The 57,241-nt window shown below is 64.6% G+C and carries 51 protein-coding genes and 6 pseudogenes (1 of these 57 cut by a window edge); 35 read left to right on the top strand and 22 right to left on the bottom strand.

What is annotated here, in order from left to right:
* Positions 1-508: 508 nt before the first annotated feature.
* From ACRXBZ_RS34435 to ACRXBZ_RS34470, 8 genes and pseudogenes are all read left to right on the top strand, one after another.
* Positions 509-1,954, top strand: coding sequence for a CoA transferase (locus ACRXBZ_RS34435; RefSeq protein WP_433882623.1), 1,446 nt, complete (start codon positions 509-511; stop codon positions 1,952-1,954).
* Between the two features lie 27 nt (positions 1,955-1,981).
* Positions 1,982-3,412 (top strand): aldehyde dehydrogenase family protein, encoded by a 1,431-nt coding sequence (locus ACRXBZ_RS34440; protein ID WP_168588284.1) that lies wholly within the window; start codon positions 1,982-1,984, stop codon positions 3,410-3,412.
* Positions 3,409-4,599: a CaiB/BaiF CoA transferase family protein gene (locus ACRXBZ_RS34445; protein WP_433882624.1), complete on the top strand. Its 1,191-nt coding sequence runs from the start codon at positions 3,409-3,411 to the stop codon at positions 4,597-4,599. The genes ACRXBZ_RS34440 and ACRXBZ_RS34445 overlap by 4 nt, the downstream gene beginning before the upstream one ends.
* 3 nt (positions 4,600-4,602) lie before the next feature.
* Entirely contained in the window at positions 4,603-5,802 is a 1,200-nt protein-coding gene (locus ACRXBZ_RS34450) for an acyl-CoA dehydrogenase family protein (protein ID WP_433882625.1), read from the top strand.
* A gap of 47 nt (positions 5,803-5,849) precedes the next feature.
* On the top strand, positions 5,850-7,451 hold the full coding sequence (locus ACRXBZ_RS34455) for a thiamine pyrophosphate-binding protein (protein WP_433882626.1): 1,602 nt from the start codon (positions 5,850-5,852) through the stop codon (positions 7,449-7,451).
* 238 nt (positions 7,452-7,689) lie between these two features.
* A complete protein-coding gene (locus tag ACRXBZ_RS34460; protein WP_433882627.1) occupies positions 7,690-7,929 on the top strand; it encodes a hypothetical protein in 240 nt (79 codons plus the stop codon).
* 421 nt (positions 7,930-8,350) lie between these two features.
* Positions 8,351-8,436 (top strand): annotated as a pseudogene (locus ACRXBZ_RS34465) (helix-turn-helix domain-containing protein); the annotation flags it as partial.
* Between the two features lie 6 nt (positions 8,437-8,442).
* Positions 8,443-9,576, top strand: a complete 1,134-nt coding sequence (locus ACRXBZ_RS34470) for an RNA-guided endonuclease InsQ/TnpB family protein (RefSeq protein WP_433884062.1) — start codon at positions 8,443-8,445, stop codon at positions 9,574-9,576.
* A 30-nt stretch (positions 9,577-9,606) separates the two neighbouring features.
* On the opposite strand, the gene ACRXBZ_RS34475 is transcribed toward ACRXBZ_RS34470, so the two are convergent.
* A complete protein-coding gene (locus ACRXBZ_RS34475) occupies positions 9,607-10,341 on the bottom strand; it encodes a GntR family transcriptional regulator (protein WP_168588288.1) in 735 nt (244 codons plus the stop codon).
* Positions 10,342-10,861: 520 nt separating this feature from the next.
* Between ACRXBZ_RS34475 and ACRXBZ_RS34480 the strand changes: the two genes are divergently transcribed.
* From ACRXBZ_RS34480 to ACRXBZ_RS34535, 12 genes and pseudogenes are all read left to right on the top strand, one after another.
* Positions 10,862-11,584 (top strand): SDR family NAD(P)-dependent oxidoreductase, encoded by a 723-nt coding sequence (locus ACRXBZ_RS34480; protein ID WP_433882628.1) that lies wholly within the window; start codon positions 10,862-10,864, stop codon positions 11,582-11,584.
* A complete protein-coding gene (locus ACRXBZ_RS34485; RefSeq protein ID WP_433882629.1) occupies positions 11,581-12,477 on the top strand; it encodes a DUF6282 family protein in 897 nt (298 codons plus the stop codon). Before ACRXBZ_RS34480 ends, ACRXBZ_RS34485 begins: the two co-directional genes overlap by 4 nt.
* Before the next feature lie 154 nt (positions 12,478-12,631).
* Positions 12,632-14,020: an MFS transporter gene (locus tag ACRXBZ_RS34490; protein WP_433882630.1), complete on the top strand. Its 1,389-nt coding sequence runs from the start codon at positions 12,632-12,634 to the stop codon at positions 14,018-14,020.
* A gap of 22 nt (positions 14,021-14,042) precedes the next feature.
* Positions 14,043-14,372 carry a Dabb family protein gene (locus ACRXBZ_RS34495; protein WP_433884063.1) on the top strand — a complete coding sequence of 110 codons (330 nt, stop codon included), beginning with the start codon at positions 14,043-14,045 and terminating at the stop codon, positions 14,370-14,372.
* Positions 14,369-16,000 carry a GMC family oxidoreductase gene (locus ACRXBZ_RS34500; protein WP_433882631.1) on the top strand — a complete coding sequence of 544 codons (1,632 nt, stop codon included), beginning with the start codon at positions 14,369-14,371 and terminating at the stop codon, positions 15,998-16,000. Before ACRXBZ_RS34495 ends, ACRXBZ_RS34500 begins: the two co-directional genes overlap by 4 nt.
* The gene (locus ACRXBZ_RS34505; RefSeq protein WP_433882632.1) at positions 16,000-16,431 is read left to right on the top strand and encodes a hypothetical protein; all 432 of its coding nucleotides are present in this window, start codon (positions 16,000-16,002) and stop codon (positions 16,429-16,431) included. The genes ACRXBZ_RS34500 and ACRXBZ_RS34505 overlap by 1 nt, the downstream gene beginning before the upstream one ends.
* A gap of 53 nt (positions 16,432-16,484) precedes the next feature.
* Positions 16,485-16,886, top strand: a complete 402-nt coding sequence (locus ACRXBZ_RS34510) for a GlcG/HbpS family heme-binding protein (RefSeq protein ID WP_433882633.1) — start codon at positions 16,485-16,487, stop codon at positions 16,884-16,886.
* Between the two features lie 153 nt (positions 16,887-17,039).
* Positions 17,040-17,822 carry an electron transfer flavoprotein subunit beta/FixA family protein gene (locus tag ACRXBZ_RS34515; protein ID WP_433882634.1) on the top strand — a complete coding sequence of 261 codons (783 nt, stop codon included), beginning with the start codon at positions 17,040-17,042 and terminating at the stop codon, positions 17,820-17,822.
* Positions 17,823-17,852: 30 nt separating this feature from the next.
* Entirely contained in the window at positions 17,853-18,812 is a 960-nt protein-coding gene (locus tag ACRXBZ_RS34520) for an electron transfer flavoprotein subunit alpha/FixB family protein (protein ID WP_433882635.1), read from the top strand.
* Between the two features lie 146 nt (positions 18,813-18,958).
* Positions 18,959-19,360 (top strand): hypothetical protein, encoded by a 402-nt coding sequence (locus ACRXBZ_RS34525; protein ID WP_433882636.1) that lies wholly within the window; start codon positions 18,959-18,961, stop codon positions 19,358-19,360.
* Between the two features lie 353 nt (positions 19,361-19,713).
* Positions 19,714-19,992 (top strand): annotated as a pseudogene (locus ACRXBZ_RS34530) (heterodisulfide reductase-related iron-sulfur binding cluster); the annotation flags it as partial.
* 54 nt (positions 19,993-20,046) lie between these two features.
* Positions 20,047-20,931 carry an alpha/beta hydrolase gene (locus ACRXBZ_RS34535; RefSeq protein WP_433882637.1) on the top strand — a complete coding sequence of 295 codons (885 nt, stop codon included), beginning with the start codon at positions 20,047-20,049 and terminating at the stop codon, positions 20,929-20,931.
* Between the two features lie 147 nt (positions 20,932-21,078).
* On the opposite strand, the gene ACRXBZ_RS34540 is transcribed toward ACRXBZ_RS34535, so the two are convergent.
* Entirely contained in the window at positions 21,079-22,497 is a 1,419-nt protein-coding gene (locus ACRXBZ_RS34540; RefSeq protein WP_433882638.1) for an amidase, read from the bottom strand.
* Positions 22,484-22,675, bottom strand: a complete 192-nt coding sequence (locus tag ACRXBZ_RS34545; protein ID WP_433882639.1) for a hypothetical protein — start codon at positions 22,673-22,675, stop codon at positions 22,484-22,486. The genes ACRXBZ_RS34540 and ACRXBZ_RS34545 overlap by 14 nt, the downstream gene beginning before the upstream one ends.
* 131 nt (positions 22,676-22,806) lie before the next feature.
* Here ACRXBZ_RS34545 and ACRXBZ_RS34550 point away from each other — a divergent pair, with 131 nt between their 5' ends.
* Positions 22,807-24,030, top strand: a complete 1,224-nt coding sequence (locus ACRXBZ_RS34550; protein ID WP_433882640.1) for an RNA-guided endonuclease InsQ/TnpB family protein — start codon at positions 22,807-22,809, stop codon at positions 24,028-24,030.
* A 14-nt stretch (positions 24,031-24,044) separates the two neighbouring features.
* On the opposite strand, the gene ACRXBZ_RS34555 is transcribed toward ACRXBZ_RS34550, so the two are convergent.
* Both ACRXBZ_RS34555 and ACRXBZ_RS34560 read right to left on the bottom strand, forming a co-directional pair.
* Positions 24,045-25,010 (bottom strand): tripartite tricarboxylate transporter substrate binding protein, encoded by a 966-nt coding sequence (locus tag ACRXBZ_RS34555; RefSeq protein WP_433882641.1) that lies wholly within the window; start codon positions 25,008-25,010, stop codon positions 24,045-24,047.
* A 77-nt stretch (positions 25,011-25,087) separates the two neighbouring features.
* Entirely contained in the window at positions 25,088-26,584 is a 1,497-nt protein-coding gene (locus ACRXBZ_RS34560; protein WP_433882642.1) for a tripartite tricarboxylate transporter permease, read from the bottom strand.
* Positions 26,585-26,627: 43 nt separating this feature from the next.
* Between ACRXBZ_RS34560 and ACRXBZ_RS34565 the strand changes: the two genes are divergently transcribed.
* Positions 26,628-27,668 carry an IS630 family transposase gene (locus ACRXBZ_RS34565; protein WP_433882643.1) on the top strand — a complete coding sequence of 347 codons (1,041 nt, stop codon included), beginning with the start codon at positions 26,628-26,630 and terminating at the stop codon, positions 27,666-27,668.
* A 477-nt stretch (positions 27,669-28,145) separates the two neighbouring features.
* Here the strand turns inward: ACRXBZ_RS34565 and ACRXBZ_RS34570 are convergent, their stop codons facing one another.
* From ACRXBZ_RS34570 to ACRXBZ_RS34580, 3 genes are all read right to left on the bottom strand, one after another.
* A complete protein-coding gene (locus ACRXBZ_RS34570) occupies positions 28,146-28,340 on the bottom strand; it encodes a hypothetical protein (protein ID WP_433882644.1) in 195 nt (64 codons plus the stop codon).
* A 357-nt stretch (positions 28,341-28,697) separates the two neighbouring features.
* On the bottom strand, positions 28,698-29,435 hold the full coding sequence (locus ACRXBZ_RS34575; RefSeq protein ID WP_433882645.1) for a DUF1990 family protein: 738 nt from the start codon (positions 29,433-29,435) through the stop codon (positions 28,698-28,700).
* 6 nt (positions 29,436-29,441) lie between these two features.
* The gene (locus ACRXBZ_RS34580; protein WP_433882646.1) at positions 29,442-29,654 is read right to left on the bottom strand and encodes a hypothetical protein; all 213 of its coding nucleotides are present in this window, start codon (positions 29,652-29,654) and stop codon (positions 29,442-29,444) included.
* Positions 29,655-29,743: 89 nt separating this feature from the next.
* Here ACRXBZ_RS34580 and ACRXBZ_RS34585 point away from each other — a divergent pair, with 89 nt between their 5' ends.
* Both ACRXBZ_RS34585 and ACRXBZ_RS34590 read left to right on the top strand, forming a co-directional pair.
* The gene (locus ACRXBZ_RS34585) at positions 29,744-30,451 is read left to right on the top strand and encodes a DUF1990 family protein (protein WP_433882647.1); all 708 of its coding nucleotides are present in this window, start codon (positions 29,744-29,746) and stop codon (positions 30,449-30,451) included.
* Between the two features lie 348 nt (positions 30,452-30,799).
* Positions 30,800-31,081: a hemerythrin domain-containing protein gene (locus ACRXBZ_RS34590; protein WP_433882648.1), complete on the top strand. Its 282-nt coding sequence runs from the start codon at positions 30,800-30,802 to the stop codon at positions 31,079-31,081.
* A gap of 202 nt (positions 31,082-31,283) precedes the next feature.
* On the opposite strand, the gene ACRXBZ_RS34595 is transcribed toward ACRXBZ_RS34590, so the two are convergent.
* Complete coding sequence (locus ACRXBZ_RS34595) at positions 31,284-32,873, bottom strand: PucR family transcriptional regulator (RefSeq protein ID WP_433882649.1); 1,590 nt, start codon at positions 32,871-32,873, stop codon at positions 31,284-31,286.
* Positions 32,874-33,009: 136 nt separating this feature from the next.
* Between ACRXBZ_RS34595 and ACRXBZ_RS34600 the strand changes: the two genes are divergently transcribed.
* From ACRXBZ_RS34600 to speB, 4 genes and pseudogenes are all read left to right on the top strand, one after another.
* Positions 33,010-34,515 carry a CoA-acylating methylmalonate-semialdehyde dehydrogenase gene (locus ACRXBZ_RS34600; RefSeq protein ID WP_433882650.1) on the top strand — a complete coding sequence of 502 codons (1,506 nt, stop codon included), beginning with the start codon at positions 33,010-33,012 and terminating at the stop codon, positions 34,513-34,515.
* A 12-nt stretch (positions 34,516-34,527) separates the two neighbouring features.
* A complete protein-coding gene (locus ACRXBZ_RS34605; RefSeq protein WP_433882651.1) occupies positions 34,528-35,889 on the top strand; it encodes an aspartate aminotransferase family protein in 1,362 nt (453 codons plus the stop codon).
* 136 nt (positions 35,890-36,025) lie between these two features.
* A complete protein-coding gene (locus ACRXBZ_RS34610; RefSeq protein WP_433882652.1) occupies positions 36,026-36,613 on the top strand; it encodes a transposase in 588 nt (195 codons plus the stop codon).
* A 474-nt stretch (positions 36,614-37,087) separates the two neighbouring features.
* Positions 37,088-38,002 (top strand): annotated as a pseudogene (gene speB, locus ACRXBZ_RS34615) (agmatinase).
* 109 nt (positions 38,003-38,111) lie between these two features.
* On the opposite strand, the gene ACRXBZ_RS34620 reads toward speB, so the two are convergent.
* Positions 38,112-39,092 (bottom strand): class I fructose-bisphosphate aldolase, encoded by a 981-nt coding sequence (locus tag ACRXBZ_RS34620; RefSeq protein WP_433882653.1) that lies wholly within the window; start codon positions 39,090-39,092, stop codon positions 38,112-38,114.
* Between the two features lie 818 nt (positions 39,093-39,910).
* Between ACRXBZ_RS34620 and ACRXBZ_RS34625 the strand changes: the two genes are divergently transcribed.
* The gene (locus tag ACRXBZ_RS34625; protein ID WP_433882654.1) at positions 39,911-40,486 is read left to right on the top strand and encodes a TetR/AcrR family transcriptional regulator; all 576 of its coding nucleotides are present in this window, start codon (positions 39,911-39,913) and stop codon (positions 40,484-40,486) included.
* Positions 40,487-40,651: 165 nt separating this feature from the next.
* Here ACRXBZ_RS34625 and ACRXBZ_RS34630 read toward each other — a convergent pair whose 3' ends face one another.
* On the bottom strand, positions 40,652-40,846 hold the full coding sequence (locus ACRXBZ_RS34630; protein WP_433882655.1) for a LytTR family transcriptional regulator DNA-binding domain-containing protein: 195 nt from the start codon (positions 40,844-40,846) through the stop codon (positions 40,652-40,654).
* Positions 40,847-41,514: 668 nt separating this feature from the next.
* Between ACRXBZ_RS34630 and hxlA the strand changes: the two genes are divergently transcribed.
* The 4 genes from hxlA (at position 41,515) to ACRXBZ_RS34650 (ending at position 46,253) form a co-directional block, all read left to right on the top strand.
* Positions 41,515-42,141: a 3-hexulose-6-phosphate synthase gene (gene hxlA, locus ACRXBZ_RS34635; RefSeq protein WP_433882656.1), complete on the top strand. Its 627-nt coding sequence runs from the start codon at positions 41,515-41,517 to the stop codon at positions 42,139-42,141.
* Between the two features lie 185 nt (positions 42,142-42,326).
* A complete protein-coding gene (gene rpe / locus ACRXBZ_RS34640; RefSeq protein WP_433882657.1) occupies positions 42,327-43,007 on the top strand; it encodes a ribulose-phosphate 3-epimerase in 681 nt (226 codons plus the stop codon).
* Between the two features lie 660 nt (positions 43,008-43,667).
* Positions 43,668-45,800, top strand: a complete 2,133-nt coding sequence (tkt, locus tag ACRXBZ_RS34645; RefSeq protein WP_433882658.1) for a transketolase — start codon at positions 43,668-43,670, stop codon at positions 45,798-45,800.
* A gap of 246 nt (positions 45,801-46,046) precedes the next feature.
* Complete coding sequence (locus ACRXBZ_RS34650; protein WP_433882659.1) at positions 46,047-46,253, top strand: hypothetical protein; 207 nt, start codon at positions 46,047-46,049, stop codon at positions 46,251-46,253.
* Here the strand turns inward: ACRXBZ_RS34650 and ACRXBZ_RS34655 are convergent.
* The 5 genes from ACRXBZ_RS34655 to hxlB all read right to left on the bottom strand — a co-directional run bounded on the left by ACRXBZ_RS34655 (position 46,237) and on the right by hxlB (position 50,641).
* Complete coding sequence (locus ACRXBZ_RS34655) at positions 46,237-46,557, bottom strand: hypothetical protein (RefSeq protein WP_433882660.1); 321 nt, start codon at positions 46,555-46,557, stop codon at positions 46,237-46,239. The genes ACRXBZ_RS34650 and ACRXBZ_RS34655 overlap by 17 nt on opposite strands.
* A 123-nt stretch (positions 46,558-46,680) precedes the next feature.
* Positions 46,681-47,139 carry a hypothetical protein gene (locus ACRXBZ_RS34660; protein ID WP_433882661.1) on the bottom strand — a complete coding sequence of 153 codons (459 nt, stop codon included), beginning with the start codon at positions 47,137-47,139 and terminating at the stop codon, positions 46,681-46,683.
* 102 nt (positions 47,140-47,241) lie between these two features.
* The gene (locus ACRXBZ_RS34665) at positions 47,242-48,741 is read right to left on the bottom strand and encodes an ATP-dependent 6-phosphofructokinase (protein ID WP_433882662.1); all 1,500 of its coding nucleotides are present in this window, start codon (positions 48,739-48,741) and stop codon (positions 47,242-47,244) included.
* A gap of 130 nt (positions 48,742-48,871) precedes the next feature.
* Positions 48,872-49,870: a class II fructose-bisphosphatase gene (gene glpX / locus ACRXBZ_RS34670; protein WP_433882663.1), complete on the bottom strand. Its 999-nt coding sequence runs from the start codon at positions 49,868-49,870 to the stop codon at positions 48,872-48,874.
* Between the two features lie 162 nt (positions 49,871-50,032).
* The gene (gene hxlB, locus ACRXBZ_RS34675) at positions 50,033-50,641 is read right to left on the bottom strand and encodes a 6-phospho-3-hexuloisomerase (protein ID WP_433882664.1); all 609 of its coding nucleotides are present in this window, start codon (positions 50,639-50,641) and stop codon (positions 50,033-50,035) included.
* 739 nt (positions 50,642-51,380) lie between these two features.
* On the opposite strand from hxlB, the gene ACRXBZ_RS34680 reads away from it, so the two are divergent.
* The gene (locus ACRXBZ_RS34680; protein ID WP_433882665.1) at positions 51,381-51,851 is read left to right on the top strand and encodes a ribose-5-phosphate isomerase; all 471 of its coding nucleotides are present in this window, start codon (positions 51,381-51,383) and stop codon (positions 51,849-51,851) included.
* Here ACRXBZ_RS34680 and ACRXBZ_RS34685 read toward each other — a convergent pair.
* Positions 51,850-51,941, bottom strand: a pseudogene (locus ACRXBZ_RS34685) (IS982 family transposase); the annotation flags it as partial. The gene ACRXBZ_RS34680 and the pseudogene ACRXBZ_RS34685 overlap by 2 nt on opposite strands.
* A 277-nt stretch (positions 51,942-52,218) precedes the next feature.
* On the opposite strand from ACRXBZ_RS34685, the pseudogene ACRXBZ_RS34690 reads away from it, so the two are divergent.
* Positions 52,219-52,281 (top strand): annotated as a pseudogene (locus ACRXBZ_RS34690) (hypothetical protein); the annotation flags it as partial.
* An 11-nt stretch (positions 52,282-52,292) separates the two neighbouring features.
* Here ACRXBZ_RS34690 and ACRXBZ_RS34695 read toward each other — a convergent pair.
* The 5 genes and pseudogenes from ACRXBZ_RS34695 to katG form a co-directional block, all read right to left on the bottom strand.
* Positions 52,293-52,643 carry a hypothetical protein gene (locus ACRXBZ_RS34695; RefSeq protein ID WP_433884064.1) on the bottom strand — a complete coding sequence of 117 codons (351 nt, stop codon included), beginning with the start codon at positions 52,641-52,643 and terminating at the stop codon, positions 52,293-52,295.
* Positions 52,644-53,007: 364 nt separating this feature from the next.
* Positions 53,008-53,109: pseudogene (locus tag ACRXBZ_RS34700) on the bottom strand (hypothetical protein); the annotation flags it as partial.
* A 638-nt stretch (positions 53,110-53,747) separates the two neighbouring features.
* Positions 53,748-55,427 (bottom strand): PQQ-dependent dehydrogenase, methanol/ethanol family, encoded by a 1,680-nt coding sequence (locus tag ACRXBZ_RS34705; protein WP_433882666.1) that lies wholly within the window; start codon positions 55,425-55,427, stop codon positions 53,748-53,750.
* Positions 55,428-55,442: 15 nt separating this feature from the next.
* A complete protein-coding gene (locus ACRXBZ_RS34710; RefSeq protein WP_433882667.1) occupies positions 55,443-55,898 on the bottom strand; it encodes an MSMEG_3727 family PQQ-associated protein in 456 nt (151 codons plus the stop codon).
* A 357-nt stretch (positions 55,899-56,255) separates the two neighbouring features.
* Positions 56,256-57,241, bottom strand: the 3' portion of a protein-coding gene (gene katG, locus ACRXBZ_RS34715) for a catalase/peroxidase HPI (RefSeq protein ID WP_433882668.1). Its footprint extends 1,279 nt past the window's final position; the window shows 986 of its 2,265 coding nt (coding positions 1,280-2,265); the start codon falls outside the window, past its right edge; its stop codon occupies positions 56,256-56,258.

Raw genomic sequence — 57,241 nt, forward strand, 5'->3', positions numbered from 1 at the left:
TGCCCGCGGTGCCGACGCGCGCAGCCTGCCCCGGGTGGGGTAGTCATCGACGAAGTCCGAGTAAGAGCGGGGCGGTGCGCTGCCTCGCCGGTCGGCAACACGAGGCACGGGCATGGTCGGGCAGCGCCGGCAGCGCGGCGACTTCAGGGCGCGACGGGATAGTGGCTGCTGATTGCGACTCGGTTTCACGCGTTCATGACGATCGCGAGCCAGCTGACCGCGGAGACCTGCTCTTCGGCGAGAGAACCGTCGTCACTGGAGCGCCCGGTCCGGCACCGGCAGCTGAACCAGGGTTCTGGTGACGTACACAAGACACAGACTGTAGCGATGCGAAGTTCGGCGAGAACCACTGGATGCCGTCCCGCAGTGTCACCAGGCTTCGGATGACGTTCTCGCCGGAAGAGCCGGCGTGCCATGCCTCACCCTTGGGCTCTACGGCCCCCGCGCGCTCGACGGCTTGTGAGGCCGTTTGTCCATTGCGGTGATCGACATCGGTCTGCGGCCGCGAGTGTCCGCCCGCGACTGCGGTGACCGGGCACTTCGGCGCGTCGCGTGCTCGGGTGGCGCTGGCGGACGCGTGCTGATCGGTGCAGGGGATCTGCTGGATCACATGGCGCATCTTGCCACAAATTGGCCCGACATGATAGACAAATGGCCGTACATAAACGGTGATTGTCCGGCTTGCGTCGGAGCTGGAGGAGACATGGGAGTTACCGGTCCCTTGGTTGGGCTGCGCGTCATCGAGATCTCCTCGTTCGTCGCGGCTCCGCTCGGTGGGATGACGCTGGCGCAACTGGGCGCTGAGGTCGTGCGGATCGATCCGATCGGTGGTGCGGCAGACCGTGACCGGTGGCCCGTGAGCAGGGACGGCACCAGTCTCTATTGGGCGGGCCTCAACAAGTCAAAGCGATCGATGATGGTCGACATGCGCTCCGACGAGGGCCGCTCGATCGTCCGTGACCTGGTCTCGGCGTCTCCTCCCGGCTCTGCGGTCGTCCTGACGAACGCTGGGGGACGCTCCTGGATGTCGTATGACGCTTTGCGCGAGTCGTGTCGCGATCTGATCTATGTGCAGGTCGACGGACGAAGCGACGGTTTGGCCGCGGTGGATTACACCGTCAATGCGGAAGTCGGGTTTCCGATGGTGACCGGTCCAGTTGGGCTAGCCGATCCGGTGAACCACGTGCTGCCTGCCTGGGACATCGCGTGTGGTTTGTACGCGGCACTCGGCGTGGCTGCTGCGGCGAGGCGGCGAGAACTGACCGGCGAGGGCGACCAGGTTCGGGTGGCACTTGCCGATGTCGCGCTGGCGATGGCGGGAAACCTGGGATTCCTAGCCGAGGCCCAGGTCAACAACGTGGAGCGGCAGCGTATCGGGAACCACCTCTACGGCGGCTTCGCGCGTGATTTCACCTGCGCCGATGGTCAGCGGCTGATGATCGTGGCGCTGACCCGGCGGCACTGGCAGGACCTTCTGCGGATTACCGGCCTGGAGTACCCCGTGCAGGCGCTGGAGGAGAGCCTCGGGGTGGACTTCTCGCGCGAGGGTGACCGTTTCGAGTATCGCGAGGTTCTGGCTGGGCTGTTCCAGCGATGGTTCGCCGCGCGCCGGCAGCCTGAGGTGTGTGAGTTGCTCGAGGGCAGCTCGCTGGTGTGGGCGCCGTATCGCACCTTCGCCGAGACGGTTTCGGCTCTTCAGACGGCGGAGGGAGGCAACCCCTTGATGTCGGTCATCGACCAGCCTGGCGTCGGGCCTCATCTGGCGCCCGGTTCGCCCCTGACCTTCGCGGCGTCTCCGAAGCCGCCCAGGCCGGCACCCATTCTCGGGCAGCACACCGAAGAAATCCTGTCCCGGGAGCTGCGAATGTCTCGGGAACGAGTTCGTCAACTGGTCGCGGCCGGCACAGTCCGCGGCCCCTCGTCCGCGCACGCGGATTCCCACGGCGTGTCCTAGCGCCTCGGCCCCTTCAGGAGGAGACAGATGCCGGCACAGGCGGCCGTTATCGACGGCAAGCTGGTGGAAGGCCCGGAGACGCTCGACGTCGTTGACCCGTCGGCGGGAACGCTGCTGGACCGCACCCTCCGCGGGACGGCTGAACACGTGGACGCTGCGGTCGCGGCCGCCCGTGCGGCGAGCCGTGAATGGGCGCATACGCCCTACAGCGAGCGCTCGACGATCCTTCGTCGTATCGGTGAGCTCATCCGGCGCGACCGCGGAGAGTTCGCGTTGCTGGAGAGCCAGGACACCGGCAAGCCATTGGCGCAAGCGCGCGCCGATACCGATGTCGCGGCCCGCTACTTCGAGTATTACGCCAACACGATGGAGGCCTTCTTCGGGCACAGCTTGCCGCCCAACGGTGACTTCATCGCTTATACCCGGCATGTTCCATTCGGAGTGACAGGGCACATCATTCCCTGGAACTATCCGCTCCAGATTGGTTGCCGCACGATCGCCCCCGCGATCGCGGTCGGCAACTGCGCCGTCGTGAAGCCTGCGGAAGAGGCGCCGCTGTCGGTGCTCAAAGTCGCCCGCACCGCACTCGAAGCCGGCCTGCCGGCCGGTGTTCTCAATGTGGTGCCGGGCCTGGGGGCACAGGCCGGCGCGGCGCTGGCGGGACACGCTGGCATCGACCACCTGTCCTTCACCGGGTCGGTGCCGGTCGGTGCGACGGTCGCGCACGCGGCGGCGGACAACGTAATTCCAGTCGTGCTCGAGCTCGGTGGGAAATCGCCGAACATCGTATTTCCCGACGCCGACCTCGACACCGCCATTCCCGCGATCGTCAAGTCGATTCTCCAAAACGCCGGACAGACCTGCTCGGCCGGTTCGCGACTGCTGGTGCATGAGGAGGTGCGCGATGAGGTCCTCTCGCGGATCGGTGAGGCGTTGCGCGGCGTCCGTATCGGGCCCGGACCGCAGGATCTCGACCTCGGGCCGCTGATCTCTGCCAAGCAGCGCGACCGGGTGACGCAGATGGTGCAGCGGGCAGCCGACTCCGGCGCCCGGCAGCTCGGCGGTCCTGGGCAGGTCGAACTGCCCGAGGGTGGCTTCTACTTTCCACCGACGGTATTCGCCGACGTCGATCCCGCACAGGAGATCGCCCAGGAGGAGGTGTTCGGCCCCGTGGTGGCCGCGATGTCGTTCGGGTCCGTCGATGAGGCCATCCAGCTGGCGAACGGCACCCAGTACGGACTGATCGCCGCAGTGTGGACGAAAAATCTCGATGTGGCCCACGTGATGGCGGAGGAGATCCGGGCGGGCCAGGTCTACCTGAACACCTACGGCGGGGGTGGAGGAGTGGAATACACCTTCGGCGGTTTCGGAAAATCCGGCTACGGCCGGGAGAAAGGCTTCGAAGCGCTCGAGGGCTTTTGCCAGACGAAGACCATCGTGACGAAGGTGACCCGATGACAGGGTTCGCACATACCGAGGGGCTGAACCTGCTCGCGGGGGTCCGGGTCATCGACTTCACCCAGGCGCTGTCCGGCCCGTACTGCACGCTGATGCTTGCTGATCTCGGTGCTGAGGTGATCAAGGTCGAAAGTCCGTATCGTGGTGACGATGCGCGTCATTGGGGGCCGCCATTTGTGGGAAACGATGCGGCGTACTTCATGTCGGTCAACCGCAACAAGTACAGCGTCGCACTCGACCTCAAAGACGAAGGGGACCGCAGGCGGGCGCGCGAGCTGATCGGCACCGCGGACGTCGTAGTCGAAAACTGGCGACCAGGTACGGCTGACCGACTGGGATTGGGTGCCGCGTCCCTACGCGCCGCACACGCCGCGTTGGTCTATTGCTCCATCAGTGGTTTCGGGCAGGGCCAGGGAACCCGGTCCGGCTACGACCAGATTGTGCAGGGCACCAGCGGCGTCATGCGGATGACGGGCCGCCCGGGTGAGCCGACGAAGTGGGGCGTGCCGGTCGCCGACATCGCGTCTGGCATGTTCGCCGCTACCGCCGTCGTCAGTGCGCTGTTCGAACGTTCACGCACCGGACTCGGCCGCGCAATCGACATCGCGATGCAGGACAGCCTCGTCTCCATGCTGACGCACCACGCGGCCCGGTTCCTCAAAACCGGTGTCGCGCCGGAATCCGACCACAACGGTCATTCCACGATCGCTCCCTATGGCATGTTCCGCACGGGCGATGGCTTCATCAACATGTGCGTCGGCAACGACTCCCAATTCGAGCGGATGTGCGAGGCGCTCGGACAGCCCGGCCTGGCCGAGGACGCGCGGTTCCGCACCAACCCGCTGAGGCTGGCTCACAAGCACGAGCTTCTGCGTGAGGTCGACGCGGCACTCACCCGCATGAGCACCGAACGGGCCATCGCCGAGCTCGAAGCGGTCGGGGTGCCCGTCGGACCTGTCCTGGACATCGGAAGCGTGCTGGAAGACCCTGACACGCACGAGCGCCAGATGGTCCTTCATTTCCACCGCGACGATGTGGGCGAGGCCCGGGTCGTCAACACCCCGTGGAAGTTCGACGGAATCGCCCCTGTAGTCCGGCTGGCGCCCCCTCGGCTGGGCGAACACAACGACAAGGTCATCGGTGGTCTGTCCGTCGATTCGGCAGGCAGCAACGGAAGGAAGAGCTGAACCATGGGCCACCTCTGTGAGACCGACGGACTCACCGACGTCCAGCAAGAGATCCTCAAGACCGTGCGGTCGTTCGTGGAGCAGGAGATCCTTCCAGTCGCCAACGAGCTCGAACACCACGACGAATACCCGGCGAAAATCGTCGACGGCCTCAAGGAGCTCGGCCTGTTCGGCCTGATGATCCCCGAGGAATACGGCGGCCTCGGGGAATCCTTGCTGACCTACGCGTTGTGTGTGGAAGAGATCGCCCGCGGCTGGATGAGCGTCAGCGGCATCATCAACACCCACTTCATCGTCGCCTACATGCTGCTCCAGCACGGCACCGAGGAGCAGAAACGAAAGTATCTGCCGCGCATGGCCACCGGAGAGGTGCGGGGGGCCTTCTCGATGTCCGAGCCCGGCTGTGGTTCCGATGTCAGCGCGATCAGGACCAAGGCGGTCAAGGACGACGACGGCGACTACACGATCAATGGCCAGAAGATGTGGCTGACCAACGGCGGCTCAGCCAACCTGGTCGCCGTCCTCGTGCGGACCGACGAGGGCTCGGACAGGGTTTACCAGAACATGACGACGTTCCTGGTCGACAAGGAAGCAGGTTTCGGCGAGACCGCTCAGGGGCTCACGGTGCCGGGCAAGATCGAGAAGATGGGTTACAAGGGCGTGGACACCACTGAGCTGGTGTTCGACGGCCACCGGATCAGTGCAGGCCAGATCCTGGGAGGCCTGCCGGGCCGAGGCTTTTACCAGATGATGGACGGGGTCGAGGTTGGTCGCGTGAACGTAGCCGCGCGCGGCTGCGGCGTGGCCTTGCGGGCTTTTGAACTCGGCGTCGTTTATGCCCAGCAACGGGAAACCTTCGGCAAGGCGATCGCCGGGCATCAGGCCGTGCTGTTCCGGCTTGCCGAGATGGCGACGAAGGTCGAAGCGGCGCATCAGATGATGGTGCGCGCCGCGCGCAAAAAGGACTCGGGGCGGCGTAATGATCTGGAATCCGGAATGGCGAAGTATCTCGCCTCCGAATACTGCGCGCAGGTTGTGGAGGATTCGTTCCGGATCCACGGCGGGTACGGATTCTCGAAGGAGTACGAGATCGAACGGCTCTATCGGGAGGCGCCGATGCTGCTCATCGGCGAGGGAACCGCGGACATCCAGCGGATGATCATCGGCCGGCGGGTTCTCGAAGACTACAAACTCAACGTGTGATGCGCGGCCCGCACACTCCCGCTCCAGACGCCCACGCAAGGAGACTTATGAGCTCGAACGAACTGGCCGCCACGATCGCGGAGGCCGTGGCGGCCGCCGGTGCGGACACGGTGTTCGGCATGCCGGGCGGCGGAAACAACCTGGACTTCATCGGGGCGGCTGAAGCCGCCGGCCTCCGATTTGTGCTCGCCCACGCCGAGACACCGGCGGCCATGATGGCGTCCGTCTACGGTGATCTGACCGACAGCCCGGGCGTCTGCGTCGTCACTCGGGGACCGGGAGCCGCGAGCGCAGTCAACGGGGTTGCCAACGCTATGCTTGATCGGCAGCCGTTGGTGCTGGTCACCGACACGGTCAGCGCTGCGGACGCCGAGCGGATCGCGCATCAGCGTCTCGATCAGCGGGCTTTGTACGCGCCGGTCACCAAACGCTCCGCCACCGCTGGAAGCGGCGGTGACGCGGCGGTGACGGTGCGCCATACGGTCGGTGCGGCGATGTCGCTTCCGAGAGGGCCGGTGCACCTCGACTTCGACCCCAGCGCGACCTCGTCGCCGACCCCGTCGGAAATCGCCGCAGAGCCTTCTCCGGATACGGTCGATGATGCGTTACGTCTTATTTCCCAGGCCAAGCGGCCCCTCGTGTTGCTCGGCGTCGGTGCACGCGGGCTCGCCGGACAGGTACGCACGCTACTGGCGGAGTCGGCGGCTCCCACGCTGATGACCTATCGGGCCAAGGGGCTCGTGCCGGATTCCTGGTCGAACGCCGCTGGATTGGTCACCGGCGCGACCACCGAGGCACCGTTGCTGCACGCTGCGGACTTGATCGTGATGATCGGAGTCGATACGGTCGAGTTCATTCCCAACGCCTGGCCCTACCAGGCGCCGGTCGTTTCGTTCTCGTCCTGGCCGGAGACCAGCCCCTACCTGCGCCCAGACGTCGAGGTCGTCGGCAACCTGGAGAAGCTGGTCGCTGAGCTGTCGCAGATCTGGCCGGCGACGACCTGGCCGCCCGACGCGGGCAACCGGCATCGCGACGACGAGTTGGCCCGGTTGTGTGCGGCCACGCCCGGGACCCCGGAGGGCGTCACACCACAAGAGGTGGTGTTACGGACGCGGGCAGCCGTACCCACCGGCACGATCGCCACGGTCGACGCGGGGGCACACATGCTTCCGGCGACCTCGCTGTGGACCACCGAGGACGTGGACGAGCTGATCATCTCGAGTGGTCTGGCGACGATGGGCTTCGCCGTTCCCGCCGCGGTCGCGGCGGCCCTCGCCCGGCCGAGTCGGCGCATTGTGTGTTTCACCGGGGACGGTGGGCTGGGTATGTGCCTGGGTGAGTTGGAGACGATCAGCAGGTTGGGCTTGAACGTTACGATCGTGGTCTTCAACGATTCGCGGTTGAGCCTGATCGCGATCAAGGCCAAGCCCGATGGCAACGGCGGGGAGAACGCGATCGGGTACGGCGAGACCGATTTCGCGCAGATCGGCCGGGGTTATGGCTTGGCCGGCTTCTCCGCCGATTCCGCCGATGAACTCGACACGGCCTTGGCGCGGGCGCTCGGGCAGCACGGTCCGTCGATCGTGGATGTACGGGTTGATTCGCGCGCCTATGGCGAGGTGTTGGCCGCGATTCGCGGGAAGCGCTGAGCGGTACGCGCCATGGCACCGCCCCATCCCGGCCCGATGTGGCGGTGCCGTCCAATCACCGAAGAAACGTAGTGCGGAGACCCCCGGATTTATCCGTGGGGAGGAAGCACGTCAAGCCGTGATTAACGCGTCCAGCGGTAACCATCCAGGGCGTGTGCAAGGTTGACCTGTCCGGTTTAGGTAGTTTCGGATAGGGAGGTGGGTGGCAGGTTGGCCAGGTGGGTGGCAGGTTGGCCAGGTGGTGGACCGTTTCGATACCGGCGGCTTTGCCGTTCGGGCGGCGCCAGCGCCATATTCGGATGCCCTGCCGGGCCCCGAGCAGATCGGTTCGCAGGTTTCCGTCCAGAACAAGGACCTTCCAGGCTGCGGGTCCTGGCACGTCCGTACCCGTCCACGATTTCCATTGAAATTGCGGAGGTTGTCCACAGGCATCGGCGTGTCGGGGTGCGACACGCCGACGTTCCGCAAGTTCCATTGAAATCGAAGGTTCGATTTCAATGGAACTTGCGGGTTCTTCCGCCGAGGCGGACTCGATGAACGTCTTCGCACCGGCGGTCACAGCCAGCACCGCCAGGGCCGGCAGCAACGGCAACCCATACAGGATCCCCGCCCACCGCCTCCAGAGCCCGCCAGAGTCCGTCCACACGACCCCGCATGGACTCGACTGTGAGGGTGGGCCGGTCAAGCACAACCGGAATCAGGGAAGCCAAGAACACGAGAGCGCGGCTCCTGGATAGACCGTCACGGCTTGGACAAACCGATGATCTCCCCACCGGAAACCGCGCCCTCGTCTCGCATCCCACCTGGACAGAAACCCGCCGCAGCCCTCAGATCAACCTTGCACACGCCCTGGGTAACCATCCCACCAGATGATTACTGGTGTCGGCCCGCTGTATAAAATGATCAGTGTGAGGACGGCGTACAAGGTTCGGGCCTATCCCGGCCCCGAGCAAGCGGCCCAGCTGGCCGCACGTTCGGGTGCGTACGCCTCGTGTGGAACAAGACCCTCGCCGAACGCCACCGCTCCTACCACGCAACCGGCAAAAAGACCTCCTACAAGGAGACCGACGCCGCGCTGACCGCGTGGAAGAAGACCGAAGAACTGGCGTTTCTGTCCGAGGTGTCGTCGGTGCCGTTGCAGCAGACGTTGCGGCACCAGCACACCGCCTACGCGAACTTCTTCGCTGGACGTGCTCGCTACCCGCGCTTCAAGTCGCGTAACGGACGTCGGTCGGCGCACTACACGCGCAGCGCGTTTAGCCTGCGCGATGGAAAGCTGAAGCTGGCCAAGCACAACGCGCCGCTTGAGTATGTGTGGTCCTGGGGTGCAGAGGTTCTTCAGTTTCTGAATCCGACTATGGTGATCGTTTCCCGCGAGCCTGACGGCCGCTGGTACGTGACCTTCGCCGTGGACACCGACGAGCCCGGACACGCCCCGGCCACCGGCCGCACGGTCGGCGTTGACCTGGGGGTGAAAGACTTCGCTGTCCTGTCCACCGGGGAGAAGATCCCCAACGCCGGTCACGTGGACCGTAAGGCCCGCAACCTTGCCCGCTATCAACGTCAGATGGCCCGCAAGCAGCGCGGTTCAGCGAACCGCCGCAAGGCTAAAGCCAAGGTTGCCCGGGCGCACCGCAAGGTGCGGCACGCGCGGCAGGACTTCCTGCACCGCACCTCAACGGGCCTGGTTCGTAACAATGACCTGGTCGCGGTCGAAGACCTCGCGGTGAGAAACATGGTCCGCAACCGGAAACTGGCCAAGGCGATCTCTGATTGCGGGTGGAGCGAGTTCCGGCGCCAGCTCGAATACAAAGCCGAGCGAGCGGGAAAGATCGTCGTTGTCGTTGACCGCTGGTACCCGAGCTCAAAGACCTGCTCGAACTGCGGGCACCTGCTGAAGAACCTGAAACTGTCGGTGCGGCACTGGACGTGCCCCGACTGCGGCACTCGGCACGACCGGGACCACAACGCCGCGAAGAACATCCTTGCCGCTGGTCGAGCGGTAGCCGGGTGGAAATCCGGCGATGCCTGTGGAGCTGGTGTAAGCCGGGGCGAGCTTGCTCGCGCGCAGTCGGCTATGAAGCAGGAAACCCAACCTGTGAAGGTTGGATTCCCCCGCCTTTAGGCGCAGGGAGGAAGTCAACTGAGCAAGGTGTCAGGCGTTCCGCCGGAGGCTGATGCGATACGAGTAATGCTCAGGTACGAAATGGCTGATCGCCAGTTCGACCGGGTCACCGTCGGTGCCGAAATAGAGCCGGTCGACCCGCAGACTCGGGCTACCGACCTCGGTGGACAGACTCTTCGCGTCCGTTTCCGAGAAACGGTCAACCGTGATGCTCTGCTGGGCCTCCTTGACCGCGAACGGCAGCCGGCTGTCGAGCAGCCCGATGATCGTGATGGTGCTCACCGAGCCGACCTTGTGTAGCTCCTCGACGGAATTTAGGAGTTTGGCCACGCTCGGCGGCAGCGCCACCGTCGTGGTGCAGAACCGTACTCCATCGTGGATCCGCACGAATTGCATCTCGTAGACGACATCCGCAGCCAGGCGAAGCCGTCCCGCGTTGATCGGATCGACCTTCCGCGTCAGCGGCCGGACGACCTCCATGGCAGTGTCCTCGGACAGCCCCATGAGGTCGTCTACCGATCCGACCTGGCGGACGTACCCGTCGCCACCGGAGCGCGCGTAGGTACCCCGGCCCCGGATCCGGTAGACGAGACCTTCGGAAACGAGGTCCTGAAAAGCGCGCCGCACCGTTTGCCGACTCAGCCCATAACGCTCCGCGAGCTCGGCTTCTGTGGGCAGGCGATGACCATCGGAGAACTCACCCTGGCGGATCTGCACGCGGAGGTTTCGCGAGAGCACTTGGTGGTTCGGCTCGTTGGTCGGCATCTCACTACCCCCGAAAGTAAAGGCTTGAGGACGGTTTGTCCTCAACTATATGTCATTTAGCCGGACAAAACGGCAAGCAGGGTCGTCCCGAGCGCCCCTGCCCCGGTCCGGAGTCGCTGACGGGAAGACTAGTCGCGGATGACCTTGGCTTTGGGGCACCCCGGTGTGTACCCGGCTGAGGGTGCCTGCCGGGCACGGGTCGGTCAGGCATCCGGCTCCGGCCATCGCCCTCGTTCCGGCGCAGAGCCACTTCTAGTTTGTGCGGCCATTATCTGGGCAGGTCGGCCGATGGCCACGTTCGGAGGTGGCGCACGAGACCGAGGGTCCTCGCCGCGTTGCCGATCTGGCTCGGTGTTGATCAGCAAAAGTGCAGGTAAGCATGGGTGTTGTGACCCTTGACACCCACATGGGCCAATAGTTAAGGTCAGCGCACCAAGTTGGTCGTACAAATATGGCCAAATGACATGACAAGCGAGTCGAGTCCTCGCGTCAGCGTCGGCGCAGGGAAGGTGGAGGCGACATGGCAGGTTCCGGCAAGCGCGTCATCGTCACGGGAGCAGCGTCCGGCATCGGCCGTGCCACGGTGGGCTTACTACGCTCGGAAGGCGCGTCCGTGGTGAGCGTGGATCTGCGCGATCCCGGTGATGACCCCAGTTTCATCAAATGCGATGTCGCCGACTCGGGTTCGGTCGCCGCGATGGTCGACGAGGCGGTCACGGCCCTCGGTGGGCTCGATGCCGTGGTGAATGTCGCCGGGATCCAGCGTTCCGGCGCAGTGGAGGTGCTCGACGAGACAGACTGGGACGACCAGCTTCGGGTCAATGTCAGGTCCTGCTTCCTGACCTCGAAGTACGCGGTGCCGCACCTGCGGGCAGCCGGTGGCGGCAGCATCACGACCACGGCTTCCCTGGCCGGGCTGAAGGGATTTGCAGGCATGACGGCGTATAGCGCGTCGAAGGGCGCGGTCATCGCGTTCACCCGGACGCTCGCCGTCGAAGTCGCCGCGGACAACATCCGGGCGAACTGCCTGTGCCCGGGATGGGTCGACACTCCGTTCAACGACCCGGTGATCACCTTCGAAGGCGGTAAGGAGGCACACCTGGCCAATGTCAAGGCCAGCGTTCCGCTGTCCCGCGAAGCGGCGCCACCCGAGCTTGCGAAGTGGCACGCTTTCCTGGTCTCGGACGCCGCGTCTTACATGACCGGGCAGGCGATCGTCGTTGACGGGGGGCTCTCGGCATGACCGAGGCGATGACCAAGCAGGAACGGGTCGAGCTCAGTTACCAGCTGCTGCAGGGTGCGGTCGACCTTCACATCCACACCGCGCCGGACATCTTCCCGCGTTCGGTGACGGCGATCGAGGCCGCCGAGGAGGCCAAGGCCGCCGGGATGGACGCGATCGTGGTCAAAAGCCACTCGACGGACACCGCCGCGCGTGCGGAAATGGCGCGTACTGCCACCCGATTCGATGTCCGCGGCGGTGTCGCGCTCAACTATCCGGTCGGTGGGCTCAATCCCTACGCAGTGCTCGAGTCCGCGAAGCAAGGTGGCCGCATCGTGTGGTTGCCGACGTTGAGCGCACGGCATTTTCTGGCACACGCGGAGAACGTGCCGGTCCTGCGCGCCGAATCCCCGGTCGGCAGTGAGGGAATTGTCGTCGTCGGTGACAACGGCAACCTCAAGCCCGAGATCGAGGACATTTTGCAGCTGATCAAAGAGCACGACATGATCCTCGCCTCCGGGCACGTCTCGCCCTCCGAAGCGATCAAGGTTTTCCGGCGGGCGGCCGAACTCGGGATCACCCGTCTGATCGTCACACACCCGCACGCCTTGTTTGTCGGTGCCAGCGCCGAAGACATGCGGGAGCTGGCGTCGTTCGGCGCGATGAACGAGTTCCAATACGCGTTCGTCACGAAGGTCATCGTGCCGCCGCAGACCATGGGGCACATCGCCGAACTGATCCGCAAGGTGGGAATGGAGTCATGCCACCTGGCCACCGACGGCGGCCAGAAGGTCAACCCGCATCCCGCCGAGGCGTTCCGCCTGTTCATCGAAGGCATGCTCGAGGAGGGCTTCACCCCGGACGAGCTCCGGTACATGACATCGGAGGCGCCCAAGCGTCTTCTCGCCGGGTAATGTCACCCGGCTGACGTCGTTCGGTCGTGCCACGCGTCGGCACGGCGTGATGGGAGCCGAAAATATCCCCCTGAGGGCCGGTTCCCGCGCACTCCTGGGGGCTACCGCGCCCGGGCAATTTGCCCTGCGTACATTCACTGTGAGGACAACATCAATGTCGATGGAAACTGCGCTCCCTCAGCAGGGCACCCGGGCGATTATTCGCCGCGGACTCACTACCTCCGCGATTTCCCTGGTGCTCTTGTGGCTGATTTACGGGCTTGACTCGATTTCGCGGCAGATGATCTACATGGTGCTGCCCGCGATCACCACCGAGTTCAATCTGACGCCTACGTCGGCGGGCCTTATGACTACGCTCATCACGCTGTCGACGGCGGCCATCTGCGTCCCGGTGATGGTGTGGGCCGACAAGGGCGGACACGGCTGGCGGCGAAAATATCGGCACCTTCCGATCGTGATCGGCTACACGCTGTTCACGTTCCTGACCGGCTTCAACGTACTGACCGCGTCGCTAGCCGTGCTCGTCCTCATGCAGGTGCTCTCCCACGCGATCGGTGGTGCGGGCGAGGCTATCGAGGTGGCCTCGGCCGGTGAATGGTGGTCCAAGCAGCGCCGAGGAATGGCCCTCGGAATCCACCACACCGGCTATCCATGGGGAACGCTGGTCGGCGGCTTCGCGGTCTCAGCGGTCCTGGCCGCGTACGGCCCGGAGAACTGGCGTGTTGCGTTCCTTTATTTCCCGATCCCAGTGGTCGTCGTCTTCACGATCTACTGGTGGTTCTCGAATAAGCGGCGGTACGACACGGTTGTCGAGTCGGTCGAGGCTGTAGGGCACGCGAAGCCGCTCGAAGCTGAGGCAGTGGACGCGGATTCAATCAAGCCCGCACAGGCTGTGCGCAATCCCAACATCGGGGTGATCGCGCTCATCGCGATGATGTCGATCGTCGGATACTTCGGGCTTAGCTTCTGGCTCCCGCAATACCTGGCCTTCGTGGCCCACTACAACTACGCTGAAGTCGCTGCTTACTCGGTGCTCTTCACGATCACGGGTGGGATCGGGCAGATCGTGTGGGGTGCGATCTCCGACCGCATCGGCCGCAAACTCTCACTCATGATCGTACTCGGCTGGATCGCGGTGGGGATCGTTCTCTTCCAGTTCGCGGGCACCAGCCTCGGTGCCGTTATCGGGATTCAGTTGTTCGTCGGTTTCGCGCTGAACGCCCCCTACACGTTGGTCTATGCCATTGCGTTCGATTCTGCGGGAAAGGGATCGACCGGCGTCGCGAGTTCGATCGTCAATGTCGGGATCTACCTCGGCGGGTTCAGCCCGTACCTCGTTGGTGCGCTCATCGCGCTAGGTGGAGGGTTCTCGTCGCCCACGGGCTACAATATCGCGCTCTATTTCCTCGCCGGTCTGATGCTCGTCGCGCTTATCGTCACTGCGTTGTTCACGCGAGAGACAGTAGGACGGTTCCGGAGCAGGGACAGAGCACTGGTCTCGCTGAGGTCATGCAATCTCGACCAGGCGACGGGAGGCGCCTGAGATGTCAATCACTCATATCGCCATGTTTCGCTTCCGCGACGGTGTAACCGATGATCAAATAGCGAAATTCGAAGCGGAACTCGCGACCATGCCGGAGCGTACCGGCTGCTTGAAGGCGTACCGTTACGGGCGGGACCTCGGGGCTCGCGACGGCAACTTCGATTTCGGTGTCGTGGCTGAACTCGGATCCGCAGATGAGATCGACGGCTACCTCGACCACCCCGCACACCTGGAACTGGTGCGGGACCATGTCCTGCACATCGTGGCCGAACGGAAAGCAGTTCAGTTCTCGACCGACGCCCTAGAGCGGCACCTCCGAACCGGCAAGACTATGGAAGGTAGGCGCGCATGAACGGCCGTGACAATCTCGGAGAGGAGAAGGCCGACGTCCTGATCGTGGGAGCGGGCGCCTCCGGTGCTTTCGCCGCAGTCGAGCTGTCGAAGGCGGGCTTCTCGGTGGTGTGCCTGGAGCAAGGCGACTGGACCCGGCCGGCCGAGTTTGCGGGAGCCCGCCCGGAGTGGGAGCTCAAGGCACAGAAGGACTGGCATCCCAACCCGAACACGCGGGCTCGGGCCTCGGACTACCCGATCGACACCAGCGAATCCGATGTCAACCCGCTGATGTTCAACGGCGTCGGCGGAAGCACGATCTTGTACGCAGCACATTGGGTGAGGATGCTGCCGTCGGACTTCCAGACCCGAACCCGTGACGGCGTGGGCGACGACTGGCCGATCAGCTACGAAGACCTTGCTCCCTTCTACGGACGGACCGAGATCGACATGGGCGTATCGGGTCTCGCAGGCGATCCCGCGTATCCCGACGAGGCGCCCTATCCCAATCCACCCATGCCGATCAACAAGATCGGCCGGAAGGCGGCGGAAGGCCTGGACAAGTTGGGTTGGCACTGGTGGCCCGCGCCCAACGCGATATCGGCGAGGAAATATCGCCACATGAACGCGTGCGTCCGCCGGGGGACATGCCTGACAGGCTGTCCCGAAGGTGCGAAGGGCTCTGTGGATATCACGCACTGGCCTGACGCCATCGATGCGGGCGCGCGCCTGGTCACCGGGGCGAGGGTCAGGGAGGTCACCACCAATGCGAAGGGCCTCGCGACCGGGGCAGTCTATATCGATCGGAACGGCGTAGAGCGGCATCAGGCCGCCGATGTGGTCGTCATGGCTGCCAACGGCATCGGCACCGCGCGCCTGTTGCTCCTCTCGACGTCGCGAGCTCACCCTGACGGGCTCGCGAATTCTTCCGGTCTTGTCGGCCGTCGCCTGATGATGCACCCCTATGCTGCGGCGACGGGGGTCTACGACGATCCGCTGGAGAGCTGGCTCGGTCCTGCCGGGCACGCGATCCAGACCTTCGAGTTCTACGAAACTGATGCCAGCCGTGGCTTTTCGCGCGGAGGCAAGTGGCAGGTCATGCCCAGCGGCGGTCCCCTGGGGCTGCGCGCCGGTTACAGCGACAGTCCGGTCGAGGAGGTCTGGGGCGAGAACTTCCACCACCGGATCCGCAGGACTCTCGGCCGATCGTTCGAGTGGGGAATCACGGCAGAGGACTTGCCTGACATGGAAAACCGGGTCGTCCTCGACTCGGAACAGACCGACTCCGACGGCATCCCATCGCCAAAGATCATCTATCGGACGTCGGAGAACACGCGACGGCTGATGGATTTCAACCTCGCACGAGCCCGCGATGCGCACGAAGCCGCCGGTGCGACCGAGGTCCACATCACACCCCTCATGCGGGACTGCGGCTGGCACATCATGGGAACGGCCCGAATGGGCCTCGACCCCGCCGACTCAGTGATCAACGAGTGGCATCGCGCGCACGACGTACCGAACCTCTACGTCATCGATGGCAGCGCGTTCGTCACATCGGCTGCGGCCAATCCCACTGCCACGATCACCGCGCTCACGCTGCGCGCCACGGAGCAGCTCATCGCGAACCGGAAAAACCAGGAGGTTCCCTAGTGACCACCTCGTACCCCACTGTGACGCTGACCGATCACGAGCGTGACATCTGTGGCGCCCGCGCCGATGTCCTTATCCCCAACGCCGCCGGGATGCCTGCTGCCACGCAGATGGACGTGCATACAGTCTGGATCGAGCACGCGCTCGGTGCCCGCCCAGACCTGGCCGACCGGTTCCGGGCGTCCCTGGCCGAAGCTGTGGATGAACCTCCTGCCAAGGCAATCGAGACGCTCCACAAGAACAGCCCCGAACTGTTCGACGCGTTCAGCCTGCTCGTCGCCGGCGCGTACCTCATGAACCCCGAGGTACGCGCGCTCATCGGTTACCCGGGGCAGGAAAATCGACCTGTCGCGAACGACGAGGTGGAAACCTATATCCACCTTCTAGAGCCCGTTGTGGAACGAGGACCAGTTTATAGGCCGACTGTCTGACTCGTTTCTTCGCAGCACAAGTCGGCGTCATCCGCTCAGAAAGGAAAATCGTCATGGCAAAGCTCACGGCCGAGCTCGCGCAAAAGATTCTGGTCGCAGCCGCCGCGAAGGCCACGGAAATCGACTCGCCCTCTAGCATTTCCATCCTCGACAGCGGAAGGGAACCCGTGGCTTTCCTGCGCCAGGATGGCGCTCTCCTCGCATCACCGGAGATCTCGTCCAACAAGGCCTACACCTCGGTGTCCATGAAGATGCCGACCGGTGACCTCAATGAACTGGTCCAACCTGGTGGGCCGTTCTTCGGCCTGCAGACTGCCCAGGCCCGGCCGTTCGTGACCTTCGCGGGCGGCGTTCCGATCCTGGTCGATGGTGAGGTCGTCGGTGCGATTGGCGTTGCCGGCGGAACCGGCGAACAGGACGAGGAAGTCGCGAACGCTGGCGCTGCGGTCGCCTGACCGCGAGTCGATCTTTTAACGGTACCTGGCGCACATCGGCGTGGCTGAGGCGTCGGCCGCCGGGAAGCCTCCCGGCGGCCGACCCCGGGAACCGACCTAAAGAGCAACGGAGTCGGTTGGCCTGTTGGACAGCGCCGTGGGGAGAGGAGAGGAATGAACATCGTCGTTCTGGTGAAGCAGGTGCCGGACACGTATTCCGAGCGGCGGCTCGCGGGTGCGGATCACGCGCTGGATCGTGAGTCGGCGGATGCAGTGCTGGATGAGGTCAACGAGCGTGCGGTGGAGGAGGCGCTGCAGATCACCGAGGCCCAGGGCGGTGAAGTCACCGTTGTGTGCATGGGCCCGGATCGCGCCACGGACGCGATTCGCAAGGCGTTGTCGATGGGGGCGGACAAGGCGGTGCACTTATCCGATGCGGCGCTGGGCGGCACCGACGCGCCGGCGACGGCGCGGGCGCTGGCGAAGGTCATCGGCACCGTCGAGGACGTCCACTTGGTGATCGCCGGTAACGAGGCCACCGACGGCCGCGTGGGCGCGGTCCCGGCGATGGTGGCCGAGGTACTGGGCTGGCCGCAGCTGACCTTCGCGCGCAAGGTCGAGACCGACGGTTCCAGCGTGAAGGCCGAGCGGGAGACCGACGCGGGCATCGTCAACATCGAGGCTGGGTTGCCGGCGGTTGTGTCGGTGACGGAGAAGATCAACGAGCCGCGGTATCCGTCCTTCAAGGGGATCATGGCGGCGAAGAAGAAGCCGGTCAGCGTCCTGTCGCTGGCGGAAGCAGGGATCGAGGCGGGCGAGGTCGGGCTGGCTGGCGCCGCCACGCAGGTGGTGGCCTCGGCACCGAAGCCGCCGAAGACCGCGGGTGTGAAGGTCACCGATGAGGGCCAGGGTGGCGTGGCCATCGCCGGGTTCCTGGCCGGCGAAAAGCTGGTCTGACGCCGTCCGGTATTTCGAGGAGAGGAAGTTATGGCTGAGGTTCTGGTCCTCGTCGATCACGTGGACGCTGAGGTCAAGAAGGTCACGTTCGAGCTCTTGACGGCGGCGCGGCGGTTGGGCGAGCCGTCGGCGGTCGTGGTCGGTGAGCCGGGCACCACCGGGAAGCTGACCGAATCGCTGGCGGCCTATGGCGCGGCGAAGGTGTATTCCGCGGAGTCGGCGGAGGCGGCGGGCTTTCTGGTGACCCCGCAGGTGGACGTGCTGGCCGGCTTGGTGGGTTCGGTGTCACCGGCGGCGGTGCTGGTGCCGGCGTCGGTGGATGGCAAGGAGATCGCCGGGCGGCTGGCCCTGCGGCTGGGCTCGGGTCTGCTCTCGGAGGTCGTGGACCTCGACGGCGACGGTGTCGGTGCGCACTCGCTGTTCGGCGGCACGTATGACGCGAAGGCCAGGATCACGAAGGGCACGCCGGTGATCACGGTGCTGCCGGGTGCGATCGAGGCCGAGGCGGCCGAGGGTGCCGCGGCGGAGGAGGCCGTGGAGGTTCCGGCGCAGGATGCGTCCAAGGCGGCGCGAATCACCGGGCGGCAGCCGGTGGAGGCCGGGGACCGCCCGGAGCTCACCGAAGCGTCGATTGTGGTTTCCGGTGGCCGGGGTGTCGGCTCGGCGGAGTCCTTCGAGGTGGTGGAGAAGCTGGCCGACTCGATGGGTGCGGCGGTCGGTGCCTCGCGTGCGGCGGTGGATTCCGGGTATTACCCGCACCAGTTCCAGGTCGGGCAGACCGGTAAGACCGTCTCGCCGCAGTTGTACATCGCGCTGGGGATCTCGGGTGCGATCCAGCATCGGGCCGGTATGCAGACCTCGAAGCGGATCGTGGCGGTAAACAAGGACCCCGAGGCGCCGATCTTCGAGATCGCCGACTTCGGCGTGGTCGGGGACCTGTTCACCGTCGCCCCGCAGCTCACCGAGGAGATCACCAAGCGCAACGGCTGACCGGGGAGTCTCGCGGGCAGGCCTCGAAGCCGGTGGCTGACATCGAAACCGTCATCTGTCGGCTTCGGTCGGCAGTACTGTCCTCAAAGAACTCCTAGAATTCGTGGGCTGCTCGTTTTTCCCGGTGTGCGAACGAGAAACTCTGAATGAAGGGCTATGGCATGGGTGCCGTGCAGCTGGACCTGGGCTTGATGTGTCTCGCCGTGACGGTGGTCGCGGTGGTGATGGCGGTCAGGACCGTGCGGCGGATGGTGTCGTCGGTCCGGCTCGGACAAGCTGATCCGACTCGGAAGGGACCGTTCGGCGCCCGGTTCGGCACCATGTTCAAGGAGATCCTTGGGCGCACCAGGATGCTGAAGTGGGGCCATGTGGGTGTGGCCCACTGGTTCGTGATGCTGGGCTTCCTGGAGTTGAGCCTGAGCGTGGCCGAGGCGTACGGGAGGTCTTCCACCCTGCGTTCGAGTTCCCGCTGCTGGGTGAGTCCGGCCCATGGAACCTGCTGGTGGAGATCCTGGGGATCACCACGATCGCCGGCGGGTTCTGGCTGATCGGGGTACGCCAGGCCAATCACCCGCGCCGGGCGGGGCGGGTGTCGCGGTTTGCGGGGTCGAATTTCTGGCAGGCGCACTTCGTCGAGGCCGGTGGTGCTGCTGGAGGGCGCGGGCATCGCGGGTCTCCGCGCGTTCAACGAGTCCTCGGGCCTGTTGCACGCGGGGGTGTGGTCGGCTCCGCTCTCGTACCTGCTAGGCAGTGTGCTGCCGGCGACCACGGCGGCGGTGTCGGTGTTCGCGGCGCTGCGCGGAGGCCGAGCGCCCGCTGGTCGGCGGCGGCGGGGAGCTCGGGGTCATCGACCCGGAGGTGTTGTGGTCGTGCACCAACTGCGGGGCGTGCGTGGAGCAGTGCCGACCGGTCGATGTGCTGCGGCGGCGCGATGTGGATGGAGGAGCGCGTCGGCAAGCGGATCAACCTCGACCGCGTCGACGAAGCCCTGGGCACCGCCCCGTCGAAGATCGCCACCGGCTGCCCGTTCTGCAAGGTGATGCTTACCGACGGCCTGACTCAGCGGCAGAATGAGAACCAGGCCTTCGAAGACGTTGAGATCGTCGACGTGGCGCAGCTGCTGTTCTCAGCAGTCAAACACGGCACCGATCGTGCCCAGGCAACGCACCATTCCCCATGAGTTTCCCGTCGATATGAGAGAGGTCGGTTCATGGTCAGCCACGAAATGCTAGAAGTGATCGATAGCATTACCGATTTTCCCTTGGATGTTCCGGGGCAGCGGCGCCACTACGAGAGGGTGTGGCGGGCAGTGCCGGTCGATGAGGACATCCGCTCTGAGCCTGCGGACCTGGGTGGTATCGGCGGAGCACGCTCGGAATGGGTGTGGACGGGCGAGCAGGCGAGCGATGCCTGCTTCATGTACTTCCACGGTGGCGGCTACGTGTGCGGCGAACCGTGGATGTGGCGGCAGTTCAATGGGACGCTGTCGCGAGCGTCGGGCATGCGGTGCCTCGCCTTCGACTACCGGCTTGCGCCGGAGTACCCGTTCCCGACGGCCGTCGCCGACTCGTTCGCCGCCTACCGCTGGCTGCTCAACAGCGGTGTCAGTCCCCAAGAGATCGTGTTGACCGGCGACTCGGCGGGCGGGGCTCTCGTGTTGGCTGTGCTCGTCGAGCTACGCGAGAAGGGCCTGCCGCTGCCGGCGGGTGGCGTGGTGATGTCGCCCTGGACCGATCTGGAGCTCCGTGGTCAATCGATGACCCCGGCCACCAATGATCCGCTCACCACCGAGGAGTCAGCGGGGTCGATGGCGCGGCTGTACCTCGACGGTCAGGACCCGCGGAGCCCACTCGCCTCGGTCCTCTACGCCGACCTCACCGAGCTCCCGCCGGTGCATGTCGAGGCGGGCACGAGGGACGTGTTGTACAGCGACTCCACCCGGCTAGTCGAGAAGCTGACGGAAGCCGGGAACGACGTTCGTTTCCATTCGGTCCCTGGAGCCATCCATTCCTACCCGGCGCTGGCTGGGGGGACCCCGGAAGCAGCGGAGGCAATCGACCGTATGGCAGATTTCGTGATCACGATCACCGGCCGCACAAGTTCAGTTCCCCACGAGTAAACGGACTCAGGCTGTCGGGGAGTACGGAAGACTGCGGCTAGCTAGACCGCCGATGCCCGGCAGAGTGCCACCCCACCCAACCGCCATGATCAACCAGCCGGGCATTCCCGGGTCCATCCCACCCTCACCCATGTGCGAAACACGGGGCTAGCCAACGGCCGCGGTCGCCGCGGTGGGCGGTGCCTGGGTATGCCAGCTGGTGCGCTGCTGGTAGGCGTGGGCGACGGTCAGGACGGTGGTGTCGTCGCCGGGACGCCCGACGATCTGGAGCCCGATAGGCAAACCGGAGCTGGTGAAACCACAGGGAATCGAAACCGCTGGCGCACCGAGAAGATTCGCCATTCGGGTGAGCCGATTACCAGCCCTGGCCATATGCCGGGCACCGAACTGATGCGCGGGCTGCTCACCGAATCGCTGTGGCGGTTCGGGGGAGGTGAGGGTGAGAAGGACGTCCCTGCCGTCGATAGCTTTGCGGAACTCGTCCTGGAACACCTTGCGAACCCGCGAAGCCCTCAGGTAAGCCGACGCAGGCACGGTACTGGCCAGGGCGACCCGACGCCGCGCCCCCGGACCGAACTGCGCGCTCCGAGCACGGAACAGCTCTTCGTGCACGGAATAGGACTCTGCCAGCACCAGCACCGAATGCGCTGTCTGGGCTTGTTCGATCATCGGCAGGGTGACCGATCCTCGGACCATTCCCGCCTCTTCAAACACCCGCACCGCGTCTTCGAACGCCGTCACGAACTCCGGATCCGCATCATCGAGAAAAAACCCACTCGGAATCCCGAACCGCAGCCCACGCACTCGGCCACCAACAACCGCGTCCGTATCCACCGGCGGCATCTCCACCGATCCCGAATCACGCGTATCGAACCCCTCCACCGCCCGGGTCGTCAACGCCGCATCCGCTACATCACGAGTCAGCGGACCCACATGATCCAAGGTCCAGCTCAATGGAAAAACCCCAAATCTACTGACTCGGCCGGCGCTCGGTTTAAAACCGACAACACCGCACCCCGAAGCCGGCCCGCGAATAGAACCACCCGTGTCCGTCCCCAACGACGCAAACACCATACGAGCAGAAACCCCGGCCGCACTCCCACTGCTCGATCCCACCGTGACTCGCTCAAGATCCCACGGATTACGAGTACGCCCAAACGGATAAGCAGTGCCGGGGCCCATTGCGAACTCATAAGTCTGCGCTTTGCCCACAATAATCGCACCCGCAGCACGCAATCGCTCCACCACAGCCGCATCAAACTCAGGCACAAAGTCCGCCATCGCCTGCGACCCTGCGGTATTACGCACACCACGAACAAAAATCAGGTCCTTCAGCGACACCGGCACCCCATGCAACGGACCGCGATACTCCCCGCGGGAGAACTCGCTCTCCGCAACACGCGCTGCAGCCAACGCCTGCTCGCCCATCACCGTCACAAACGCACCCACCAGCGGCTCCAACCCGGTAATCCGCTCAAGCGCGTCCTCCACCACAGCGACCGGAGACACCTCACCCCGCCGCAACAACCCCGACACGGCCCCCAGCGACAACTCACCCAGCGACATCAGACCATCCCCTCACCAGCGGCAGCTCGGCATTCGGGTCAATCCCGGTGATATCCACCTCGGCCATCCCGCTGATCGCCTCGATGAGCGACGCGATCAGCGGGACCAGGGCCGGGTCGGCCGTCTCTTCGGGCAAGCAGAAGAGTTCTCGCACCTCTGCGGGCAGACCGTCGTTCACCGAAGAAACGTAGTGCGGAGGCCCCCGGATTTATCCGTGGGGAGGAAGCACGAAGCACGTCAAGCCGTGATTAACGCGTCCAGCGGTAACCATCCCACCCGATGCTTACTGGTGTCGGCCTGCTGTGTTAAATGATCAGTGTGAGGACGGCGTACAAGGTTCGGGCCTATCCCGACCCCGAGCAAGCGGCCCAGCTGGGCCGCACGTTCGGGTGCGTACGCCTCGTGTGGAACAAGACCCTCGCCGAACGCCACCGCTGCTACCACGCCGGCAAAAAGACCTCCTACAAGGAGACCGACGCCGCGCTGACCGCGTGGAAGAAGACTGAAGAACTGGGGTTTCTGTCCGAGGTGTCGTCGGTGCCGTTGCAGCAGACGTTGCGGCACCAGCACACCGCTTTCGCGAACTTCTTCGCTGGACGTGCTCGCTACCCGCGCTTCAAGTCGCGTAACGGACGTCGGTCGGCGCACTACACGCGCAGCGCGTTTAGCCTGCGCGATGGAAAGCTGAAGCTGGCCAAGCACAACGCGCCGCTTGAGTATGTGTGGTCCTGGGGTGCAGAGGTTCTTCAGTTTCTGAATCCGACTATGGTGATCGTTTCCCGCGAGCCTGACGGCCGCTGGTACGTGACCTTCGCCGTGGACACCGACGAGCCCGGACACGCCCCGGCCACCGGCCGCACGGTCGGCGTTGACCTGGGGGTGAAAGACTTCGCTGTCCTGTCCACCGGGGAGAAGATCCCCAACGCCGGTCACGTGGACCGTAAGGCCCGCAACCTTGCCCGCTATCAACGTCAGATGGCCCGCAAGCAGCGCGGTTCAGCGAACCGCCGCAAGGCTAAAGCCAAGGTTGCCCGGGCGCACCGCAAGGTGCGGCACGCGCGGCAGGACTTCCTGCACCGCACCTCAACGGGCCTGGTTCGTAACAATGACCTGGTCGCGGTCGAAGACCTCGCGGTGAAGAACATGGTCCGCAACCGGAAACTGGCCAAGGCGATCTCTGATTGCGGGTGGAGCGAGTTCCGGCGCCAGCTCGAATACAAAGCCGAGCGAGCGGGAAAGATCGTCGTTGTCGTTGACCGCTGGTACCCGAGCTCAAAGACCTGCTCGAACTGCGGGCACCTGCTGAAGAACCTGAAACTGTCGGTGCGGCACTGGACGTGCCCCGACTGCGGCACTCGGCACGACCGGGACCACAACGCCGCGAAGAACATCCTTGCCGCTGGTCGAGCGGTAGCCGGGTGGAAATCCGGCGATGCCTGTGGAGCTGGTGTAAGCCGGGGCGAGCTTGCTCGCGCGCAGTCGGCTATGAAGCAGGAAACCCAACCTGTGAAGGTTGGATTCCCCCGCCTTTAGGCGTGGGGAGGAAGTCAATCTCCGCTCCCCTTGAGGATCTGGGCGACCTGCTCGTCGCTCTTGGTCCAAGCGGCGTCAACCTCTTGAGGCGTCATGTAGTTCAGCAGGAAGCCGAGCTCCGCCGCCTTGGCGATCACCGCCTGATCCTGCATCGCTACCTTGGTCGCCTCGCTAAGCCGGGTAACGATCGCGTCTGGCGTCCCCGCCGGAACCGACAGGATGCCGACCGAAGCCATTTCCAGGTCGAAACCCTGCTCAGCGAAGGTCTTCACGTCCGGCAGCAGCGACACCGGCTCCTTGGCCATCACTCCAAGCGCGCGCATCTGACCGCTCTTGACGTACTGCTGGATCTCCGGCACGGACGAGAACGCGACCTCGATATGCCCGCCGAGCAACGCCACCGCCGTAGGGCCACCGCCGTCAAACTGCACGTTCGCGAAGCTGATCTCAGCGCTGTTTTCCAGGAGCACGCGGGCCATATCCGCCGGTCCACCCAGCGCGCCGGTGCCGACGGCGAGCTTCGCGGGGTTCGCCTTCGCCTTCGTGACGAGATCGTTTACCGACTTGAGGTCACTGTTGGCGTTGACCACCGCGACGATCGGGGTCGAGAAGTAGTTCGCGAAGCCCTTGAAGTTCTCGCGTTTGAACGCTGCCTTCCGCTGCGGGTCAAGGTAGGCGTTGGGGGTAGTCGGCAGCAGGGTGTAGCCGAAGGTGTAGCCGTCGGGCTTGGCCTGACTCAATGCGGTCATCCCGACCTGACTGCTCGCCCCGGGCTGGTTGATGACCTCGATGGAAGTGTCAAGTTCCTTGCCCAGGGCTGGCGTCAGGACGCGTGCGGAGACGTCAGTGAGGCCGCCGGGCGCGAAGGGGATGATCATGGTGATCGGCTTCCCCTGCTTGGGAAAGACGTCATTTCCCCCACCGGAGTTGGCCGTCGTGCAGGCGGCGAGCCCGATGGCGGCGGCGAACATCACCGCCATCATCCGCAGTGTCTTTCTGGCGTTGCGCACTGTTTTCCCTTTCGTTCGGAGGTGGTCCGGTATGCCTGCCGCAGATGTCATTCGTCGACGGTGACGCGGTGCTCAGCGCGCACCGCACGCGTCGCGAAGGCGGCGACCGCCACGACGCTCAAGCACAGCAGGACGATCGAGATAGGACTGGATACGAGGATCGAAGGATCACCCTGCGACACCGACAACGATTGACGCAGCGCCTTCTCGACCATCGGAGCGAGGATCAAGGTCAAGCAGAGAGGGGCGAGCGGTACATCGAGACGTTTGAACGCATACCCGATGAAGCCGAAGGCGATCACGACTACGACGTCGAACACGTTGGCGCGCAAGGCATAGGCACCCACGACGGCGAATACGATGATCAGCCCGTACAGCAGGGAATAAGGAATCTTGAGAATCGCCGCCCATGCCGGGATCAGCGGCAGATTCAGCACCAGCAGGATTACGTTGCCGACGAAGAAGCTCGCGATGATCGCCCATGCCAGCTCGCCATGTTCGGCAAAGAGCAACGGTCCCGGGGTAAGCCCGTTTTGCAGGAACGCGCCGGTGAGCACGGCCAGTGTCGCGGAAGCCGGGATGCCCAGGGTGAACAGCGGGATCAGCGATGAGTTCGCGTACGCGTTGTTAGCCGTCTCCGGGCCTGCCACCCCTTCAATCGCTCCCTTGCCGAAGTCACCCGGCTTCTTCGACATGCGCCGTTCCAGGCCATACGACATGAAGGTGGGAACCGCGGCGCCCACCCCAGGAACCAGGCCCAGCAGGAAACCGATACCGGTACCACGGGCCACAGCCGGACCGGTTTTGGCGATCGCCCGCCATTCCGGCCGCCCAGTCTTCTGGATGGCCACATCGGTGTTGTCACGCCCAGTGAGGTTCAGCAGGATTTCACTGAGGCCGAAGAGGCCCATGAGTACCGGAACGAACTCGATACCATTGAGCAACTCGGTGCTGCCGAAGGTGAATCGTGGTTCCCCGACGACCGGGTCGATGCCGATGGCGGCGATCAGCGCGCCGACGATCGCACTGATGAAGGCGAGCTTGAGGGACCGGCCAGCCAGGCCAACTACCAGAGTGAGGCCGAAGAGAACTAGCGCGAAGAACTCTGCGGGACCGAACTTCAGGGCGATGCTGCTCAACGGGATGGCCAGGAACACCAACCCCAGTGACGCTATGGTGCCCCCGATGAACGAACCGATGGCGGCGGAGGCAAGCGCGGTGGCGGCCCGCCCTCGTTTGGCCATCTGATGACCGTCAAGGCAGGTTACCGCCGACGACACCTCGCCAGGAGTGTTCAGCAGCACCGAGGTGATCGTGCCGCCGTACTGCGCGCCGTAGTAGATCGCACACAGCATGATGATCGCGGCGACCGGGTTGAACCCGGCAGCGATGGGAATGAGCATCGCCGTCGTCGCCGTCGGCCCGATGCCGGGCAGCACGCCAACCAGTGTGCCGAGCAGGCAGCCGATCAGCGCGAAGAGCAAGTTCTCCGGCTGCAGGGCCATAGACAGGCCCTGACCGAGCAGGTTCAGCGAGTCGAACATATATTGATCGGGAACTCAAAGGTCTGATCTTCGTTGATCTGGCATGATCGCTGGTGTGCGGGATGCGCGGAGGTTATCGCCTGAGACGCAGGAGGATCTGCGGCGCAGGGTGGTAGCGGCTGTCCATGGTGGGATGACCCAGGCCGAGGCGGCGCAGGTGTTCGCGGTGTCGGCGCAGTCGGTGTCCAGATGGGTGCAGGCGTGGCGAAAACGCGGCTCGAAGGGTCTTGCCGCGCGTCGCCGGGGCCGCAAGGCCGGGGAGCAGAAAGTGTTGAGTGCCCGCCGGCAGCGCAAGCTGCGGTATGCGGTGGCCGAGCACACTCCGGCCACGTTCGGGCTGACCGGCCTGGTGTGGACCCGCAAGGCCGTGGCCGAGCTGATCCGGGTACGGCACGGCATCGTGTTGAGCCTGACCACGGTCGGCAAATACCTGCGTTCCTGGGGGCTGTCACCGCAGAAACCGATCCGCAAAGCCTACGAGCAGAATCCCGAAGCGGTGCGGGTGTGGCTGGAAGAGGACTACCCGGCCATCGCCGCCCGCGCCCGCCGCGAAGGCGCGACGGTGCTATGGCTGGACCAGACCGGGATCCGCTCGGACGCCGCCGTGGGCCGCACCTGGGCCCCGACAGGCACAACGCCGGTGGTGGGCAAGACAGGCAAGCGGTTCAGCGTGAATGCCATGTGCGCGATCGGCAACAAGGGCGAGCTGTACTTCACCGTCTACATCGGGTCGTTCAACGCCGGGGTCTTCCTCCCCTTCCTCAAACGCCTGGCCGGCCATCACGGCCGTAAGGTCCACCTGATCGTCGACGGACACCCCGTCCACCGCCGCAAGACCGTCCAGAAGTGGCTCACCGAACACCGCTCGGACATCGAGATGCATTTCCTTCCCGGCTACAGCCCCGAGCTCAACCCCGATGAGATCCTCAATGCCGACCTCAAACGCGCCGTGTCCACCGGCACAGCACCGAAAACCCGCGACGAGCTGGAAACAGTGGTCCGCTCCTTCCTCCACCGACTCCAGAAGCTGCCCGACCGAGTTCGCTCCTACTTCGGCAAACCCGAAGTCCGCTACGCCGCCTGACATCACATATTTGCCCTGCGCATCAATAAGTTCGGGCACCGCGCCGAAGCTGCGCAGCTTACCTCGACATTCGACACACAATACCCACGCGTTGAGACGTGCAGCGACGCAGCTACGCAGGCCCACAGGGCACAGCAGTAGTTGAGCTGCTGATCCGTGTTCGGTGCATTCGATCGCTTCGCTGGTGCCTGGCTGCTGTGTGTTCGACCGGCCACGGAAGGTCGTGGGGCTGGAAGACGTGCGGAACGACGACGTGGCTTCCTTCTTCGGGTAACGATCACTCCGTGGTGTTCTTGCGCCTTCGGCAGGTCGGCAGGAGCAGGAGCGGAACTGGAGCGCGGTAGGTACCGTAGTAGGTGAGAACTGCGTGGAAACGCTGTCAACGGACGCGTTTTGTCCTGGGGTTTCTCGGTTTTCGCAGGTGACTGTCTCTTGTGGACCTGACTGGGGGTCAAGGGGTCGCAGGTTCAAATCCTGTCAGCCCGACGTTGGCGGAAGCCCGCTGACCGGCACGTTAGTGCAGGTCAGCGGGCTTTTTGTGTTCTGGTGTGGATCTTGGGTGATCGTCCCGAAGTGTGCCGTCTCGAATTTCGGCGATTTTTGGGAGGATTTTGGGAGTTGTGGATCTTGAGCCCCGGCGGGGTCAAATGGGGTCGCGCTGATCTTGGTCATTCATTGATCCATCTGGGTGGATATGAAAGTGGTGCCGAACACTGCATATTGGGGCGGGTGTGGGGCTGCAAGGATTCCAGAGGATGAACCCACCTGGTCTAAGTAACCGATGACTGATCGTGCAGCGCCGACGACCGCGAAATGCTCGCGACCACGCGGTACCAGCTCGCCGCGCTGGTCCGCGAGCAGAGCTCACAACACCTCGTAATCGAGCAGTCCGGGACATGACCGCGACCGCGGAACCGGTGGGCAGGCACACCAGGTGTCCGTCCGCGTCCCGCGACTACGAGCCCTACGCCCAGCCCGAGGAGGATGGCTCGATTTCGCACAGCCAGCCACGTTCTCGCGCCTGTGCGACTACCCGGAGTCGGTCGTGGGGTGCCGGTCGGCCGGGTGGTGGCGTACGGCAAGGCGGTCCCATGCGGACGGCCGGACGTCCGATGGCGCCAGCACGATATCGCCCTCCCGCGCAGCCGGCGGCTCAGAGGCACCGGCGAGCCGGGCATGTACGAGGCTGCGCAGCCGCGCACCGCATGCGCGGTAGAACCGCAACTGGGTGCGGCGCCCGAACAAGCGCCACCCCAGCTTCAGGACCGGGCCGAGGGCCGGATCGCGTTGTGAGTAGCCGGTGATGACGAACTCGACCTCGCCGGTACACATTTTCTTGACGACTTCGTAGTGCATCTTCCCGCGTTCCAAGTGGCCTTCCAGGGTCTCGTAGGCCCAGCCCCACACGCGTCCGTCGTCCAGCGTCTGATCGGTGACGTCGGTGACCCGCACGCCCATGTGGAAGTGCAACCCGTGGAAGCGTCCGTCGAGCAGCATGTTCCTGCCCAGTAGGTCTTCGCGGCGGTCGTAGACGGCGCGCACGAACTGCGGCACCGAGAACTCGTAGTCGCGCACCAGGCCACACGCGATCTCCCACGGGCCGCCTGGCTCGGGAGGACCGGGTTGCTCCCGCGCCACCGGGTGCCGGTAGGTGTCGAAGTTCCAACAGGTGGGCTCGACCTGCTCGACCGCGTAGTTCACGCGCTTGGTGGGCAGGTCTCGCAGAGCGCGGGCGATGTCGATGCCGGTGAAGAATCGCGGTCGCACCGCCGATCACTCGCGTTCGCGCAGGGAGTCACCGATCAGCCACAGCATTGGCGGCCACAGGCCGGTAAACAGCGCACGCCGTTCGGCGTTGCCCCGCTGCTGCTGGTCCACCGTTTTAGCCCGAATCCACAGGGTCAGGCACAGCGCGACCGAGCCCAACGATAGGGCGTGCAGATGCGTGCTGCGCAATCCAGCGGCGTGCAAGAGCCGAACGATCATCAGTCCTCCCAGCACACGTGGTGTCCGCTGTCCTGGGGTATACCCAACACGGGAGCGGTCACGCTGGCCAGCGCGACGAGGAGATGCCCATGTCGGTGCTTTGCACGTGCACCAGTCAGTTGCAGATCGTGCTGCGCTGGCTGGCGGGCATGGCCCTGGTCTTCTGGCGGTACCTGTGGGAGACGACGCCGCTGCACCGCACCGAAGAGGTCGGCGATGGCTCGGACCTGCCGCCGGAGCTGCCCGAGGAACTCGTCGACGACCGCAGCCAACTCCTCGCGAACGGAGTGGGACCGGTCTTCCACCGCCGGTTCAGCGTGCGCATCACCGACAGCGCGCTCACCGCCCCTGAGCTCGTCGACGCCATCGCAGCCGACATGAACCGGGCCGTACCGCGGGAGGTCACCAAGGTGCGCACCGCCAAGGGCCCAGGTGATCGAACGCAGGTGGGGGACGAGGTCGTGGTGCACATGCCGGGGCCGTGGGACGCTCCTGTTCGCGTCGTGGCCCGCATGGATGACTCCTTCCGGCTCGCCACCTTGCGTGGCCACCTCGAATCGGGGCTCATCGAGTTCCGCACCCGGTCCGAGGGCAGCGGTCTGGTCTTCGAGATCGAGGCGTGGGCCCGGGCAAGCACGCCGCTGCTGAACGTGCTGTACGGGAAGCTGCGAGTGGCTAAGGAGATGCAGTTCAACATGTGGGTCCGCTGCTGCCTCGCGGCCGCCGCCCTGGCACGTGGTCGGCCGCAGAATGGCGTCACCATCCGGACCCGCCGCCACTTCGCTCCGCGTTTGTGATCGTTAGCCACACACCACACGCTGGTTGCGGTCGTCGCGGTCGGTGACTTCGCCCTGCAGGACGGCGTCGTAGGGGTTCCGGTAGTACACACCAACGCGCTGAAAATGCCACGATTAGCGTGGAAGCGCCGGTCGTGGTCAGTCCTCATTCTCGTCGTCGAGGTGGTCGATTTCGCCGGGAGGGTGATCACGTCTGCGTAGTGTTCGATCGCTGACAGTAGAAACTGGACGAGATTTGCGTGATCACGGTCGAGGTCCGAGGCCGTGACCGCGGAGTCGCCGCCCGCCGCGCACCGGCCGACACGCGTTCGGGATGGTGTGATGTTGTTTCCTACACGCCGTATTCGCGTGCAAACTGAACGCCAGGAAGCCGCGAGGCTTCCGGACGTGGTCCGCGTTCTGCTGGAGCAGCACGCACGCATCCGCGGCCTCTTCGCGGAGGTCAAGAACGCACAGGGCGAGCAGAAGCAGAACCGGTTCGACGAGCTGAGGGCCCTGCTGGCCGTCCATGAAACCGCCGAGGAATTGGTCCTGCGGCCTATCGCGAAGAAGACGGCCGGCGATGCCGAAGCCGACGCACGAAACTACGAGGAAGAGGAAGCCAACCAGGTACTCGCCGAACATGAGTAGATGGATGTCAAGAGCACGGATGTTGCGTCGCGCTTGTGTGGATGTGCCGGACCAGGCCGGGCCTGGGCGTTCAGTGAAGCACGGTCACGTGAGCGATGGGGGACCCGCAGGAGCTCGCGCTCATAAACGATGGGTTCTGCATGACTCCGTCAATACCAGCGGCGACTCCGCATGACGATCCATCACTCGGACTAGGAGCGGACTAGGAGGCGCCGAGGATCATCAGGGCGGTGTGTAGCGAGGTGCGTGATTCGGCTGAGTCGAGTGGAATGTTCAGGATGCGTTCGATGGTTTGCAGCCGGGTGTAGAGGGTGGGGCGACTGAGTCCGGTGGTTCGGGCGGTGTGGGTTTTGGACCCGCCGCAGTCCAGGTATGTGCGCAGCAGGCTGAGGAGATCGTCGTTGTTGCGGGCGTCGTGTTCGAGCAGTCTGCCGAGTTCGGTTTCGGCGAAGGCTTGGACGTGGTGGTCGTTGCGGATCAGGGCGATCAGTCCGCGTAGCCGCACATCTGTGAAGCGGTAGAGGCGGTTGACTTCTGGCATGGTGACGCCAACGTCGGCGACGTGTTCTGCTTCGGAGATTTCCTGCGCCGCGGCAAGCAGAGTGGCGGCGTGCGGGGCTGTACCCGCGACCCAGGCGTTGGTGCCGTCCCGCTGGGACAAGCGGATGTCGAGGCCGGCGCAGACCTGGTGGAGAGCGTTGTCGGGTTCGGCGCAGGACATCACCGCGGAAACGGTGCCTTCGCGACGGATGGAGACGATCGCGGTGTGGCCGGTTTCCGAGATTGCCTGGCGCAGGGTGGTGAGCAGGCGGCGGTCGATCTCACCCTGGGTCAGTGGGTGTGCATCGGGCCGTTGGGGGACGCGTATGACGATCGGGACGTAGTACTTGTTCGTCTTGAGGCCGAGTGCGTTCGCCCTGACCAGAGCTTCGGTTTCGTCGTTGATCCGGCCGCTGAGCATGTCGTCGAGCAGGCCGCCGAGTGCGTGGACGACGAGGGCGTCGCGCTCTTGCTGGAGCATCCGGTGCAGCTGCAGGGATTGCGCTGCGCGTTCGAGCACCATTTTCGCGCGCGGCTCGTTTGCTGCTTCGACCGGCAGCACGAGTCGTCCCCATCGTTCGGTCCCGACACCGACACGTACCGCCGACCATCCGGAAGTCTTCGCGGCACTGGGCGAATCGTGCATTCGCGACCGCTCTGCCCATTGATCCAGGAGCTGCGAGGTCGATTCGCCCGCCGCGCAGTGAGCCAGTACGTGTCGGTTCAGGTCCTCCAGCACGAGCGGGGCGTTGAGGATGTGCGATGCGCGGGTGACGATGTCGGTGCTGGATGCGCGCGCCATGTTGAGTGAGGTGAAGACCTCGTGGGTGGTGCGGGCGAAGCTCACCTCGTCGTACTGTTCGGCCACGATCCTGCGGTGGACCTGCTCGGTCACCTCGACGAAGCGGATCTCGGCTTCGAGTACGACGACGGGTACCCCGGCAGCCTCGGCCACGCGTTCGAGGTCGGCTGGTACGTCGCGCAGGTGCGTGCCGAGTTCAACGACGAGTCCGGCGACCTGCTGGGTGCCGAGCATCGTGAGGTAGTCCGAGACCGCTGCGGGGCCGCCGGTGAGGGGCAGTCCGGTGCTCAGCACCAGCTCGCCGCCTTCCAGCAGGTCGGTGAGGTCGGTGGATTCGCTGATGTGCACCCATCGAATCGGGCGGTCGAGAAGCGTGCGGCCTGCGACGACCCTTGGGCGGCCGGCCGCAACGACCGGCAGTGCGAGCACGTCGCGAACAGTCAGGATCATCTGACGAATTGTAAATTGGCCGCCCTCATTTTTTCCATCATGTCGGCTGCGGAGCTGGCAATGTCTTGAGGTGTCCAGTCGAAGGCGGCAGGCGTCGGCGATCCACGTCTTGAGATGTTGAGTGAGGGAAGAGCAAGTGGTGAAGACCGGTCAGTCGAAGATCGTGCATTGGGTGAATAGCAAACCGTTCGACGGCTCGAGCGGGGCCACGGCTCCGGTGACCAACCCGGCGAACGGTGAGGTGCGGCGGGAGGTGGCGCTGGCCAACACCGAGGACTCGCGAGTGGTGATCGAAGCGGCGGCGGCGGCTTTCCCAGCCTGGCGGGACACGTCGCTGGCGAAGCGGACCGCGATCGTCTTCCGCTTCCGGGAGCTGCTCAACGAGCGCAAGCACGAGCTCGCTGCGATCATCACCAGCGAGCACGGCAAGGTCCTCTCCGACGCGCTGGGAGAGGTCACCCGCGGCCAGGAGGTCGTGGAATTCGCCTGCGGCCTCCCGCACTTGGTCAAGGGCGGGTTCACCGAGAATGCCTCCACCGAGGTGGACTCGTTCTCCGTGCGGCAGCCGCTCGGGGTGGTGGGGATCATCTCGCCGTTCAACTTCCCCGCCATGGTGCCCATGTGGTTCTTCCCGATCGCCATCGCGGCCGGGAACACGGTGGTGTTGAAGCCCAGCGAGAAGGACCCTTCGGCTGCGCTGTGGCTGGCTGAACTGTGGGCTGAGGCCGGACTTCCCGACGGCGTATTCAACGTGCTGCAGGGCGACAAGCTCGCGGTCGACGAACTCCTCTCACACGACGCGGTGAAGGCGATCAGCTTTGTCGGTTCGACTCCGATCGCCCGGTACGTGTACGCCACCGGGACCGCGAACGGCAAGCGCGTCCAGGCCCTCGGCGGGGCGAAGAACCACGCCGTCATCCTGCCCGACGCCGACCTCGACCTCGCTGCTGACGCGATGGTGAACGCCGGGTTCGGCTCAGCGGGCGAGCGCTGCATGGCTATTTCCGCGGTCGTGGCAGTCGGCGGTATCGCCGATGAGCTGGTCGGCAAGATCGCCCAGCGCGCCCTCTCCATCAAGACCGGCGATGGCACCCGCAGCTGCGACATGGGGCCGCTCGTGACCGCGGCACACCGCGACAAGGTCGCCTCCTACATCGATGCGGCAGAGCGGGACGGCGCGGCGATCGTCGTCGATGGCCGGCAGGTGCAGGCCGACGGCGGCGAGAACGGGTTCTGGCTCGGCCCGACCCTGATCGACCGCGTCACCACCGGCATGAGCTGCTACACCGACGAGATCTTCGGTCCGGTGCTGTCGGTCGTGCGGGTCGAGTCCTACGACGAGGCGCTGCGGCTGATCAACTCCAACCCCTACGGCAACGGCACTGCGATCTTCACCAACGACGGTGGCGCCGCGCGGCGCTTCCACAACGAGGTGGAGGTCGGGATGGTCGGCATCAACGTGCCCATCCCGGTCCCGATGGCCTACTACAGCTTCGGCGGCTGGAAGAGCTCGCTGTTCGGGGACACCCACGCGCACGGCACCGAGGGCGTGCACTTCTTCACCCGCGGCAAGGTCGTCACCTCCCGCTGGCTCAACCCCAGCCACGGTGGCCTCAACCTCGGCTTCCCGCAGACCGCGTAAGGAGATCACCCGATGACGCTCACCGACGACGCGGCCAGGACCTATGAGCTGGACCGGCGCCACGTGTTTCACTCCTGGTCCGCCCAAGCCGGCCTCGATCCCATGGTCGTCACCCGCGCGGCCGGTTCCTACGTCTGGGACGGCGAGGGCAACAGGCTGCTCGACTTCTCCTCGCAGCTGGTGAACACCAACATCGGCCACCAGCACCCCGATGTCGTGGCAGCGATCGCAGAGCAGGCGAACAAGCTCGCCACCATCGCACCGCAGTACGCCAACGACGTGCGCTCCGAAGCGGCGCGGCTGATCGCAGAACGAGCACCTGGCGACCTCGACCGGGTCTTTTTCACCAATGGCGGCGCTGATGCCAACGAGCACGCGGTGCGGATGGCGCGCCTGGCCACCGGGCGGCCGAAGGTGCTGAGCCGGTACCGCTCGTACCACGGTGGAACGCAGACCGCCATCAACCTGACCGGAGATCCCCGGCGTTGGCCGAACGACGCCGCGAATGCCGGGGTGGTCCACTTCTTCGGCCCGTACCTGTACCGCAGCCACTTCCACGCCCAGACCGAGGCCGAGGAATGCGAGCGGGCGCTGGCGCACCTGGAACAGATCATCGAGCTGGAGGGACCGCAGACCATCGCGGCAGTCCTCCTCGAGGCGATTCCCGGAACCGCGGGGATCATGGTTCCCCCGCCGGGTTACCTGGCCGGTGTGCGCGAATTGTGCGACCGGTACGGCATCGTGCTGATCATCGACGAGGTGATGACCGGATTCGGCCGCACCGGAGCGTGGTTCCACTCCGCGACCGAAGGCGTCGTACCGGACCTGCTGACCTTCGCCAAGGGAGTCAACTCGGGCTACGTCCCGCTGGGCGGAGTGCTGATCGGGGAACGCATCGCCGAACACTTCGCACACCGGCCCTACCCGGGCGGGCTCACTTACTCCGGGCATCCGCTCGCCTGCGCCGCAGCCGTCGCCGCGATCAACGTCATGGACCGCGACGTGATCGTCGAGAACGCCCTCGGCATCGGGCTGGAGGTCATCGCTCCCGGGCTGTCCCAGCTCGCCGAGCGGCATCCCAGCGTGGGGGAGGTGCGCGGACTCGGAGTGTTCTGGGCGATTGAGCTGGTCAGCGACCGGAACACCCGCACACCCGTCGCGCCGACCGGTGGCAGCAGCCCGATCATGGCCCAAGCCATGAGCACGGCGAAATCCCTTGGTCTGCTGCTGTTCATCAACTCGAACCGGCTTCACGTCGTGCCACCCTGCACCATCTCCCCGTCGGAGGCGCAGGAAGGCCTGGACATCCTCGACAAGGTCCTGAGCCGAGTCGATGACCTGGTCGACGAAGCCAACAGCCCCAGTGGGGCCTAACCCATCGCCGTGGGTGCACAGCCGGAACGGCCAGTTAGGCCGTTCCGGCTTTCGGCGCGATCGTGGTCGCCGGTGGTGAGAACAGTCTTGGTGTTTCGGCAAATTGTGCGGCTGACGAAGATCGGCGTGTGCAAAGTTGACGCACGGGTACTGGACAGGGCCTCACGACGAGCTCGACCAGGCCCTATCCGGCTGGACGGCCCGGGACAGCGCACCGGCGGCGGCGGTCGCCGTCGATGGCAAGACGATGCGGGCCGCGACCACCGGACAGGCCGACATGCCTCAAACGCAGGTGCTAGCAGCGATGAACTCCTGCGGCGAAGTCTTCGGCCAGACCACGGTCAACGCCGGTGATGAGAATGCCGCGGCCCGAGACCTTCTCTCCCGGCTGGGACGAAAAGCGTTGGAGAAAACGGTGATCACCGCCGACGCCAAACACACCAGCAGCGCCTTCATCGCCGAAGACGAGGCCGCCGGGGCGTTCTGGCTCCTACCGGTCAAGGGCAACCGACCCAGTACACATCAGCGGCTGAAAACCCTGCCGTGGAACCACACCCGGACAGACGCCCATGATCGCACCCGGGAACACGGACGGACCGAGACCCGCAGCCTGAAAGTCCTTGCCCTCGACGATGAACTGCGATCAAAGCTACTCCGAGCCCGGCAGGCCGTCCAGATCCGGCGCTGGCGCCGACCGAAAGACTCACCAACCGCGACCGGCTAACGATGACCGGATTTCATTGATGACGCACATGATCGTCCGACGGTCAACCCCCGAACTACGGCGCCGGCAGATCAAGCGTGCTGCCATGCCGCAAATGCACAGCGTGCCCAACAGCCTCTCCGCGAACGCTTGTACTTCGCCCCCGCCAGACGGTCAGACAACCGAGCATCCCGGCGGGCCCTGCCGTTACCGGGCACCTCCGCCACCAACTCGGTTATGACCTGCCCGGATGAGCCTGTTCGGTTTACGCCTTTGATCGACCTTAACCCCAGTGAGTACCTCGTCATGTGTAGCAATAGAGTTTCGAAATTTATTCGATCGTACCATTCACACAGGTGCCCTACGTGCCCCAGAGTTCTCGCATCGCAGTCGGTCGGCGTTTGCGGGCCCTACCCGCCCGACCGGTTGCGATCTCAAGCCCGGAAAGTCAAGGAGGCCTGATGCCGCAGTCCGACGAGGCTCGAATAGTGGCTGATGGGGATTCGGGTGTTGCGGGTGACCGGTCCGGTCGACGGATTGGTCAGTCCCCGGTACGCCGGCCTGACCACCTTCGCTCGCTTGCCGCGTATCGAGGATGTTTCCGACTACGACGTTGCCGTCGTCGGGGTCCCGTTCGACACCGGCGTGACCTATCGTCCGGGTGCACGATTCGGGCCGAGTCACATTCGTCAGGCGTCCCGGTTGCTGCGGCCGCACAACCAGATGCTCGACGTAAACCCGTTCGCCACGCAGCAGGTGGTCGATGCCGGTGACATCGCGTTCAACCCGTTCGACATCGGAACGGCCATGGCGGATATCGAACGCGGAGTGCTCGACCTGATCAGCGGCGGCGCCCGGTTGATCACGCTCGGCGGTGACCACACGGTCGCGTACCCGATCCTGAAGGCGATGAAGCGGGTGCACGGACCGGTTGCCCTGATCCACTTCGACGCGCACCTCGATACGTGAGACACCTACTTCGACGCGCCGCTCACTCATGGCACGCCGTTCCGTCGTGCTGGGGAAGAAGGACTCTTTCTCCCAGACAGCAGCGTCCACGTCGGAATCAGGGGGTCGATCTATTCTCCGCTGGATCTGGTCAGCGACGCCGACCTCGGCTTCAGCCTGGTTCGCAGCATGGATTATCAGAGGCGAGGGCTCGACGAAATCGTAGGCGAGCTTCGAGCGACTCTCGCAGATTCGCCGGTCTACGTGTCGATCGATATCGACGTTCTCGACCCGGCACATGCGCCTGGAACCGGCACACCGGAAGCTGGCGGCATGACCAGTCGAGAGCTGCTCGTGACCCTTCACGGGTTCGACGGACTGAACCTGGTCGGTGCCGACATCGTCGAGGTATCGCCCCCGTATGACTACGCTGAACTGACCGGCGTTGCAGCAGCTAACTAATTAGGAGCACGAACCGGATCGGCGACTACGTAGCCGATCCGGTTCGTGCTCCTTGTATTTGAAGCCGCCAGCGCGCATGACTGGCACATCGCGCCGATCAAGCTTTGCTCTAAACGCGTGCTGCGGCGTTCGCGACAGCTCGCTCGGAGAGCGCCTTCTGGGCGGCATCCCACTTGTCGTGGTTGCCCCGCCACGTCTCCAGAGCCGGCCCGACCAGCGCCCGTCCGAACGAGTAGGTCAGTTCCCAGGGAAGCGGATCGAGGTTCTGCATGGCCCCGAGGTGACTCGTCGCCACTTCCGGGCTTTGTCCACCAGAAAGGAAGGCGATACCCGGAACAGATGGCGGCACGGTATCACGCAGGACGTCCACCGTGGCCTGGGCAACCTCTGCTACCCCGGGCTGCTCCGGGCTGTCCGTCCCAGCCACCACCATGTTGGGTTTTAGGACGATGCCGTCGAGCTCCACCTGCATCAGAGCAAGTTCGTCGAACAAAGACCGCAGCACCGCCCTCGTCACCTGCTGACATTGCGCCAGCGAGTGGCCGCCGTCCATCAGTACCTCGGGTTCCACGATGGGCACCAGGCCCCCTTCCTGGCAGAGGCCGGCGTACCGTGCCAGCGCGTGCACGTTCGCTCGCACTGCACGTTCCGTAGGCAGGCCGGTGCCGATCGTGATTACCGCGCGCCACTTGGCGAAGGTCGCCCCGAGGCGCCTGTACTGCGCCACTCGTTCGCGCAGCCCGTCGAGGCCTTCCGTGACCTTTTCGTTCGGGGCCCCCGCCAGCGGCTTGGCTCCGGTATCGACCTTGATACCGGCAAGAATCCCCATACCCGCGAGAGCCTCGGGAAAAGTTTGCCCATCTGACAGCTTCTGGCGAAGGGTCTCGTCGGCGAGGATAACTCCGCTGACCGAATCGGCCAGCTTGGGTGTGGTGACGATCAATTCACGATAAACGCGCCGGTTCTCCGCCGTTGGTTCCACTCCGACGCTTTCCAGCCGGGACGACATTGTTCCGATGCTCTCATCGGCGGCGAGAATCCCGCGCCTATTAGAGACCAGTGTGTGGGCGACTTCAGTCAAGGTTGACACTTGTCGTTACACCTCCTCGAGTACTGCACTGGACCGATTGACAAGATCGGTATGACGAACTACTGAATGCTCAGTAGATCTTTTTTAAGTGTCGGCTCGTGGTGTAGCCGATTATCGCCGCGAGTTTCGGCCGGTGGCTGTCGTTTCGAGGTGCAGGCTAAGCGGGCAGGCGTCGTCATCTCGAGACAACTTGATTCCTCCACGCTGCCCCTTCCTCGACTCTGTGTTTTTCATTCACACCTAGAACGCACAACGGGTTGTGAGACTGCACGGATCTGTACGTCTAGGTCAACCTATGCAGCACGAAGAGAGGTTGCGGGAGCATGAACGGTTCCAAATCGCGGCCAAGCGGACCTCGAGTGTGGAGTGAGCGGGATCTGGTCTTGCGGACGCACTACCGTGTGCCCGGTGACGACCCGGTGTACAGCCCTGATTCGATCAGTCGCGAGTTCACCCGCGGCCGCCTCGGCCCACCACCGAGGACCCTCCAAGATCCTCAACCTTGTCGAAAGCTGGTTCGCCCGAACTGACCAACCCGGAAACTACGCCGATCCGCCCACCGTAGCGTTACCGAACTCGAAGCCGATGTTCGCCGCTGGACCCCCGAATGGAACACCCCCCCGAAACCCAAGACCGCGGACGACATCCTCAACACCCTCGCCGCTGCAGATGAATAAACGACTCAACACACCCGTACTTCAATCGTCCTTGTTGCGCGATCCCGGCCGCGTGGGTATTCTCAGCGGACGTTTACTAGCTAGTTAACTGACAGTAACGGATTTGGACTCTGATCAGGGAGCGCGTCGGTGGCACCAATGATGAGCAAGCGAGACCTGATTCTCAAGAATGCCTCGCGGATAATGTATGAGCGCGGCACCGGGGTGGGGGTGGACACGCTTGTCAGCGAGATCGGCGTGGCTAAGATGACTCTGTACAAGCACTTCCCCACCAAGACGGACCTCATTGTTGCGTGTTTGCAATACATGGATGATTGTCACCGAGCCCGGCTGAGTGGAGAAATCGATTGGTCGTCGTCGCCCAGGGAGCGACTCCTCTCCGTTTTCGATTCACTTCGCGAGTGGTTCGCTATGCCCTCTTTTCGTGGATGCGCCTTCGTTAATGCGACCGTCGAACTGGCGGACACATCGCCCCCAGTTCGAAACGCGGTTCTTGAGCACAAGAACGCCACGCGGGCTTGGGTGGTGAAGCTTGTGGAGGAATGTGGATTGCCGAATACCAACTTCGTTGCAAGCCAAATTGCTCAGTTGATGGAGGGGGCGACCATTACGGCCTTGCTCGAGCGGGACCCTGTAGCCGCCGACATCGCACAAGCTACGGCTTTGCAGGTTCTAGAAAAGGCCAAAAAGTCCATACGTTCCGGACCGGTGAATTGACCGCTCTTACCTTACGCCCGTCACCTGTTGGATAGTGGCATTGGAGGCTGGTGTTCCATTCGTGGGGCGCCCGCGCCGTCTCCCGCTCGTCAGCGACAGAGCCCTGGATCTGCTGCGACGAACTTGGCCCGTCAACGAGATACCGGAACGATTCCGCCGTTATCGTCAACGGTGAGCTCGAATTCCCCCGTCTCTCCGCTCCACTTCGCGGACGCGGCTCAAATTCACCAGGTAACTCCGGTGAACGCGCATAAATCCTAAACCCGAAAATTGATCATCGAGCTTGTCGATTCCGTCTGTCGCGGAGTCGACACTACGTGTTGTCGGGTTCAAAGAGGGTCGACAGGTTCTGCTTGACATCGCAGAGGTAATCGTGGCCGAGGCTGCCGGAAGGGCCGTTCGGCTGAGGGCTGACCTTGGACGCTTCGGGTGGGTGCTTCTCAATGTGGCAATACTGGAGCATTTTTAGCCAATTTAGGCGCTGACGCCCTGCGGCATGAGGCCTAGCGCAGGGAAACCTTACGCCGACGTCTTACAGGATCGCAACACCACTGACCACTGCATTTATAAACGGTTCCGCTAGATCGACGAAGTCTGTTCCCAAAGGGCTCGATCTGGGATCGCGCCCGCCGCGAAGATCTATTCCGCGTTCTTGCGGATCGCAACCATGATCGCGGGCCAGCGTAGAAGCGAGGCCGCTTGGACCCGCATAAGAACCGTCCGTCATCTTTCAGCATCCGTTCGCACGGCATGCGTTGACCTAGACGTACAGATCCGTGCATTCTCAGATCCCGTTGCGAGTCCTAGCTGTGGCTGAAAACCGCAGAGTCGAGGAAGGTGCAGCATGGCGGAATCAACGACCGGTACCTGCCGAACGACGTCGTGATCTCCCAGCCATTCTGACACGAATCTGGAAGAGATCAGCCGGCTCTGGGCGGTTGCAATGTTCGCCGTGTTGTGGAGCACGGCGCAGGTCATCCGTACCTAAACCCCGGACTTCACCGATCACCACTGATGAGGAGAATACCGTGAAGCTGCAGGTAGCATTGGACGTCATCAAACTTGACGCGGCTCTGACCCTGGCGCGTCAGGTTGCCGATGCCGTGGACATCCTCGAGTTGGGCACGCCGCTGATCAAGTCCGTGGGCTTCGCCGGGATCACGGCGATCAAGGCCGCGCACCCGGACAAGCTCGTGTTCGCGGACTTGAAGACCGCCGACGCCGGTGAGCTGGAAGCGGGTCTCGCCTTCGAGGCGGGGGCGGACCTGGTCACGGTGATGGGTGCGGCCGACGATGACACCGTGCGGGGGGCCGTGGCTGCCGGCCGCAAGTACGGCAAGGACGTCGTCGCGGACATGATCACCGTGGCTGACAACCGTGTGGCCCGAATCCGTGAGGTCTCGAAGTTGGGCGTGTCGTTCGTCGAGATTCACGCTGGGCTCGACGAGCAGGCCCGACCCGGCTACACGATTCAGGCGTTGCTCGATGACGGCCGGGAGGCCGGGGTCCCATTCTCGATCGCTGGTGGTGTCAACGTCGAAAGCATCGCCTCGGTGAAGGCCGCCGGAGCGAGGGTAGCGGTAGCCGGCGGGGCGATCTATGGCGCCACGGACCCGGGTGCGGCTGCAAGGGCCCTAAAGAGCCGCATCAACTGACAGAGCTGGGCTCGGCACCAAGCACCAGTTTGGCACGTAGTGTTGGGGGCCGCACGATTCTCTGCGGCCCCCAACACTTATCCGCAAGAAATCACGGACAAGTGATCAGGAGGAGCGCTTTGATGGTTGATCAACCAGGTAGTGTGTTGCGCGGAGGACCACGGCGCTCCGCACCGAGTTGGTCATTGAAAGAGCCAGCGCTGGTGGCCTCTGTCCTCGGTGCCGACTACGCGCGTCTCGGCGATGAGGTGGCTAGCCTCACTGACGCAGGAGTCGACCGCATCCAGTGGGACATCATGGACGGACGCTTCGTCCCGAACATGACGTTTGGCCCGGATGTTGTGGGCGTGTGCCGTCAGTACACTCATCTGCCATTTGAAGCCCATCTCATGCTGCAGGACCCGGATCCGATGCTCGCTCGCTTTGCTTCGGCTGGCTGCGAGACCATTATCGTCCACGCTGAGACCTGTCCGCACCTGCTTCGAACACTTTCCACGATCCGTGACCTCGGGGTGCAAGCGGGCGTCGCCGTTAATCCGTCCACTCCGATCGATTTCGTTCGCCATGTGCTTGATCAGCTTGATCAGATTGTGATCATGACTGTCAACCCAGGCTTTGGCGGGCAAAAATATATCGCCACGATGGAGGAAAAGGTCTCCGAGGTGCGCGCATTGGTGGACCGTTCCGGGAGCCCGGCGCGGATCGAGGTGGACGGAGGAATCTCGACGGACACCGCACGGGCGGCCTGGTACGCGGGAGCCGAGTTCCTCGTCGCTGGCTCGGCGGTGCTCAGCCACCCAGGTGGGAAGCGGACTGCGGTGGATGAGCTTCGCCGTGCCCTGGCGCGCCCGGTGTCCGCACCGTGATCGGGCCGTCCGCTTCTGTTGGCGCTTTGATACCGGCGTATCGATAAGAAGGCTCGCTCGTGGAGCGCACCGGGACATATGGCAATGGAAAGGGGAAGTGGCATGGAGGGCCAAGAATCAGCTGCTCTGCCCAATACTAGAACAGCTTTGCGCGGAGCTGAGTGTTCCTTACTGCTGTCCGCCGCGTCAATCTTGCGGTTGCGCAACGTCCACTGTGGCGGCGATGCCAGTCTGTCTCCGACCGCGGCAGAGGAGCTGGCAAAAGTGTTTGGCGCCGTCGCTAGGGAGCACCCCGCCCTCGACGAGGTCGATCGAAAAGAGGCGATCGCTCTGGCACATCGCCTGATTGATGACGACCATCCCGAGCACTCACGGATGTGGCCTACTTATAGGGGGGCCAGATAGGGCGACCGGAATGGTCCCGCCAGGAATATGGCTGAGAGTCACGACGCCGGTCATGTTTTTTGATCGTGAAGGGGACTACTTGGGCCTGGGGTGGTCTGGGTTGTCCGCAGACCGTGGTGGCCCTGACGTATTCATCATCGAGATGCCCTTCCTACCGGCGCGGAAACGCGAGGAGGTGGGTGCCACGTCCCAACAGCAGACCTCCTCGCAGGGAAGAGCACGCGAGCAACCGAAAAGCATCAGGAGTGCGCGTCTATGATCGCAAACGAATCTACCTCCAGCTATCGCGCGAGCGAAGAGCATGACGACCTTGCCCGTTTGACCACCAAGCACCTGCCCGAAGGCTGGACCGAACTGGACCAGCGCGCGGTGGACACCGCCCGCGTGCTGGCCGCCGATGCGGTGGAGAACTGCGGTAGCGGCCACCCGGGCACCGCCATGAGTTTGGCCCCGGCCGCGTATGCGTTGTTCCAGCGCGTCATGCGGCACGACCCCAGCGACCCGGACTGGATCGGCCGCGACCGGTTCGTGCTGTCGGCCGGGCACTCGAGCCTGACGCTGTATGTGCAGCTGTTCCTGGCCGGCTACGGCCTGGAGATCGACGATCTGAAGTCGCTGCGCAAGTGGGGCTCGAAGACGCCGGGTCACCCCGAGTACGGGCACACCGACGGCGTGGAGACCACCACCGGCCCGCTGGGCCAGGGCCTGGCCACCGCGGTCGGGATGGCGATGGCCGCCCGCCGCGAGCGCGGCCTGTACGACCCGGCGGCCGCCGCGGGTGAGAGCCCGTTCGACCACCACATCTACGTGATCGCCTCCGACGGCGACATTGAGGAGGGCATCACCTCCGAGGCGTCGTCGCTGGCCGGGACCCAGCAGCTGGGCAACCTGACGGTGATCTATGACGCGAACGAGATCTCCATCGAGGACGACACCCGCATCGCGCTGTCCGAGGACACCGCCAAGCGGTACGAGTCCTACGGCTGGCAGGTCCTCGTGGTGCACGGCGGCGAGGACGTCAAGGGCCTGCTGGAGGCCATCGAGTCGGCCAAGGCCGAGACCACCCGCCCGACGCTGATCGTGCTGCGCACGGTGATCGGCTACCCGGCCCCGACCAAGATGAACACCGGCAAGGCGCACGGCGCCGCGCTGGGTGCCGACGAGGTCGCCGGGGTCAAGCAGGCGCTGGGCTTCGACCCGGAGCAGTCCTTCCAGGTGGACGCCGACGTGCTGGCCCACGCCCGCGAGGCCGGCGCCCGGGGCAAGGCCGCGCGCGCCCAGTGGCAGGTCGCCTTCGACGAGTGGGCGGCGGCCAACCCGGAGCGCAAAGCGCTGCTGGACCGGCTGACCACCCGCGAGCTGCCCACCGGCTGGCAGGAGAAGCTGCCGACCTGGGAGGCCGACGGCAAGGGCGTCGCCACCCGCAAGGCCTCCGGTGAGGTCCTGGGCGCGCTGGCCGACGTGCTGCCCGAGCTGTGGGGCGGTTCGGCCGACCTGGCGGAGAGCAACAACACCACGATGAAGGGCGCCGACTCGTTCGGCCCGAAGTCGATCTCCACCAGCACCTGGAACGCCAACCCGTACGGCCGGACGCTGCACTTCGGCATCCGCGAGCACGCGATGGGCGCGATCCTCAACGGCATCGCGCTGCACGGCGGCACCCGCCCCTACGGCGGCACCTTCCTGGTGTTCAGCGACTACATGCGCCCGGCCGTCCGGCTGGCCGCGCTGATGAAGACCCCGGTCATCTTCGTGTGGACGCACGACTCGATCGGCCTGGGCGAGGACGGCCCGACGCACCAGCCGGTCGAGCACGTCGCCTCGCTGCGCGCGATCCCCGGCTTCTCGCTGGTCCGCCCGGCCGACGCCAACGAGACCGCGGCCTCGTGGAAGGCGATCCTGGAGGACCCGAGCGGCCCCGCCGGCCTGGCGCTGACCCGCCAGGGCGTGCCGACGCTGGAGGGCGTGGACGCCGACGGCGTCGCCAAGGGCGGCTACGTGCTGGCCGAGGCCGGCAACGGCAAGCCCGAGCTCGTGCTGATCGGCACCGGTTCCGAGGTCCAGCTGGCCGTCGAGGCCAGGAAGATCCTGGAGGCCGACGGCGTTGCCACCCGCGTGGTGTCGATGCCGTGCGTCGAGTGGTTCGACGCCCAGGACGAGGCCTACCGCGAGTCGGTGCTGCCGGGCGCGGTCAAGGCCCGCGTCTCGGTGGAGGCCGGCATCGCCATGCCGTGGTACCGGTTCGTCAAGGACGCCGGCGAGTCGGTGTCCATCGAGCACTTCGGCGCCTCGGCCGACTACAAGACCCTTTACAACGAGTTCGGCATCACCGTCGACGCGGTTGTCGCGGCGGCCCGACGCAGCCTGAACAACGTCCGGTCGAGCTGACGCCCGGCCGCGGGTGATCATGCCATGAACATCATCCTCACCATCGCTGCGAAGCGGAGACGAATGATGTGACCGGCAACAGCAAAGCAACCCCGGCAACCTTAAAAACCGCTGTTGCGATCTGGCTCGGCGCCCTGTCCATACAGCGGATCAGCTCGGCAACCCAGCCGAGCTGATCCGCGACTACGGACTCGGAGACACAGCCGTCCCCGGCACGGCTTCGAGAGTGAAACGGGACGCGAAGCGGTGAACAAGACCACATCCGATCCAGGGCCCCCGATCTTCGGCGAGCTGAACAAGGAGCTCGGCGAGCTGCCCGAGATCGAGGTGCACGACTTCGACTCGTACGGCTTCGACTTCTCGAAGGACACGTCTGGGGAGTCGGCGGCGCAGGAAGCTTCCGAGAACAGCACGGGCAAGTCCGGCGGCGATTCGTCTACTCGCTGCTCGTAGCCATCCACATCGCGCTCTGGTTGTTGGCACCGCTGCGTTTCCACACGGCAACCGCCGCTCCGAGCAAGGCCGCGGCCCGTTCCCACTGCGCGTTTTCGGCCTCGCACCACGTGATGACCTCGATGCAGAACGACAGCACCGTTTGGTCGTTGACTGGCTGCAGCAAGCGAATGCTCTCATGCAGCAGGTACAGCGCCGTGTTCGGGTCCCCGCGCCGCCAGCTGTCCACGGCCTGCAACCACAGGGCGTACGACTTCGACCACAACGCACCATAGCGCTCGCAGAAGTCGAGACAGCGGCTCACCAAGTCCTCGGCTCGTCCCGGTGCAACGCGATCAACGCGAGCTGGAACATGAGCGCGTTCGAGCCGAAGATCGTCCGTAAAAAGCAGCGGCGACTGGGTTCTATCGAAGATATGATGTTGTCCTCAACGCCTTCGCCGCGCACTTCGGCGAACGGTCGCTGGTCCAGTCAGCGGCGGCGCAGGGTCTTGCAGAAGTCCGGAAACTTCCGCCACCGTTAGCATTCCCGGATGCGGTATGTGATTTTGCTGGGTCGGGTCTAGTGAGGCGAACATGTGCCGTACACCCTGGGTGTGTGTAGGCCGCGCCGGCTGTTTGAGCGGAATGCCAGGCTTTGCCCTTGCGGGGAAGGGGATTCGATTGGCCGAACTCGTCGGCACAGGCCCCGCGTCCGTCCTCGCGTAGGGGGCGTGCAGCGTGAGGATGCGGGTCATCTTGGCCGTGAACTCCCGATCGTTGGAGGCTTTCCAGGTCTTGGTGGCCTGCCAGGAGATGCCGCCGTCGCGCAGGATCTGCCGCAGCATCTCCCGGCTGATCTGCTCCACGATCTTCTGCCTGATCGGATAGTCACACAGCTTGGTCATCGACCACGTCGAAAACGGCTGTCGCAGATCCGGGGTCACGCCCGGCGATGGCACAGATCCGAGCCCTCGCCGGATCATCGATAACCTGTGGTGCGCGCCCGGTCACGGGAAGCTCCTCGCTGAGTCGATGCCAGGGAGATCGACATCGAGCTGCCCGACGCCGCTCTGGATCGCAACGCCGTCATCCCAGTCCGCCCCCGATCGACACGCGCCTCGGTGACCGCCGCGGCTCTGCTGCTGGTTGAGCCAGCTGTGCGTCCCGTGTGTCCGAGGTGGAAGGACGTTGCCGGTGGCTTCGAGTACGGACATCCACAGGTCACCGTCGGGGTCGACTTGGTTGCGATGGCTGATGATCAGTGGCATAGGCACGTGTACGAAACGCCGTCGCCAGCGCACGACGGCTGTTTCAGTACGCCCGGCCATGGCCGCGTGCACCGCGGCATGGGCTAGGCGTAGGCAGTAGACGCTGTCGTAAGCATTGGCGGTGACGCTACGGATGGCGTAACTCGGGTCGATGTAGCGCACAGTGGGGGTGAGGCCGACATCGGTCAGGTGGGCGGTGATGCTCTCCCTGAGCAGTGCCCCGATGTCACCGAGCTTGGCGTTCCCCGAGGCGTCGGTGGCGTCGTTCTGAAGGAGGCCACGCTCTGCGAGGAGGTCCTGGCCTGCCCCCTCGGCGACGACGATCACCACGAAGCCCTTGGAGCGCACGTGTTGCTCGACGCGGGCCAGCAGGCCATCTGTTCCATCGAGCACGAATGGGACTTCCGGAATCAGGACGATATCTGCTGTATTGAGGGCCAGGGAGGCGTAGCAAGCGATGAACCCAGAGTGCCGGCCCATTAGCTTTACAATCCCGATGCCATCTGGACTGGCTGCGGCTTCGATGGAGACCGAGGATATGAATTCGGTGGCCTGCGCGAACGCGCTTTGGAACCCGAAGGACTGATCGGTGAACGGCAGATCGTTGTCGATCGTCTTGGGTACCCCGATGACCGCGATGTCGAGATCGCGTGCCCTTATCGCCGCGGACAGGCGCGTCGCGGCGCGCATACTCCCGTCGCCACCGATGACGAACAGGACGTTGACGCCTCGCAGGACGAGGCTGTCGACCATTTCGTCGGCATCCTGGCCGCCGCGTGAACTACCCAGGATGGTGCCGCCAGCGGTGTTGATATCGCGGACGCGTTCGGGCGTCAGCTCGATGGTGTCGTTGGAGTGTTCGGCGGTCAATCCTCGGAACCCGTTGCGGAACCCCAAGATTCGCTTGACGTTGTAATGCACGGTGAGTTCCTGGACTATACCGCGGATGACGTTGTTGAGACCAGGGCATAGCCCCCCGCAGGTGACGATACCGGCGGTGACGTGGGCGGGGTCGAAGTAGATCTTCCGGCGGGGCCCGGCGGCCTCGAAGCTTGGAAGCTGGTTGGGGGGGAGGTTGTGCTTGGCGAGCATGGAAACGGTGTCCTCGAGCAGGACACGGTCGCCCTCCGCAACGTAATGCGGGGAAGTTTGCTTAGCGGCGAGCATCTCGGAGAACGGTGAGTCATAGTGGCACTCACCGAGGCGGCGAACGCGGAGGTCCTCCAGGTGCAATGTCACCGAATCTCCTAAATAGTGATCGTATGGCATGGTCGGAAAAACGGATGTTGTGGAACGTCCGAGTGCATCGAAAGCATCCGAACTGCAGCGTCATCCGCAGTATGGGCTGGGCCCGCCGCTGGGCGTGGGATCAGCCGGGAACACCGACCATCTGGGGAAGGGATCCAAAGGTGGTATGAGATATGTAGCGCACCTGTCCGCTGGAGATCAGGAGTGATTCTGCGAGTACCGTGCCCTCAGATTCCCGGGGCCGGCTTAGCAGTGATCCCCCACTGATGCCGGTAGCAACGAAGAAAGCATCGCCGTTTACGAGCTCGTCGCAGCTGTAGATGCGGTTGAGGTCCATGCCTGCGGCGCGGATGGCGTCTGCTTCCGCATCACGTTGGGGAGCAAGGCGGCCCAGCATGCCGCCACCCAGGGCACGGACCGCCGCGGCGGTCATCACGCCCTCAGGAGTGCCGCCGATTCCGAGAAGGAGGTCGGCGTTGCCAGTTGGCAGGAGAACCTCAAGGCTCCCCCCGACGTCGCCTTCTGCCGGTGTGTGCACGGCGGCGCCCGCCCGCAGCACGCGCGCGATCAGTTCCTGATGCCGCGGCTTATCCATGATGACAACGCGGAGTTCGCTGACCTGCTTGCCGAGAGCCTTGGCGACATTGTCCAGGGTGCGCTCGGGGGGGTCGGTAAGATCGACAACGTCTTTCGCTTGGGGCGGCACCACTATCTTGTCCATGTAGAACCCGGGGCCGGGTGACCACAGACTCCCTGGCTCTGCGAAGGCGATGGTAGCCAACGAACCGGGGAGATTCTTCGCACAGAACTTGGTGCCCTCCAGCGGATCGACGGCGATATCGAAATCCGGGCCGAGACCATTGCCCAGGGTTTCGCCGTTGTACAACATTGGGGCCTCGTCTTTTTCGCCTTCCCCAATGACGACTGTCCCCCGGCCGGGGGCGTCAGACAATACCCGACGCATGGCCTCGGTCGCCGCAGCATCGGCAGCATCCTTGTCGTGCCGCCCAACCCAAGCGTGGCAGGCCACCGCGGCACTGTGGGTGGCGGCCAGAGCTACCGCCTCCAGAGTGTGGATATCGGTGCGAGTTCGAGGTGCGACCTCACTTTGCCGCTGCATCTCGGGCTCCTTCGTCTTGTCTTGTCTGTTGCCTCAGGCACGGCAGAGGGCTTGCGGCACACTGGCGAGCCCTGCGATCAGCTCAGGACTATCGCCCGCACCTTCCTTCGCGATGTGCGAATCGAACCGATGTGCCACTCCGGACAGTTCCTCGGGTGCTGGTCACTCGAGATTCGCGTGGAGGCGCCACAGCTCGCGGGCCTGGGTGTCGCTGGACTTCCACAGCGTGTGAAACAGCGCGTCAGTGAGGATCAGGACGGACTGTTCGAACATACTCCCTGCGTACTGCTCGGAGGCTGTCCCGTCGAAATCCTGCTTGTCCGCAGCTGGGATCACGAGTACTTCGGTTGCTGTCTTGGCCAGCGCCGAATCGGCTGCGGTTGTAATTGCCAACACATTCGCGCCTTGATCACGGGCGACCTCAGCTGCCCGCACTACTCGGGACGTGGAACCGGAGCCAGATGCCGCTACCAGGACGTCGCCGGGGCCGATCGCCGGGGAAGTCGTCTCGCCCACGACGTAGGCGGAGAGCCCGAGGTGCATGAAACGCATCGCGGCCATCTGCAGGGCGAGCCCGCTCCGCCCGGTGCCGACGGTGAACACTGCTGGCGCCTTGACCAACAATGCGCCAGCGCGAGCCCACGCCGCCGAATGGATACCCTTGCGTACCCGCTCCACCTCTCCGGTGATGATCTTCATCGCGTAGTTGAAATGAGGAGGATTTAGCTTTTCGCTAAGGCTCCGATCGACTGTGCCCGTCGTCTCTGCCAATTGATTCACTCTCCACTGATCGGGTCGGACATATTCGTTGGTTTGGCGCACGACTACCGAGCCGGGGCCATGAGGGAGTTGTCTTTTGCTTAATGATTGCCAAGGCCGGTCGTGGTGGCCGTTTGGGCGGCGTCTGGAGTCTGCCGAGGAACTCCAGGATCGTCAGCGCTCTTTTGCGCTCGGCATGCGAGACCTGCGGGTTGCGGCCGACGTTGAACGAGGCGTCGCCGGAAGTCGCCACGTCCCAGTCGACTGATGGCTGACACAGATCATGTCGAATGCATTGAGCAGGATTCGGTTCTTTGATTCCTCCATGCTGCCCCTTTCCTTGACTCTGCGGTTTTCAGCCACAGCTAGGACGCGCAACGAGTTGTGAGACTGCACGGATCTGTACGTCTAGGTCAACCTATGCAGCACGAATAGAGGTTGCGGGAGCACGAACGGTTCCAAATCGCGGCCAAGCGGACCCGCATTTACGCCTTGCTGCGAACATGGTTGCGATCCACAAGAGCGCGAGATTGATCTCCACCTGGGCGCGCCCCCGGACGTAAGTGCCTCGTGTGTGGTTGGTGAGTGGACGCGTTGGGCCAGGGCGGCGGGTTCTTGCGGAACTGTCCGCCGATTTGTGCTCCCAAGCCCTGGTATTCGGCCTCAGCGAGGATCGCTGTTCTGGGGCCGTGACGAAGAAGCGAGCCAAAATCAGGGGTGCAGCGGGGCTTTCGTCCGTTAGACTGCCCGCGTGCGCGTTTACCTAGGCTCCGATCATGCCGGATTCGAACTCAAGAACCACTTTGTCAAGAGGCTCGCCGACCTCGGCTACGAGGTGACCGACGTCGGACCCACCGTCTACGACGCGGAGGACGACTACCCACCGTTCTGCGTCGAGGCGGCGCGGCGCGTTGTCGCCGACGAGGGCAGCCTCGGTCTCGTCATCGGCGGTTCCGGGAACGGGGAACAGATCGCCGCGAACAAGGTGCCCGGCGCTCGCGCCGCGCTGACCTGGAACGTCGACACCGCCAAACTGTCCCGGCAGCACAACAACGCACTGCTGGCCGGCATCGGTGCTCGGATGCACACGGTCGAGGAGGCCGAGCGCATCGTGGACGCGTTCCTCACCACCGAGTTCGAGGGCGGCCGCCACCAGCGCAGGATCGACCTGCTGTCGGACTACGAGCGCTCCGGCGAGCCGCCCGCTCTGCCGGGAAGCTGATCCACATGTCGTCGAACCGGAGGGGCAGCATTCGGCCAGGACCAAGATTGTCTTGCACAGCAACGGTTCCGCGGCCTTGAGCCGCTTGTAGTTCCAGGCGGCCTGAACGTCCAGGGACATCGATTCGATGAACCGCTTGCGATAGCTGCGAATTCGGCGACATCTGCGCCTCCTGCGGCGGACAGTGAATTCTGCCTCCACAATTGGAGATCAGCAGAACAGCCAACGAGGTAGGACTGATCGCAGGATCGTTGGTGCTCGTGTTGACCTGAGATCGATCCGGAAGATCCACGCGTTTTCTTGCGCGCAGCACGGCTTCGTCCGTTGATCTGCGAGAAGGGGATTGTCGTGGAGCTAGCATGCTCGCATGCTGATCCGGCAACTGGAGTACCTCGCCGCGCTGGCACGAGAACGGCACTTCGCCCGGGCGGCAGAGTCCTGCTACATCTCGCAACCGGCGTTGTCGGCCGCGATCGCAAGCTCGAGGCCGAGTTCCACGTGCCGATCATCCGGCGTGGCAACCGGTTCCTGGGTTTCACGCCCGAGGGAGAGCGAATTCTGAAGTGGGCCTACCGGCTCCTGGCAGAACGCGACGCCTTGGCGGAGGACGTGGGCGCCATGCGGGAGGGGCTCGGTGACCACGACATGGGCCAACGCGTTGACCATGGCGACGTTGGTGCCGGGCGCGACGGGAAGGTGGTGCGCCGCCTCGATGTGCGGGGACCGTACCAGGTCGATGCGGCGCGGGTCGATGACCACCAGCTTGGCGCCCTCCCGCAGCCGCCGCTTCATCCGCGAGGCGAACACCGGGTGGCCGTCGGGGGGTCGCGCCGATCACCACGATCACGTCCGCCTTGGCCACCGAACGGAAGTCCTGGGTCCCGGCGGACTCGCCGAACGTCTGCTTCAGCCCGTATCCGGTGGGGGAGTGGCACACTCGCGCGCAGGTGTCGACGTTGTTGTTGCCGAACGCCGCGCGCACCATCTTCTGCACGACAGTTGACCTCTTCGTTGGTGCAGCGCGAAGAGGTGATGCCGCCATCGCGCCCGCGCCGTAGCGCGACTGGCGGCTCAGCACTCGGTTGGGGTGGGTCGCGTAACCGAAGGCGAACCGGCCCTTGACGCAGGCGTGGCCCTCGTTGGCTTCGCCGTCCTTGTCCGGCACCATCCGGACCAGCTCGTCGCCGCGCAGCTCCGCCTTGAACGAGCACCCCACGCCGCAGTACGCGCACGTGGTCTTCACCGTGCGGGTCGGCATCCCAGCTGCCCCACGGACGGACGGCGAAGGGCGCGGCTCCGTCCCGGATGCCCTACGACCCGTCCAAGGCCCGCCGCCCGACGATGTTCACCACGGACCTCGCGTTGCAGGAGGCTCCAACCCATGCCCTGACCGACGACCACGGCGAGTCCGCAGGGCTCTTCTCAGCCTCGATACTTGTGCACGTCGCAAACGCAGTACATGAGACGGCAGCTGAAGCATGCGGGCTTGTCGACGCACGTAATGCAGGGCCCGCAGTGCACCGGCTCGATGTGCCGCGCGTGATCGCCAGGCTCGTAAGCCTCCTCGCAGTAGAGGCACGGCAGACGCTCAAATCCCGTGTCCTGCTGGGGCACCGAGGACTGGTCCATGACATCACCTTGTTTTTCCGTCGCTAAGCTTCCCCAGGACCGACGTGCGTCTGGAAAAGGCACCAGGGTGGAGATTGAAATACCCACAGCTGGCGGGACTACGGGGGACCTCGACGTAGCCCCGCTCTCCTCGTCTGTCAGGGCATAAGGACACCCCGCCCGGTGATCGGGCCGTCGCCGGGACGACCCGATCACCGGGCGGGGAAAGGAAACCACAAGGAAGTTACCTCGGGTCTCGGCCAGTACCACGTCAGTGGTACTTCGCTGTCACAGGGAGAACGTGATCACCGCGGCACCGTGACCCTGACCGGACATCCCGGGGATGATGCCTTCGAGCCAGCCACCCCAGCCGACCGGCACCGTGATGTACTGCTTGCCATCAAGGAAGTAGGTCGACGGGCTGCTGTGGTGACCGCTGCCGCACTGGAAGCTCCAGAGCTTCTCGCCGGTCTCGGCGTGGAGCGCCATGAACTCACCCGTGGGTGTGCCGGCGAACACCACGTTCCCCGCGGTGCTGAGGGTCGACGCGGCCATCGGCATGTTGAGCCGATAGCGCCACTTCTCCTCACCGTGGGAGTCGAACGCGCTGACCGACCCGGCCATGTTGTCGATGTCGACCTCGACGGCGGCACCCCAGTAGGGCATGCCTTCCTTGAACTCGCGACGACGCCGGGTGGCAGTGGCGCCCACGTCGGCAACCGGAACGTAGAACAGATCGTGGTCCGGGTTGTACGACGCGTGCGTCCACTCCTTCGCACCAGCGGGGCCGGGGTAGAAGTGGCAGGGCTCGCCTTCCTTGTCCGGGTACTTCCGCGGGGTCACCTTGCCGTCGCGGGTGATGACGCCCCAGTCGATCCGGTCGACGAACGGCGTGACGTGCTGCAGTTCGCCGTTGGTGCGGTCGAGGACGAACATGTACCCGTTCTTGTCGAAGTGGGCGAGCAACTTCTTGCCGTCCCGCTCGAACAGGGTCATCTCCATGGTGGAGTCGTAGTCCCACAGGTCGTGAGGGGTGAACTGGTAGTGCCACTTGATCTCGCCGGTGTCGACATCCATCGCGACCACGCTGTCGGAGTAGAGGTTGTCCCCCTCACGGACCTCGCCGTCGAAGTCGGGAGCCGGGTTCCCGGTGCCCGCGTAGTAGAGGTTCAGCTCCGGGTCGTAGGTGCCGGTAACCCAGTGGTTCGCGCCACCACGCTGCCAGGCCTCACCGTCGGCGGGCCAGGTCTCCGAACCGGGTTCGCCCGGCTTCGGCACGGTGTAGGTGCGCCAGCGCTGCTCGCCGGTCTCCAAGTCCCAGCAGTCGATGTGGCCGCGGACGCCGTACTCGCCACCGGCAGAACCCGTGATGAGCGTGTCCTTGATGACCAGCGGAGCGATCGAAGCGCTCTCGCCCGCCCGCACGTCGCCGATGGTCTTCTGCCAGACCTTCCGGCCGTTGGTGGCGTCGAGCGCCACCAGCTGGGCGTTCTGGGTCACCATGTAGACCTTGCCATTGGCCACCGCACAGCCGCGGTTGACGTTGGCGCAGCACAGCGTCACGTCGACGGGGATCGCGTGCTTGTAGCGCCACAGCTGCTCGCCGGTCTTCGCGTCGAGCGCCCAGAGCCAGCCGTCCCAGCCAGTAACGAACATGACGCCGTCGACGACCAAGGGGCAGGCCTCGAACGCGTAGGTCGAGGTGGAGGCGATCACGCCGGTCGCGCTCGCCTGGTGGATCCAGGCGACTTTCAGGTCCTTGACGTTGTCGACGTTGATCTGATCGAGCAGGCTGTGCCGCTGGCCGTCATAGGCGCCGTAGTAGGTGATCCAGTTCTGCGATTCGCTGCGCGCCTGGAGGATGCGCTCGTAGTTGATGCCGCGCGTCACGTCCGGAGCGCTGTGCGGCATGTTGGAAAGCTTGCTGTGGTTGAACGCCTTGCCGGCGTCAACGTATTCGACGGTCATGGAGATTCTCCTTTCCTACGGCCGCGGCTGCGCGGGTCGGTCGAGCTTGGCCTCCGGCGGCACTTCGCCGGTCACGACGATGGCGCCGGTCAGGCCCCGGCCCTCGTCGTTGCCGGCCGGCGAGCCGTACCAGTAGCAGCCGGGACCGTCCAGCTCGAGCGTCGCGCTGCCTTTCGAGTGGTTCAGCAGACCGATGAACTGCCGTTCGCCGTTGCTGGGCAGCAGGCAGGCGTGGGTGTTCTTGTCGTCGTTGATGATTGTCAGCTCGACGATGCCGCCGTGCGGCAGGATCAGGATCCCTGGCTCCCACGCCATGGCGTCCTCCGGAATCCGGATGGTCGCTTCCATCGTCCCGTCGGCACGCTCGGTCGCCTTGCCGATGGAACCGGTTCCGAGCACGGCGCCGATGGCCGCCTTGTTCTGTCCGCTGATCTCGGCCAGGAGATCCTCTCGTTCCTGGGTAATCGTCATCGGACTTCACCTCCTCATTTCGAATCCATATCTGGATTACTCAGAAGTGGGCGCGCCGCATGAGCGGTCGGCCCGTCGTACTCTCTGTTCGATTTCTTCTCTGACACTTTCCGTTTGGGGCGAGAAGCGCCGGTCAGCCTCCGGAGACACTGATTCACCGGTGCCGCTGTCCGCCCTCGCGCAGAAAGGAGACCGAAAATCAGGCGCCACAATCGGGAAAACCGAGTCGAGCGCGTGACCTGAGTACCAAATCACTTGGCGTGTAACGGAACTGGACTTTACGTCGACCGCATCCGCAACAAAAGGCGTGACCGCTGGCCTTGACGGCTACACCGTTCCCACGGTGTGAGCTACCGCTCAAATTGGATAACCACCGCCATCCCGCAACACGAGGTCGAACCGGTCGAGGTTCATGACTTTGTTCCACGCGGCCACGAAGTCGCGCACGAACTTCTCCTCGGCGTCGTCGCTCGCGTAGACTTCCGCCAGCGCGCGCAGCTCGGAGTTCGACCCGAAGACGAGGTCGACGCGGCTGGCGGTCCACTTGACCGCACCGCTTCGCCGGTCGCAGCCCTCGAAAATCCCGGTGATCGCGCCGTTTTCCGGCTTCGCCACCCACTCGGTGTTCGGGTCGAGCAGGTTGACGAAGAAGTCGTTGGTCAGCGACTCCGGCGTCGCGGTGAACACGCCCAGCGGAGACTGCCCGTGGTTGGCGCCCAGGACGCGCAGCCCGCCGATGAGGACCGTCATCTCGGGGGCGCTCAACGTCAGCAGGTTGGCACGGTCGACGAGCAGGTACTCCGCCGGCAGCCGGTTGCCCTTCCCGACGTAGTTGCGAAACCCGTCCGCGGTCGGCTCGAGAACGGCGAACGACTCCACGTCGGTCCACTCCTGCGTGGCGTCCGCGCGTCCCGCGGTGAAAGGAACCTGGATGTCGTGCCCGGCCTTGCTGGCGGCGTGTTCCACCGCAGCACATCCTCCGAGCACGATCAAGTCGGCCATCGAGATCCGCTTGTCCCCTTGTTGGGAGGCGTTGAATCGCTCCTGGATCGCCTCCAGCGCGGACAGGACGACCGCCAGCTGCTCGGGTTCGTTGACCGACCAGCTGCGCTGCGGTTCGAGCCGGATCCGTGCCCCGTTCGCCCCACCGCGCTTGTCGCTGTCCCGGTACGTCGAAGCCGACGCCCACGCCGTGGAGACGAGCTGCGCGACCGTTAGGCCCGAGCCGAGGATCTCGCGCTTGAGGTCGGCGACGTCGTCGGTGCCCACGAGTCCGTGGTCCAGCTCCGGCACCGGGTCCTGCCAGATCAGCCGCTCCTCCGGGACGAGCGGCCCCAGGTAGC

It is taken from the genome of Saccharopolyspora hattusasensis (assembly GCF_050972075.1).
GTDB classification, from domain to species: Bacteria; Actinomycetota; Actinomycetes; order Mycobacteriales; family Pseudonocardiaceae; genus Saccharopolyspora; species Saccharopolyspora hattusasensis.

Excerpts from the sequence above, each read along its gene's own strand:
- ACRXBZ_RS34705 (WP_433882666.1), bottom strand. The coding sequence starts at position 55,427 with ATGACCGTCGAATACGTTGACGCCGGCAAGGCGTTCAACCACAGCAAG.
- ACRXBZ_RS34570 (WP_433882644.1), bottom strand. The coding sequence starts at position 28,340 with ATGACCAAGATCAGCGCGACCCCATTTGACCCCGCCGGGGCTCAAGAT.
- ACRXBZ_RS34495 (WP_433884063.1), top strand. The coding sequence starts at position 14,043 with ATGTTTCGCTTCCGCGACGGTGTAACCGATGATCAAATAGCGAAATTC.
- ACRXBZ_RS34510 (WP_433882633.1), top strand. The coding sequence starts at position 16,485 with ATGGCAAAGCTCACGGCCGAGCTCGCGCAAAAGATTCTGGTCGCAGCC.
- ACRXBZ_RS34550 (WP_433882640.1), top strand. The coding sequence starts at position 22,807 with ATGATCAGTGTGAGGACGGCGTACAAGGTTCGGGCCTATCCCGACCCC.
- ACRXBZ_RS34450 (WP_433882625.1), top strand. The coding sequence starts at position 4,603 with ATGGGCCACCTCTGTGAGACCGACGGACTCACCGACGTCCAGCAAGAG.
- ACRXBZ_RS34695 (WP_433884064.1), bottom strand. The coding sequence starts at position 52,643 with ATGAAGCGGCGGCTGCGGGAGGGCGCCAAGCTGGTGGTCATCGACCCG.
- ACRXBZ_RS34475 (WP_168588288.1), bottom strand. The coding sequence starts at position 10,341 with ATGCCGACCAACGAGCCGAACCACCAAGTGCTCTCGCGAAACCTCCGC.
- ACRXBZ_RS34660 (WP_433882661.1), bottom strand. The coding sequence starts at position 47,139 with ATGACCAAGCTGTGTGACTATCCGATCAGGCAGAAGATCGTGGAGCAG.
- ACRXBZ_RS34625 (WP_433882654.1), top strand. The coding sequence starts at position 39,911 with ATGAGCAAGCGAGACCTGATTCTCAAGAATGCCTCGCGGATAATGTAT.
- glpX (WP_433882663.1), bottom strand. The coding sequence starts at position 49,870 with ATGCAGCGGCAAAGTGAGGTCGCACCTCGAACTCGCACCGATATCCAC.
- ACRXBZ_RS34580 (WP_433882646.1), bottom strand. The coding sequence starts at position 29,654 with ATGATCGTTCGGCTCTTGCACGCCGCTGGATTGCGCAGCACGCATCTG.
- ACRXBZ_RS34515 (WP_433882634.1), top strand. The coding sequence starts at position 17,040 with ATGAACATCGTCGTTCTGGTGAAGCAGGTGCCGGACACGTATTCCGAG.
- ACRXBZ_RS34525 (WP_433882636.1), top strand. The coding sequence starts at position 18,959 with ATGAAGGGCTATGGCATGGGTGCCGTGCAGCTGGACCTGGGCTTGATG.
- ACRXBZ_RS34520 (WP_433882635.1), top strand. The coding sequence starts at position 17,853 with ATGGCTGAGGTTCTGGTCCTCGTCGATCACGTGGACGCTGAGGTCAAG.
- ACRXBZ_RS34710 (WP_433882667.1), bottom strand. The coding sequence starts at position 55,898 with ATGACGATTACCCAGGAACGAGAGGATCTCCTGGCCGAGATCAGCGGA.
- ACRXBZ_RS34540 (WP_433882638.1), bottom strand. The coding sequence starts at position 22,497 with ATGTCGCTGGGTGAGTTGTCGCTGGGGGCCGTGTCGGGGTTGTTGCGG.
- ACRXBZ_RS34440 (WP_168588284.1), top strand. The coding sequence starts at position 1,982 with ATGCCGGCACAGGCGGCCGTTATCGACGGCAAGCTGGTGGAAGGCCCG.
- ACRXBZ_RS34500 (WP_433882631.1), top strand. The coding sequence starts at position 14,369 with ATGAACGGCCGTGACAATCTCGGAGAGGAGAAGGCCGACGTCCTGATC.
- tkt (WP_433882658.1), top strand. The coding sequence starts at position 43,668 with ATGATCGCAAACGAATCTACCTCCAGCTATCGCGCGAGCGAAGAGCAT.
- ACRXBZ_RS34490 (WP_433882630.1), top strand. The coding sequence starts at position 12,632 with ATGTCGATGGAAACTGCGCTCCCTCAGCAGGGCACCCGGGCGATTATT.
- ACRXBZ_RS34565 (WP_433882643.1), top strand. The coding sequence starts at position 26,628 with ATGATCGCTGGTGTGCGGGATGCGCGGAGGTTATCGCCTGAGACGCAG.
- ACRXBZ_RS34480 (WP_433882628.1), top strand. The coding sequence starts at position 10,862 with ATGGCAGGTTCCGGCAAGCGCGTCATCGTCACGGGAGCAGCGTCCGGC.
- ACRXBZ_RS34630 (WP_433882655.1), bottom strand. The coding sequence starts at position 40,846 with ATGTCAAGCAGAACCTGTCGACCCTCTTTGAACCCGACAACACGTAGT.
- ACRXBZ_RS34560 (WP_433882642.1), bottom strand. The coding sequence starts at position 26,584 with ATGTTCGACTCGCTGAACCTGCTCGGTCAGGGCCTGTCTATGGCCCTG.
- ACRXBZ_RS34485 (WP_433882629.1), top strand. The coding sequence starts at position 11,581 with ATGACCGAGGCGATGACCAAGCAGGAACGGGTCGAGCTCAGTTACCAG.
- ACRXBZ_RS34605 (WP_433882651.1), top strand. The coding sequence starts at position 34,528 with ATGACGCTCACCGACGACGCGGCCAGGACCTATGAGCTGGACCGGCGC.
- ACRXBZ_RS34445 (WP_433882624.1), top strand. The coding sequence starts at position 3,409 with ATGACAGGGTTCGCACATACCGAGGGGCTGAACCTGCTCGCGGGGGTC.
- ACRXBZ_RS34455 (WP_433882626.1), top strand. The coding sequence starts at position 5,850 with ATGAGCTCGAACGAACTGGCCGCCACGATCGCGGAGGCCGTGGCGGCC.
- ACRXBZ_RS34585 (WP_433882647.1), top strand. The coding sequence starts at position 29,744 with ATGTCGGTGCTTTGCACGTGCACCAGTCAGTTGCAGATCGTGCTGCGC.
- ACRXBZ_RS34555 (WP_433882641.1), bottom strand. The coding sequence starts at position 25,010 with ATGGCGGTGATGTTCGCCGCCGCCATCGGGCTCGCCGCCTGCACGACG.
- ACRXBZ_RS34595 (WP_433882649.1), bottom strand. The coding sequence starts at position 32,873 with ATGATCCTGACTGTTCGCGACGTGCTCGCACTGCCGGTCGTTGCGGCC.